At 61.4% G+C, this 56,849-nt stretch carries 52 protein-coding genes, 2 tRNA genes and 2 pseudogenes (2 of these 56 running past the window's edge); 12 read left to right on the top strand and 44 right to left on the bottom strand.

The genetic code is table 11. The features are described 5' to 3' along the window. The 5 genes from recC to BUC40_RS09460 all read right to left on the bottom strand — a co-directional run. Positions 1-1,973 carry the 5' portion of an exodeoxyribonuclease V subunit gamma gene (gene recC, locus BUC40_RS09480; RefSeq protein ID WP_073264970.1) on the bottom strand. It extends 1,477 nt beyond the left edge of the window, so only the first 1,973 of its 3,450 coding nucleotides appear in the window; it begins with the start codon at positions 1,971-1,973; its stop codon lies off the left edge, out of view. Positions 1,974-2,086: 113 nt separating this feature from the next. Continuing rightward, the gene (locus BUC40_RS09475) at positions 2,087-2,863 is read right to left on the bottom strand and encodes a hypothetical protein (RefSeq protein ID WP_073264969.1); all 777 of its coding nucleotides are present in this window, start codon (positions 2,861-2,863) and stop codon (positions 2,087-2,089) included. A gap of 358 nt (positions 2,864-3,221) precedes the next feature. Further along, positions 3,222-3,779 carry an ankyrin repeat domain-containing protein gene (locus tag BUC40_RS09470; RefSeq protein ID WP_208605759.1) on the bottom strand — a complete coding sequence of 186 codons (558 nt, stop codon included), beginning with the start codon at positions 3,777-3,779 and terminating at the stop codon, positions 3,222-3,224. Between the two features lie 81 nt (positions 3,780-3,860). Continuing rightward, positions 3,861-5,360, bottom strand: a complete 1,500-nt coding sequence (locus BUC40_RS09465) for a catalase (RefSeq protein ID WP_425272925.1) — start codon at positions 5,358-5,360, stop codon at positions 3,861-3,863. Positions 5,361-5,588: 228 nt separating this feature from the next. Further along, a complete protein-coding gene (locus BUC40_RS09460) occupies positions 5,589-7,511 on the bottom strand; it encodes a HAMP domain-containing methyl-accepting chemotaxis protein (RefSeq protein WP_073264966.1) in 1,923 nt (640 codons plus the stop codon). A 358-nt stretch (positions 7,512-7,869) separates the two neighbouring features. Here BUC40_RS09460 and BUC40_RS09455 point away from each other — a divergent pair, with 358 nt between their 5' ends. Further along, positions 7,870-8,562 (top strand): YetF domain-containing protein, encoded by a 693-nt coding sequence (locus BUC40_RS09455; protein WP_073264964.1) that lies wholly within the window; start codon positions 7,870-7,872, stop codon positions 8,560-8,562. 592 nt (positions 8,563-9,154) lie between these two features. On the opposite strand, the pseudogene BUC40_RS23300 reads toward BUC40_RS09455, so the two are convergent. The 8 genes and pseudogenes from BUC40_RS23300 to BUC40_RS09415 form a co-directional block, all read right to left on the bottom strand. Continuing rightward, a pseudogene (locus tag BUC40_RS23300) lies at positions 9,155-9,758 on the bottom strand (APC family permease); the annotation flags it as partial. A 196-nt stretch (positions 9,759-9,954) separates the two neighbouring features. Beyond that, on the bottom strand, positions 9,955-10,860 hold the full coding sequence (locus BUC40_RS09445; protein WP_073264962.1) for a LysR family transcriptional regulator: 906 nt from the start codon (positions 10,858-10,860) through the stop codon (positions 9,955-9,957). Positions 10,861-10,947: 87 nt separating this feature from the next. Further along, positions 10,948-11,484 carry a 2,4'-dihydroxyacetophenone dioxygenase family protein gene (locus tag BUC40_RS09440; RefSeq protein WP_073264960.1) on the bottom strand — a complete coding sequence of 179 codons (537 nt, stop codon included), beginning with the start codon at positions 11,482-11,484 and terminating at the stop codon, positions 10,948-10,950. A 254-nt stretch (positions 11,485-11,738) separates the two neighbouring features. Beyond that, positions 11,739-12,701 carry a cyclase family protein gene (locus BUC40_RS09435; protein WP_073264958.1) on the bottom strand — a complete coding sequence of 321 codons (963 nt, stop codon included), beginning with the start codon at positions 12,699-12,701 and terminating at the stop codon, positions 11,739-11,741. A 58-nt stretch (positions 12,702-12,759) separates the two neighbouring features. Beyond that, the gene (locus tag BUC40_RS09430; protein ID WP_073264956.1) at positions 12,760-13,875 is read right to left on the bottom strand and encodes a glycerol dehydrogenase; all 1,116 of its coding nucleotides are present in this window, start codon (positions 13,873-13,875) and stop codon (positions 12,760-12,762) included. Positions 13,876-13,928: 53 nt separating this feature from the next. Beyond that, positions 13,929-14,699, bottom strand: coding sequence for an SDR family oxidoreductase (locus tag BUC40_RS09425; RefSeq protein ID WP_073264954.1), 771 nt, complete (start codon positions 14,697-14,699; stop codon positions 13,929-13,931). Positions 14,700-14,750: 51 nt separating this feature from the next. Next, entirely contained in the window at positions 14,751-15,587 is an 837-nt protein-coding gene (locus BUC40_RS09420) for an alpha/beta fold hydrolase (protein ID WP_073264952.1), read from the bottom strand. Between the two features lie 66 nt (positions 15,588-15,653). Continuing rightward, entirely contained in the window at positions 15,654-16,958 is a 1,305-nt protein-coding gene (locus BUC40_RS09415) for an MFS transporter (RefSeq protein WP_279627130.1), read from the bottom strand. Positions 16,959-17,414: 456 nt separating this feature from the next. Between BUC40_RS09415 and BUC40_RS09410 the strand changes: the two are divergent. After that, a pseudogene (locus BUC40_RS09410) lies at positions 17,415-17,564 on the top strand (tyrosine-type recombinase/integrase); the annotation flags it as partial. 93 nt (positions 17,565-17,657) lie between these two features. On the opposite strand, the gene BUC40_RS09405 reads toward BUC40_RS09410, so the two are convergent. The 13 genes from BUC40_RS09405 to BUC40_RS09345 all read right to left on the bottom strand — a co-directional run bounded on the left by BUC40_RS09405 (position 17,658) and on the right by BUC40_RS09345 (position 28,313). Further along, positions 17,658-17,734, bottom strand: a tRNA-Pro gene (locus tag BUC40_RS09405). A 91-nt stretch (positions 17,735-17,825) separates the two neighbouring features. Then, positions 17,826-18,182 (bottom strand): MerR family transcriptional regulator, encoded by a 357-nt coding sequence (locus BUC40_RS09400; RefSeq protein ID WP_013791840.1) that lies wholly within the window; start codon positions 18,180-18,182, stop codon positions 17,826-17,828. Next, a complete protein-coding gene (gene ihfA / locus BUC40_RS09395) occupies positions 18,163-18,465 on the bottom strand; it encodes an integration host factor subunit alpha (RefSeq protein WP_013791841.1) in 303 nt (100 codons plus the stop codon). Before ihfA ends, BUC40_RS09400 begins: the two co-directional genes overlap by 20 nt. Positions 18,466-18,468: 3 nt before the next feature. Beyond that, positions 18,469-20,844, bottom strand: coding sequence for a phenylalanine--tRNA ligase subunit beta (gene pheT, locus BUC40_RS09390; RefSeq protein WP_073264947.1), 2,376 nt, complete (start codon positions 20,842-20,844; stop codon positions 18,469-18,471). A 45-nt stretch (positions 20,845-20,889) separates the two neighbouring features. Beyond that, a complete protein-coding gene (gene pheS / locus BUC40_RS09385) occupies positions 20,890-21,906 on the bottom strand; it encodes a phenylalanine--tRNA ligase subunit alpha (protein WP_070883499.1) in 1,017 nt (338 codons plus the stop codon). Between the two features lie 95 nt (positions 21,907-22,001). Continuing rightward, on the bottom strand, positions 22,002-22,358 hold the full coding sequence (gene rplT / locus BUC40_RS09380; RefSeq protein WP_003461224.1) for a 50S ribosomal protein L20: 357 nt from the start codon (positions 22,356-22,358) through the stop codon (positions 22,002-22,004). Between the two features lie 25 nt (positions 22,359-22,383). Continuing rightward, positions 22,384-22,578, bottom strand: a complete 195-nt coding sequence (gene rpmI, locus BUC40_RS09375) for a 50S ribosomal protein L35 (protein WP_021701550.1) — start codon at positions 22,576-22,578, stop codon at positions 22,384-22,386. 58 nt (positions 22,579-22,636) lie between these two features. Beyond that, positions 22,637-23,188, bottom strand: coding sequence for a translation initiation factor IF-3 (gene infC / locus BUC40_RS09370; protein WP_177430911.1), 552 nt, complete (start codon positions 23,186-23,188; stop codon positions 22,637-22,639). Beyond that, positions 23,188-25,110 carry a threonine--tRNA ligase gene (gene thrS / locus BUC40_RS09365; protein WP_073264945.1) on the bottom strand — a complete coding sequence of 641 codons (1,923 nt, stop codon included), beginning with the start codon at positions 25,108-25,110 and terminating at the stop codon, positions 23,188-23,190. Before thrS ends, infC begins: the two co-directional genes overlap by 1 nt. A gap of 289 nt (positions 25,111-25,399) precedes the next feature. Further along, a tRNA-Val gene (locus BUC40_RS09360) sits at positions 25,400-25,476 on the bottom strand. A gap of 436 nt (positions 25,477-25,912) precedes the next feature. After that, positions 25,913-26,800 carry a PA2778 family cysteine peptidase gene (locus tag BUC40_RS09355; RefSeq protein WP_073264937.1) on the bottom strand — a complete coding sequence of 296 codons (888 nt, stop codon included), beginning with the start codon at positions 26,798-26,800 and terminating at the stop codon, positions 25,913-25,915. Between the two features lie 56 nt (positions 26,801-26,856). Next, positions 26,857-27,258: a PA2779 family protein gene (locus BUC40_RS09350; protein WP_073264936.1), complete on the bottom strand. Its 402-nt coding sequence runs from the start codon at positions 27,256-27,258 to the stop codon at positions 26,857-26,859. A 161-nt stretch (positions 27,259-27,419) separates the two neighbouring features. After that, positions 27,420-28,313, bottom strand: coding sequence for a LysR substrate-binding domain-containing protein (locus tag BUC40_RS09345; RefSeq protein WP_073264935.1), 894 nt, complete (start codon positions 28,311-28,313; stop codon positions 27,420-27,422). A gap of 153 nt (positions 28,314-28,466) precedes the next feature. On the opposite strand from BUC40_RS09345, the gene dkgB reads away from it, so the two are divergent. Then, a complete protein-coding gene (gene dkgB / locus BUC40_RS09340; RefSeq protein WP_073264934.1) occupies positions 28,467-29,270 on the top strand; it encodes a 2,5-didehydrogluconate reductase DkgB in 804 nt (267 codons plus the stop codon). A gap of 292 nt (positions 29,271-29,562) precedes the next feature. Here the strand turns inward: dkgB and arfB are convergent, their stop codons facing one another. Next, the gene (gene arfB, locus BUC40_RS09335; RefSeq protein ID WP_073264933.1) at positions 29,563-29,976 is read right to left on the bottom strand and encodes an alternative ribosome rescue aminoacyl-tRNA hydrolase ArfB; all 414 of its coding nucleotides are present in this window, start codon (positions 29,974-29,976) and stop codon (positions 29,563-29,565) included. Positions 29,977-30,123: 147 nt separating this feature from the next. On the opposite strand from arfB, the gene BUC40_RS09330 reads away from it, so the two are divergent. Further along, complete coding sequence (locus BUC40_RS09330; RefSeq protein WP_073264932.1) at positions 30,124-31,251, top strand: metal-dependent hydrolase; 1,128 nt, start codon at positions 30,124-30,126, stop codon at positions 31,249-31,251. Between the two features lie 139 nt (positions 31,252-31,390). Here the strand turns inward: BUC40_RS09330 and BUC40_RS09325 are convergent, their stop codons facing one another. The 6 genes from BUC40_RS09325 to hppD form a co-directional block, all read right to left on the bottom strand. Beyond that, entirely contained in the window at positions 31,391-33,346 is a 1,956-nt protein-coding gene (locus BUC40_RS09325) for a methyl-accepting chemotaxis protein (protein ID WP_073264931.1), read from the bottom strand. 267 nt (positions 33,347-33,613) lie between these two features. Next, positions 33,614-35,002 (bottom strand): amino acid permease, encoded by a 1,389-nt coding sequence (locus BUC40_RS09320; RefSeq protein ID WP_073264930.1) that lies wholly within the window; start codon positions 35,000-35,002, stop codon positions 33,614-33,616. 83 nt (positions 35,003-35,085) lie between these two features. Continuing rightward, positions 35,086-35,736: a maleylacetoacetate isomerase gene (gene maiA / locus BUC40_RS09315; RefSeq protein WP_073264929.1), complete on the bottom strand. Its 651-nt coding sequence runs from the start codon at positions 35,734-35,736 to the stop codon at positions 35,086-35,088. Positions 35,737-35,834: 98 nt separating this feature from the next. Then, positions 35,835-36,821 (bottom strand): fumarylacetoacetate hydrolase family protein, encoded by a 987-nt coding sequence (locus BUC40_RS09310; RefSeq protein ID WP_073264928.1) that lies wholly within the window; start codon positions 36,819-36,821, stop codon positions 35,835-35,837. Beyond that, complete coding sequence (locus tag BUC40_RS09305) at positions 36,821-37,960, bottom strand: homogentisate 1,2-dioxygenase (protein ID WP_073264926.1); 1,140 nt, start codon at positions 37,958-37,960, stop codon at positions 36,821-36,823. The genes BUC40_RS09310 and BUC40_RS09305 overlap by 1 nt, the downstream gene beginning before the upstream one ends. Before the next feature lie 4 nt (positions 37,961-37,964). Further along, positions 37,965-39,047: a 4-hydroxyphenylpyruvate dioxygenase gene (gene hppD, locus BUC40_RS09300; RefSeq protein ID WP_073264925.1), complete on the bottom strand. Its 1,083-nt coding sequence runs from the start codon at positions 39,045-39,047 to the stop codon at positions 37,965-37,967. A gap of 297 nt (positions 39,048-39,344) precedes the next feature. Between hppD and BUC40_RS09295 the strand changes: the two genes are divergently transcribed. Beyond that, positions 39,345-39,947 carry a hypothetical protein gene (locus tag BUC40_RS09295; protein WP_073264924.1) on the top strand — a complete coding sequence of 201 codons (603 nt, stop codon included), beginning with the start codon at positions 39,345-39,347 and terminating at the stop codon, positions 39,945-39,947. Between the two features lie 102 nt (positions 39,948-40,049). On the opposite strand, the gene BUC40_RS09290 is transcribed toward BUC40_RS09295, so the two are convergent. Genes BUC40_RS09290 through trhO form a run of 3 tightly spaced genes read right to left on the bottom strand, consistent with a single transcriptional unit; the run spans position 40,050 to position 43,395 of the window. Beyond that, a complete protein-coding gene (locus BUC40_RS09290) occupies positions 40,050-41,828 on the bottom strand; it encodes an ABC transporter ATP-binding protein (protein WP_073264923.1) in 1,779 nt (592 codons plus the stop codon). Then, positions 41,821-42,453, bottom strand: coding sequence for a DsbA family protein (locus tag BUC40_RS09285; RefSeq protein WP_073264922.1), 633 nt, complete (start codon positions 42,451-42,453; stop codon positions 41,821-41,823). Before BUC40_RS09285 ends, BUC40_RS09290 begins: the two co-directional genes overlap by 8 nt. A 3-nt stretch (positions 42,454-42,456) precedes the next feature. Continuing rightward, a complete protein-coding gene (trhO, locus tag BUC40_RS09280; protein ID WP_073265190.1) occupies positions 42,457-43,395 on the bottom strand; it encodes an oxygen-dependent tRNA uridine(34) hydroxylase TrhO in 939 nt (312 codons plus the stop codon). 247 nt (positions 43,396-43,642) lie between these two features. On the opposite strand from trhO, the gene BUC40_RS09275 reads away from it, so the two are divergent. After that, positions 43,643-44,656 carry a zinc-dependent alcohol dehydrogenase family protein gene (locus BUC40_RS09275; RefSeq protein ID WP_073264921.1) on the top strand — a complete coding sequence of 338 codons (1,014 nt, stop codon included), beginning with the start codon at positions 43,643-43,645 and terminating at the stop codon, positions 44,654-44,656. A 205-nt stretch (positions 44,657-44,861) separates the two neighbouring features. On the opposite strand, the gene BUC40_RS09270 is transcribed toward BUC40_RS09275, so the two are convergent. Together BUC40_RS09270 and BUC40_RS09265 are read right to left on the bottom strand one after the other, a co-directional pair. After that, positions 44,862-45,167: a BolA family protein gene (locus tag BUC40_RS09270; RefSeq protein WP_073264920.1), complete on the bottom strand. Its 306-nt coding sequence runs from the start codon at positions 45,165-45,167 to the stop codon at positions 44,862-44,864. A gap of 53 nt (positions 45,168-45,220) precedes the next feature. Further along, complete coding sequence (locus BUC40_RS09265; protein WP_073264912.1) at positions 45,221-45,721, bottom strand: DUF2059 domain-containing protein; 501 nt, start codon at positions 45,719-45,721, stop codon at positions 45,221-45,223. Positions 45,722-45,970: 249 nt separating this feature from the next. On the opposite strand from BUC40_RS09265, the gene BUC40_RS09260 reads away from it, so the two are divergent. From BUC40_RS09260 to BUC40_RS09250, 3 genes are all read left to right on the top strand, one after another. Continuing rightward, positions 45,971-46,981, top strand: coding sequence for a DUF2804 domain-containing protein (locus tag BUC40_RS09260; RefSeq protein ID WP_073264911.1), 1,011 nt, complete (start codon positions 45,971-45,973; stop codon positions 46,979-46,981). A 68-nt stretch (positions 46,982-47,049) separates the two neighbouring features. Next, a complete protein-coding gene (locus BUC40_RS09255; protein WP_073264910.1) occupies positions 47,050-48,444 on the top strand; it encodes a class II fumarate hydratase in 1,395 nt (464 codons plus the stop codon). Then, positions 48,437-49,057: an NAD(P)H-dependent oxidoreductase gene (locus BUC40_RS09250; RefSeq protein WP_073264909.1), complete on the top strand. Its 621-nt coding sequence runs from the start codon at positions 48,437-48,439 to the stop codon at positions 49,055-49,057. The genes BUC40_RS09255 and BUC40_RS09250 overlap by 8 nt, the downstream gene beginning before the upstream one ends. A 198-nt stretch (positions 49,058-49,255) precedes the next feature. Here BUC40_RS09250 and BUC40_RS09245 read toward each other — a convergent pair whose 3' ends face one another. The 5 genes from BUC40_RS09245 to gstA all read right to left on the bottom strand — a co-directional run bounded on the left by BUC40_RS09245 (position 49,256) and on the right by gstA (position 53,582). Next, positions 49,256-50,197 carry an AEC family transporter gene (locus BUC40_RS09245; RefSeq protein ID WP_073264908.1) on the bottom strand — a complete coding sequence of 314 codons (942 nt, stop codon included), beginning with the start codon at positions 50,195-50,197 and terminating at the stop codon, positions 49,256-49,258. Between the two features lie 2 nt (positions 50,198-50,199). Beyond that, positions 50,200-51,330 carry a cell division protein ZapE gene (gene zapE / locus BUC40_RS09240; protein ID WP_208605758.1) on the bottom strand — a complete coding sequence of 377 codons (1,131 nt, stop codon included), beginning with the start codon at positions 51,328-51,330 and terminating at the stop codon, positions 50,200-50,202. Next, the gene (gene pcaG / locus BUC40_RS09235; protein WP_073264907.1) at positions 51,320-51,928 is read right to left on the bottom strand and encodes a protocatechuate 3,4-dioxygenase subunit alpha; all 609 of its coding nucleotides are present in this window, start codon (positions 51,926-51,928) and stop codon (positions 51,320-51,322) included. The genes zapE and pcaG overlap by 11 nt, the downstream gene beginning before the upstream one ends. A gap of 10 nt (positions 51,929-51,938) precedes the next feature. After that, complete coding sequence (pcaH, locus tag BUC40_RS09230; protein WP_073264906.1) at positions 51,939-52,652, bottom strand: protocatechuate 3,4-dioxygenase subunit beta; 714 nt, start codon at positions 52,650-52,652, stop codon at positions 51,939-51,941. 312 nt (positions 52,653-52,964) lie between these two features. Next, complete coding sequence (gene gstA, locus BUC40_RS09225; RefSeq protein ID WP_073264905.1) at positions 52,965-53,582, bottom strand: glutathione transferase GstA; 618 nt, start codon at positions 53,580-53,582, stop codon at positions 52,965-52,967. A 107-nt stretch (positions 53,583-53,689) separates the two neighbouring features. Between gstA and BUC40_RS09220 the strand changes: the two genes are divergently transcribed. Beyond that, positions 53,690-54,061: a winged helix-turn-helix transcriptional regulator gene (locus BUC40_RS09220; protein WP_073264903.1), complete on the top strand. Its 372-nt coding sequence runs from the start codon at positions 53,690-53,692 to the stop codon at positions 54,059-54,061. 45 nt (positions 54,062-54,106) lie between these two features. Further along, the gene (locus BUC40_RS09215) at positions 54,107-55,123 is read left to right on the top strand and encodes a zinc-dependent alcohol dehydrogenase family protein (RefSeq protein ID WP_073264902.1); all 1,017 of its coding nucleotides are present in this window, start codon (positions 54,107-54,109) and stop codon (positions 55,121-55,123) included. Positions 55,124-55,150: 27 nt separating this feature from the next. On the opposite strand, the gene pcaQ is transcribed toward BUC40_RS09215, so the two are convergent. Further along, entirely contained in the window at positions 55,151-56,095 is a 945-nt protein-coding gene (gene pcaQ / locus BUC40_RS09210) for a pca operon transcription factor PcaQ (protein WP_073265186.1), read from the bottom strand. Positions 56,096-56,845: 750 nt separating this feature from the next. On the opposite strand from pcaQ, the gene glgA reads away from it, so the two are divergent. Then, positions 56,846-56,849, top strand: the beginning of a protein-coding gene (glgA, locus tag BUC40_RS09200; protein WP_073264887.1) for a glycogen synthase GlgA. It continues 1,535 nt past the right edge of the window; the window shows 4 of its 1,539 coding nt (coding positions 1-4); it begins with the start codon at positions 56,846-56,848; its stop codon lies beyond the right edge, outside the window.

Raw genomic sequence — 56,849 nt, 5'->3', positions numbered from 1 at the left:
AGCCCGCCGAGCCAGGCCTCGCGCACCACGGCCAGCGGCAAGGCTTCTTCCAAGGTGGCCGCATCACAAAGCTCCAGCCAGCTTTCCAGCGCATCCTGAGCCTGATTGCGTAGCACTTCGTCGCGCTCGTCCTGAGGCAGGAAGAAGTCGTCCAGCAGCGCCCGCAAGCGCTCGCCCCAGGTCACCGGCAGCAGCGCTTCGGCAAGGCTGTCGCAGTGAATATCCAGCATGTCCAGCAAGCGTGTCAGCGGGCCGATCAAAGCGGCATCCAGGCCGCCTATCTCGTCATAGGGCTCGATGCCCGCACGCGCGCCGGCACCGCCAACGGCGTAGCCGAGCAGCATGCGGCGCAGGCCGAAGCGCCAGCTGTTCTGTTCCAACCCGGCGCCTAGGCCAAGGCCTTCACGCTGCTCGGCATCCAGGCCCCAACGCACACCGGCGCCTTCCAGCCAGCGGCGCAGCAGAGGCAACTGGTCTTCGGTAATTGCAAAACGCGCGCGCACAGCAGCCACGTCGAGCAGGTCGAGAATCTCGCTGACGCTGAAGCGGCTGTCCGGCAGGCGCAGCAAGTGCTCCAGAGCGATCACCAGGGGCTCTTTGCCGCGCAGCCCCTGGTCGGCCAGGGTGAAAGGAATGAAGCGCGGATCGTCACTGCCGAACTGGCCAAACACCGCGCGGATATGCGCGGCGTAGGTGTTCACGTCCGGCACCATGACGATGATGTCCCGCGGGCGCAGTGTCGGGTCTGCGCTGAACGCCGCCAGCAGCTGATCGTGCAGCACCTCGACCTCGCGCTGAGCGCTGTGGGCGACGTGAAAACGCAGCGAGTGATCCCTGGCCGGATCGACCGCCGGCCAGTGAGTGCGGCTTTCCTCGACTGGACGCAGGTCGAGGATGTCGTTGTGCAACTGGCCCAGCAATGAGCCCTCGTCCATCGCGCTGAACAGGTCGATACGCTCGAACTGCTCGCGGTAGCGCTGCGGTTCGTCGTACTGATCGAGCAGGTTGATGTAGTCGCGGCCCTGCTTGCCCCAGGAGGCCAGCAGCGGCTGGCCGTGCTGGTGCAGCTCCTCGACGTCGAACAAGCCGAGCTGGCCGACCTGCCCGGCCTGGCCGCCGGCCTTGCGTTTCTGTCGGCGGTACTCGTGGCGCAGCAGGTCCTTGTCTTCGACGATATCGCCCCAGTGGTGCTGCGACGGGTTGTGCACGTAGAGCATCACCTGGGTGAAGCGCGCCATGGCGGCCAGCGCTTCGAGCATTTGTGCCGGCAGCGAGGAAATGCCGAAAACCGTCACCCTGCGTGGCAGGCCGCGCGGCGGCGAGTCCATTTCCGCCAGTTTGGCGACGAAGCGCGGGTGCACGCCGGCGCGGCTTTGCGACAGATGCTCCTCGCCGACATCGGCCAGCAGCGTGCGCCACAACAGCGGCTGCCATAGCGCACTTTCATCGAGCGGCTTCACGCCGCCACGGGCGTTGCGCAATTGATCGTGCCCATCAGCCCAGTCCGCCAGCCAGTCGGCGCGGTACACCTGGTACTGGTCGAACAGATCAGCCAGGCGTTCGGCCAACTGATGACGTTTGCGCAGGTCGGCATCGTCCGCCAGGAACCGCCGCAGCGGCGCGAAACAGGGTTCGTCGAGCAGGCTCGGCAACAGGCGCATCAGCCGCCAGGTCAGCGGCGCCTTGTCCAGCGGCGACTGCTGGGGAATTGCCTCGCTGCCCAGCACCGTCCGGTAGGCCTGCCAGAGAAAGCGCGCCGGCAGGCTCACATCGGTGGCTGCCGCGATGCCGCAGCCCTCCTGCTCGGCCAGCGCCAGCTTGAGCCACTGGGCGATGCCGTTGCTCTGCACCAGCAGCACCTCGTTCTCCAGCGGGCGCAGCGGATACCGACGCATCCACTCCACCGCCAGAGCGCGCAGCTCCTCAAGGCGGTTGCCATGGATGACGATCAGACCGGGGTTAAGCGCCGACATGCAGAGTTCCTGGGTGCAGAATCAGACGGCGAATGATGACAGAGCACGGCGATGAGGTGTGACGCCGTGGTGGATTTTAGCGCGCAGGTAATGTTGATGCGGGCGCCCTGCCCTCAGCCGACATCCTTGCGCGTGGTGCGCTCGTTGCTGACCCGCGCGCGACGGAAATTCCAGCCCAGAAACAGCCGCGAGGCCAGGTTGTCGCGGCTGTGGGGTTCACCGTAGTGCAGCAGCACGGTGGAGCGCAGCGCCTTGGGGTCACAGGGCTCGTTCGCGTGCAGCGAGCGGTAGCCCCAGAAGAAGTAGGCGTTGCCGGGCACGATCTTGATGGTGACCGGCTTCAGCCAGCCGCGCTTGACCGCGAAGGTGACCAGCTTCTGGGTCAGGGTGTTCTGCATCACGGCCTTTTCCAGAATGTTGAAATACAGGTTGGTGCGGATGTTGCGCAGGTTGGGGAAGAAGATGAAGTCGCCGCAGTAGCGCCCCTCGCTCGGCGTGACCAGCGGGATCAGTGCAGTCAGCGCTGCGGCGTCGTAGTGAAAGTAGTAGGACTCGCGCTTGCCGGTCAGCCCCTGCAGGCAACGCAGGGCGGGAAAGATATCCGGCGAGCGCGGTGGCTGGCCGACGCCGCCCTGGTACAGCTGGCGGAACAGATCCTTGACCTGGGGCGAGATGCTCATCTGCTCGAAGATGCTGCCCTTCACCGCAGCCTGCCCCTGTAGCGCGAAATACTCGTGCTCGTGACGTTCCACTTCGTGATTGACGTGGTCACGGGCAGCTTGCAGTTGCTCGTCGGTGAGAAACCCTTCGATAACGGCGTAGCCTTGGCGCTGCATGTCGTCGAGCAGGCGTGGCACCAGCTGGAGGTCGGCTTTGGCAAAGTCGGGCATCGGGCGGCGTCCTTAGAGCCTGTTCAAAGTCTCGCGAGCTAGAGCAATGCAAGGCCTAGGCGGCCCCACGAAAACAGGCTAGGACGCGGAGTTTACGAGCTGTAAATGAGCAGTCCGACTGGGCTGGCAATCCAGCCTGTTTTTAACGCCGCAGTGCCGACGCGCAGCAGACTTTGAACAGGTTCTTAGCTGATGGTGGCAGTCAGGCTACTGGCAGGCTCATGCAGAACCTTTCTTCTCGGAGTTACCTGCAGTTGATGCAGGTTCTCGCTTTGTAGCCTTTTGAATGCTGCACACCCGCTTTGGCACGCGTTTCTGACGAATGGGTACTGGCCAGAAGATGGCCAGGGCACGTCGATCAGGGCTGTTTCGCCGACCACTGGGTGCGGATATCGCCCCGTTCCAGATCACTCGCAGTATTGCCGAAGGCGTCTTCAGCCTTTAGGTCGGCGCCCTTGCCCGCCAGCGCATCGAGCATGTCCTTGCGCTTGAACAACGCCGCGTACATGGCTGCCGTCTGGCCATTGCCGTTGCGCTGGTCCGGGCTGCAATCGGCGTCGAGCAGGCGCCTGGCGATACGCACCTCGCCCTTGAAGATCGCGCCCATCAGCGCGGTGTTGCCGCGCTGATCCTGAGCACAGGCGTCCGCGCCAGCGCTCAGCAGGCGCTCCACTGCGTCGCGATGGCCGTGGTAGGCCGCCAGGATCAACGCGGTGTAGCCCTTCTCGTCTGCGATATTGAGGTCATAGCCGGCGGCAATGAACTCATCGAGCATCGCCACATTACCCTCGCGGGCGGCCTGGAAGTAGTAATCGCGCAACTGCGCCTGGACACGCTCGGCATCCTGCGCAGGCGTGGCGGCCAGCAATGGTGTCGCGGCGCTCAGCGCCAGGACGAAACAGAAAGTACGCAACATGGGGGCCTCCCGAACGGCCTTGCGCCGCGTCTGGTGGTGACGTGCGGCTCGCCCGGAGCCGCACGCCATGCAGAGTCAGGCTCAGTCCTGCAGCTTGGCTGCCAGCGCCTTGACCCGCGCCAGGTCGCCACCGGCCACCTTCGTCAGGCCTTCGCCGTACTGCGCATCGGCCTTGTAGAAGAACGACAGCATGATGTGCTTGCTCTCGTCTTCGGCCTCGGCCAGGGCGCCGCCCAGGCTGGCGATCAGATCGCCCTGCATCTTCTTGTCGTAGGAGCGGTACAGCTCGCCGGCCTGCTTGAAGTTCTGCTCGCGCTGGATCTTCTTCTGCTCGGTGCTGCCGCTCAGCGGCAGGTTGCTGTAGCGCGCATGTTCGCTGGCCGGGCGCGGGTTGATGCGGCTGGGCTCGTAGTTCACCTCGGTGGTGGTATGGCCGATGTTCGCCGCGCCATCCTGGTTGCCGTTGTTGACCGGCACCTTGGCCCTGTTGATCGGCAGGAAGGCGTGGTTGGCGCCCAGGCGATACATCTGCGTGTCGGCGTACGAGAACAGCCGGCCCTGCAGCAGGCGATCCTCGGAGGGCTCGATTCCCGGCACCAGGTTGGACGGCGCCATGGCCACCTGCTCGGTTTCCTGGAACACGTTGTCCGGGTTCTTGTTCAGGACCATCTGGCCGATCTTCTTGTACGGCACGTCCGGCCAGATCTTGGTGGCGTCCAGCGGATCGAAGTCGTACTTGGCCAGGTCAGCCGGGTCGAGCACCTGGATGTACAGATCCCACTTCGGGTAGTCGCCGGCGTTGATCGTGGTGATCAGATCGCGGCTCATGTGGTTGAAGTCCTTGCCCTGGATCTGCTCGGTCTGCTTGGGGTCGTTGTTCTTGATGCCCTGCAGGCTGCGCCACTGGAACTTGACGTAGCGGTACTCGTTCTTGTCGTTGACCAGCTTGTAGGCGTGCACGCTGTTGCCGTTCATCTGCCGGTAATTGGCCGGCGTGCCCTCGTTGGAATACAGCAGGGTCAGGGTGCGGGTGGCTTCCGGTACGTGGCTGAAGAAGTCGAACTGGGTGCGGTTGCTGCCGTAGTTGGTGTTCGGGTCGGGCTTGAAGGCGTGCACCATGTCCGGGAACTTGATGGCATCGCGGATAAAGAAGGTCGGGAAGTTGTTGCCGACCAGGTCCCAGTTGCCTTCGCTGGTGTAGAACTTGGTGGCGAAACCGCGCGGGTCGCGCAGGGTTTCCGGCGAATGGTTGCCATGCACCACACTGGAGAAGCGCACGAACACCGGGGTGGTGGTGCCCTTGGTGAAGACCTTGGCGCGGGTCAGGTCGGAGATGTCCGCCGTGGCGGTGAACTCGCCATGGGCACCGGTGCCACGGGCATGCACCACGCGCTCGGGGATGCGCTCGCGGTCGAAGCGCTGCAGCTTCTGGATCAGTTGCACGTCCTGCAGCAGGGTCGGGCCGGTTTCGCCTGCGGTCTGCGAATTCTGGTTATCGCCCACCGGCGCGCCGTTGTCGCGGGTCAACGGCGCGGCCTGGGCCGACAGACTGAATAGCGAAGCGGACAAGGCCGCAGTCATCAAACCAAGGGCGGGCGCCCATGCGGTCGTGGGTTTCATCGGTGAATCCTCGTCGTTTTTATGAGTACTCGCGCGTCATGCGCTCGCACCAAACTACGAGAGGCCCTACCGCCTGGCTAAATTGGAAAAAGCCAAAGCCTTGATAGACATTGCTTATTACCTCATAGAGCGCGAGCGTGGTAAGCGAAGCGGGGATTGGGTCGCCGCTCGCTAACCTGTCACCAGCGCTCAGACGCGGAAATGGCTGACCATCAGCTGAAGCTGATTGCCCAGCCGCGCCAACTCGACGCTGGAGGCAGCGGTTTCTTCGCTTGCCTCGGCGGTCTGCTCGGAAATATCACGCACGTTGACCACGCTACGGCTGATCTCTTCAGCCACCGCGCCCTGTTGCTCGGCAGCGGCAGCGATCTGCTGGTTCATAGCCTGAATGTTCGACACCTTGCTGCTGATCGCGCCCAGTGCGTCGCCGGCGCGACGGGTCAGCGCCACGCTGCTGTCAGTCAGCTCGCGACTGCCCTGCATGATCGTCGCCACCTGCTGGGTGCCCTGCTGCAGGCCGGCGATCAGCCCTTCGATTTCCTCGGTGGACTTCTGTGTACGCTGGGCCAGGCCGCGCACCTCGTCCGCCACCACGGCGAAACCACGCCCGGCTTCGCCAGCACGCGCCGCCTCGATGGCGGCGTTGAGTGCCAGCAGGTTGGTCTGCTCGGCCACGGCCTTGATCACATCCATCACCCCGCCGATCTTCTTGCTCTCGCTCTGCAGCTCGCCCATGGCCTCGCTGGAGCGGCTCACCTCGGCAGCCAGGCGTTCGATCTGGGCGATGGCCTCGGCGACCACGCGATCACCCTGACCGGCCTCGTGGTCGGCGTCCGATGCGGCTTGCGACGCTTCAGCTGCATTGCGCGCTACTTCCTGCACGGTGGCGGACATTTCCTGCATGGCGGTGGCCACTTGGTCGGTTTCCACCTTCTGACTATGCACCCCGGCGCTGGTCTGTTCGGTGACCGCAGATAACTGCTCGGCAGCGCTGGCGATCTGGGTAACACCGTCACGAATGCCACCAATCAGCTCACGCAGGGTGCTGCCCATACGCTGGATGCCTTGCTGAACCACACCCAGCTCGTCACGGCGGCTGACCTGCAGGGTGTGAGTGAGATCACCACTGGTGATTCGCTCCACCGCTTCGAGAGTTTCCTGTAGCGGCCGGGTAATCTGCCGGGTGATCAGCCAGGCGGCGAGAATGCCCACCAACAAGGCCAACAACGTGGCGCCGAGCATCATCTGGTTGGCAAACTCGGCGTCGCGGTCGCGCAGCGTAACCTGCATCGCCAGCAACGCATCACTGCCCTTGACGATCTCCTGCACCTGAGCGGTCATCGCATCGCGCAGCTGCAAGCGTTCGGCGATCACCGTACGATAAGTATCAAGCAAGTTGCGGTAGGCGGTCACTGTGGCCTCGAGTTGCTGAATCTGCTCGCGATAGTCGCTAGCAAACAGAGTTTTCAGGCCATCGAGCCCCTGATCGACCCGGTCGATCTGCTGGTTCAGCGCCTGTTCGGTGCGCTCATTCGCATCAGCGGTGTAGTTCACCACGCGGTAACGTAGGTTCTGCACATCATCCTTCGTCTGGGCGATGGCCTGATAACGTGCAAAGCCCGCTTCGTCACCAGCGACCGTGCGTGACACTTCGTCTCTAACGCGGTCGATCAACTCGCCGGCCCGATCCGCCAGATCGACCATTTCGGTACGGGTCTTGTTGGCGGTGTCATAAGCACCACGCGTTTTATCGAAGGCTTGCTGGTACTGCCCCATCAACTCCACCTGCTGCTTGATCAGGCGAACGTTCTCCGGATTCTGAAAGTTCGGCAACATTTCCTGCTGCCGCTGAACGAGCGTACGGATACGCTGCTGCACCTTCTCGGCATCAGCGGGAACGCCGTTGCTGAGCAGGTACTGCAGGCGCGCGATACGTAGATCGGTCAGGGTGTGAGCCAGGTCGTTGACATCCGTCATCCGCTCGCTGCGCTGCACCACGCTGCCCAGGCTAGTCCAACCGACGATAGCCAGGGCCATGGTCAACAAAAGCACGAGGCCGAACCCTAAGGCCAGTTTCATGGTGACACTGATGTTGCCAAACCACGTATTCATCGATTGCTCCAACTGCACATTCAAGTATCAAAACTGGGCGCTTTTCTTTTTGGCCAGCCGCACTCCCAGCGCGGTTCGGGACGACCTCCCAGTCGCCATCCTGAAATTTTGCGTGTTCGAGACACTGCGAAACGCGCAGCCCAAAACAGCAATATCAAAGTGATATCGAATTGACGTACGCCGCTTCGCTTGGTTCAGCGTATTTTTTCGAACAAGGTGGTTGGCTGCAGGCGCCAGGGGCGCAACTGGCCGAAGACCCGGCAGGAGCTGGGTGGCCACGAATCGCAGCTGAACGTTTTTCGACCCAATCCCCCACTCGGCGGTCTGAGCCAGAACAGGCCACCGTGTGGAGCGACGGATGAACGCGTTCGATTGGCAGCGCATGCTGCTCGGTGATTTCCCTTTGCTGTTTCTGGGTGAAGTAGCGTTTCGTGCGCTGTTCGCCTTCGTGGTGGTGTTCCTGTTTTTGAAGGTCAGCGGCCGGCGCGGGATTCGCCAGCTGTCGTTGTTCGAGCTGGTGGTGATTCTCACCCTCGGCTCAGCGGCGGGCGACGTGTCGTTCTACGACGACGTGCCGCTACTGCCGGTGGCCATGGTGTTCGTCACCCTGCTGGTGCTGTATCGCGCCACGGTGACGATGATGCGCCGCAGCGAGCGCATTTCCGACTGGATGGAAGGCAAGCCCGTGACCATCATCAAGGACGGGCTCTACGAGCTGAACAGCCTGGATCACCTGAACATCTCGTCGGACGAACTGTTCATGGAGCTGCGCCAGCAAGGCGTCGAGCACCTCGGCCAGGTACGCCTGGGCATTCTGGAAACCGACGGCGACATGAGCCTTTACTTCTTCGCACCAGATGACGTGAAGCCTGGCCTGTCCGTATTACCCGCCGAACATCGTAGCGAGGACCAGCAGGTACCGGCGGATAGTACCTACGCCTGCATCCGTTGCGGCCATACCCAATCGATAGACGCTGGCCGGCAGGCCACTTGTCCGCGCTGCAGCCAGCGCATCTGGTCGCCGGCGCTGAGCCACCAACGGCAGCGCTGATCAAGGCAGCAGCATCTAGGAAAAATCACCTAAACGGATTCGTACCGACGCGCCTCTACCTTTTTATAGCGCCGGGAATGAGGCGCTCCAAGAAGAAAGGCCCGCACCATGACTACATTCCTGATCGGCTCGACTGGGGTACTCCTGACTCTGTTCGTGATTGGCCTGTACTCCGGCGTCACCATCCTGCACGAGTTGGAGTAATACCAACGCTCTGGAGGCAGGCCTGCCTCCAGTTGCCGAAACTGAAAAAGCCCGACCATCCCTGGTCGGGCTTTTTCATGGACGCTCGGGCAAGTACCCCGCGTCTTACTGGCCGAGCGGCGCCTGTACCTTTGCTCAGGCCTGAAGGGCACAGTAAACATCGCACTCAGCTGTCCATCACTTTGTAATCCTCGGCCTTGAGCGGCTGCACTCGACCGGCCCGGGTGATGCCGTACAGCGCCACACCGACGATCAACAGCGCGCCGGCACGCAGCCAGGTTTGCGCGCCCTGCAGGCTCATCAGCAGCAGGCAGGAAGCGATGCCCAGCACCGGCACCCAGGTCGTCACGCGAAAGTGGTCCGCCGCCACCTTGTCCCGGCGCAGCACCAGTACCGCATAGGCCGGATTGACCCCGGCCTTGAACTCCACCACCCGGCTGAAATCCACCTCACCGCCGCGCAGGAACCACGCCGCAGCGACGATTACCAGCAGTAGGCCGGACAGCTCGATGGCCGTCATCACCAGGTTCGCCGACAGCGACTCCTTGATGCCGCGCGCATTGAACAGGCCAATCACCACTAGAAACGCTAGCGCGGCGATATGCGTGGGGATGTCCATGAGCGCCGACAGGTAGCCGCCCGCGAACGCCAGCGACAACCCCGCAGCGCTGGTCACCGCCGCCGCGAGCATGCAAAAACCCACCAGAAACGACACCAGCGGCGACTTATAGGCCCTGGCCGCGAACACCGCCGACTCGCCAGCATGGGGATACTTGGTCACCAGTTCGGCGTACGAGCCCGCGGTTAGCAGCGCAAAACCGAGGGCGACCAGCAGAGCGACCCACACCGCCCCGCCCACCTCACCGGCAATAACGCCGGTCAGCGCGTAAACACCTGCGCCGAGCACGCCGCCCCAGAATGAACAACGTCAACATCAACCCCGTCACGACACGTTTCAATGTCGGGGCCGGCGAGGTATTAGGTGTGGGCATCGTCTACGTCCTGTTGAGTTGCGCAGCTGTGACCAAAACGTCACTGCACGTTTTGCAGGCACATGGATGACAACAACGCAGAGCCACTCGCCTGCCTGCTTCTTTGTGGGAGCGCGCCATGCGCGCGAAAATGGATGATGGTGTGAAAGGTCTTCTTGCCTGGTATCAGGTAATTCGAGTGGCCCGGGCAAAATCTTCAACTCAACTTCCACGGATGCTGCCGCCATTTTTCCTGAAAGAATTCGATAAACACCCGAATCCGTGGGCTCAGGTGTTTGCGGTCTGAATACAGCAGATAGACAGGCTCAACGACCCCGGTAGTGAACGCCTCAAGCAGCGGCGTCAGAGTGCCCGCCTTGATGTCCAGGCCGATATGAAAATCCGCCAGCTTGACGATGCCAGCCCCGGAAAGCGCCATGTCGCGCAGCAAATCACCCTGGGTGAACGACGCCCTGGCAGTGATGGGCACCGAGACCCCCTCGCCGTCCTGCAAGAACGACCACTTGTTCCAGGGGCTTACAAAGCTGAAATTAAAGCAGCGATGCTGCAGCAGGTCCGCCGGTACCGCGGGGGTGCCATGCTCAGCCAGGTACTGTGGCGATGCACAGATCAGCCACTGCGTCTCGCCGATACGCTTGGCGATGCGCGACGAGCTGGGCAACACGCCGCTGTGGATGGCGATGTCGAGCCCTTGTTCGAAGTGATCGACGAATTGCGCGCCCAGTTGTATTTCCACATCTAGCGCCGGATACAGGTCCATAAACTCGGGCAACCAGGGCACGATCTGGTGTTTGGCGAACGAGGTCATGGTGTGCAGCCGCAGCGTGCCGCTGACCCTGGACGGTAACGCCTCGGCCAGCGAGTCGGCCTCGTTCATCGCATCCACCACGGCCTTGGCACTGCGCAGGTAGGCCGCGCCTTCTTCGGTCAGGGTGAGCACCCGGGAGCCGCGCTGGAACAAGCGCACCTGCAGTCGATTTTCCAGCCGGGTAATCAGCTTGCTCACGGCAGATGGCGTCATCTTGTGCACCCGGGCAGCGGCCGAGAAACTGCCACATTCCGTGGACCAGATAAACGCGAGTAATTGTGAGTAATTGTCCATGCATCGTCCTGCGTAATGGTCGCGACGCGGTGCCGAAGTGGGCGCTAAAAAAACGCGCCGGAGCGCGTTCTTTTCAGGCCATCCGGTTTACCGGATGAACTGCTCGATGTAGTCATCCGGCAGGCCCAGGGCCTTGTAGTGGGCACGAGCGGTTTCAAGCTTGGTGAACACGTCCTCATAGCCTACCGCGACACCCTGGGGGTCGACGTAAGTGTAGCCACCTTGCACATGGAACCAGGTGATCATTTCTTCGACGTCTTCGGGCACGAACAGCGTGTGGGTTTCGCCCGGTGGCTCGTAGGCGAACGAGCCCTCTTCTGCGACCCAGTCGTGCTCCAGGTAATACCAGCGGCCTTTGAGCACGATGGCGTGGACACCGCCGGTATGCCGATGACGCGACAGCACACCGGCCTGGCGCACGCGCAGCAGATTGATGTAGTAGCCGCCGGTGGTGCTGAGCAGCAGGGGCTTGAACGACACGGATTTGGTCACCGGCACCCACAGGTTGTCACCTTCCAGCCAGGTGGTCATTACACCGGGGTGAACCATGTCGGGGGTCATGTAAGGGACTTGCGGCAATTGGTAGGGAATCGCCAGTTCATCAGGCTTAACAGGAGTGTTCACGTTGAGTCCTCTTCAGTTGGTTTTCTCGCAATCGCTGCACGGCTTCTGCATGGCGCTTACGGCTGATTCAGAGGTTATGGCAGCGATCTGGCCGTGAAAATAGCGCCAAGGGCACACCACCTATGACGCCAGAGCACAGAAGGAACAATGCACCGACACACACTTCAACTCACAGGATCAGCTAGAACCCAGGAGTGCGTTCTACAGGCGAGCTAAAGCGTTGGGGCTCTACAGAGCCCCAGCTGACAGCCGCGTTACTTGATGACGATAGGATTGACCGGTGCGCCGGTCCCGCCGACCACTTTCAGGGGCGCTGCGGTGTAGAGGAAGGTCCACTGATTATCAGCGGCGCAGTCCTCGGCCAGCGGGTCGAGCAGTGCGATCTCGGTGAGCGTGATGCCCAGGTTGCGCATCAGCGCATTGTGCAGCGGCAAGGCCACGCCCGAGACCGGGTCCACGGTCACTTCGTTGGCGATGGTATCGGTCACGATGTTGGGGATTTCCATCTCCTGGAACCACTGGACCAGTTCAGGGCTGTAGGTCAACCCTGGCTCTATGAAGTCTTTGTAAAACTCCTCGGACTCGCGGTAGTAGAAGGAACCGATCCAGCCGGTGCGGATAATCAGGATATCGCGCTTGTTGATGGTCACGCCCTGGGCTTTGGCGGCGCTCATCAGGTCCAGGTGGTTGAAGGTTTCGCCAGCGTCGAGCACGTCCTTGCCGCGATAACGCGCCATGTCGATAAGAATGCCGCGCCCCACCACGCCGCGCTCGCCAATCGGCGCGACGCTGGCCTTGGCCAGGGAGCCAATGGTGGTGTCGGCGTCATAGCCGTTCCAGATCTGATCGTCATACCAAACGTGGCCCAGGGCGTCGTACTGCGTCGAGCCTTGGAGGTGGAAAAACATCACGTCATCGGCGTATTCATAAGAGCCGGGAAAGTGCGGGCCTTTGCCGCAGTTGTAGTGGCCACGGTCCATGATGTTCATGCGTCGGGCCTGGGAGCGACCCGGCCAGACCGGGTCGCCTTTGGGGTCACCGATACGCACCTGCAGGGTGAAGGTTTTGCCTTGCTTAACCTCGGCAATGCCCTGCAGCACCTCAACACCTGTCAGGTAATTGAGTGCGCCCACCTCATCATCGGGGCCCCATTTGCCCCAGTTCTTCGGCGAGTCTTTGAGTAGGTCGTGGACATGGGGAACGGTTTTCTCGGTCATTTTATTGATCTCACTCTTGTAGTTATTTGCAGCACCCAGGCTGGCGGTTAATGCCGCATCAGACTGCGGCAGGCTTGGTACTCTTGAGCCCGGCACCGAGCTGGTCGGCGGCCGCCAAGCCACGGACCAGACGCTCGTAGGTCAATGCCGGTTGCATGTTCTTGGCATAGGCGGCCGACAAGGTTGCGCCGACCAAGGTGTCGAGTTCGGCGGCGCTCAGCGGCTGGGTCTGGCCCAGCTCGGCGAGGGTGACGGGCAGCTTCACGGCCTGCAGCAGGTGCGCGACCCGTCTGATTTCCGCGAGCGGCCGCTCCTCGACAGCCATTTGCACCAGGGTGCCGAACGCAACCAGCTCGCCATGCAGCATCGCAGCCATGGTCGGGATCGAGGTCAGGCCACGAACCAGCGCGTGGGACAGCGACAGGCCGCCACTTTCAAAGCCCACCCCGCTGATCAGCACCGTGCCTTCCACCACCCGCTCGACATCGTCATTGACCTCGTTACGGCACACCGCCTGGTAGGCGGCAACGCCGTATTGCATCAGGGTCTCGAAGACCATGTCGGTCAGCATCAGCGCGGTATGCAGGGCCGGCGTGCCGAAGGAGTTGTTGCCATCCGCCGCGTGGCACTGGTGGGCCTCGAACTTCTTGCTGATGGCATCGCCAATCCCGGCGGCGAAGAAACGCGCCGGCGCCTGGGCGATCACCTGGGTGTCGACGATGACCGCCGAAGGGTTCATCTTCAGGTACTCCACCCCTACAACCTTGTGGCTCTCGTCATACAGCACAATCAGCCGGCTGGTGGGCGCATCGCTTGAGGCGATGGTGGGGCAGACGATGATCGGCACCCCAAGGCTGACCGACAGGCCCTTGGCGGTATCGATGGTCTTGCCGCCGCCCAGCGCCACGACGGTGTCTGCCGCCAGTGGCTGCGCCTGCTCGGACAACTGCGCAATCGCCGACCGCGTGCATTCACCGGGGAACACAATGGGCGTGGCCTCGACGCCGTGCGCTTGCAGCGCACGGGCGACATCAGGCCACAAATGCTCGGCCACGAACTCATCACACAGCACCACCGGCCGCGACCGGCCCATGTCCGCCAGCACCCTGCCCAACTCTTGCAATGCTCCGGGACCCTGATCGTAGCGGCCCGGAAATCCCATTGTCTTAACCATGACTCACACCCTCTGCAAATTGCCTAACCGGTTCACGGCTACGCCTTGACCACTCAGCGCATTAACCAGCCGCCCGCCACATCGACGACCTGACCGGTAATAAATTCGCTTTCGCTCGACGTCAGAAAGCAGGTCGCACGGGCCACTTCCAGCGGGGTGCCGAGCCGACGCAGTGGCGTGTTATCGACCACCGCCTGATTCGCTTCTGCCGATACCGTCTTGAGCAGCGGCGTCTCGATCCGTCCCGGCGCCAGGGCGTTGGCGGTAATGCCAAACGGCCCCAGCTCGCCGGCCAGGTGGCGGGTAAAGCCGATAATGGCTGCCTTGGTCGCGCTGTAATGGGCCGCCACCAGCGGCAGGAACGCACTGCCGGCCACCGATGACATATTGACGATACGCCCGAAGCGCCGCTCCACCATGGACGGTGTCAGGATGCGCACCAGATTGAACGAACCGTTGAGGTTGATCGCGACAACACGTTGCCACTCGTCCGGCGTCATCTGCCAGATCGGCGCCGGGGCGCCGTTGTGCTTGGGCGAGATGCCGGCGTTATTGATCAGGGTGTCGATAGGCCCCAGCGCCTGGCTCAGCCGCTCGCAGGCCTGGGCACAACCGGCGTAATCGGCTACATCGGCATGCGCCCAGCTCACCTTGAAGCCGGCATCGCGCAACTGCGCGGCCTGCTCCTCGACCTTGGCGGCATCGGCGTCCACCAAAGCCACAGCCGCGCCTTCCCGACAATACTGCTCAGCGATAGCGGCGCCGATACCGCCACCAGCACCGGTGACCAGCACGACACGTCCGGAATGTCTGGAATCTGTCATGTCATAAACTCATCTATTGGTATTTTGTGTAATACGCCGCAGCGACTCGTCTCAGACGCTGGGATTGGTATAGAAGGCGATGATCGCAGGCAGCACCTGTTCTGGCGCCTCCAGGGTCGGGCTGTGCCCTATATTGCTCAGACGCATGAGCTTGGCATTGGGCAGTTCGCGCTTCATCTCATCGGACCAGGCTGGTGGCCGTGGCATGTCTTCCTCGCCGTTGATGATCAGCACTGGAATCCTGATTGACGGCAGCAAGGGCACTGATGTTTCGCGGTGCATCACGCCTTTCATGGCGGGGCGCAAGGTTTTGGGCAGCGCGGCGATACGCTCACGCCAGTAGGCCATCAGCGCCTGTTTATCGGGGTTGTTGCGCGTGGTCTTGCCGAACATCACCTCCATGGTCATGTCGAGAATCTCACCGGTGAATCCCTGTTCGCCGGCATCCACCACCCACTGTGCAAAGCGTGCGCCCTGCTCCGGCGGCTCGCCACAGGCCGACGACCCCGCCACCACCAGCGAGCGAAACAACGCCTGCCGCCGGGCGATCAGCCGGAAGGCCACATCACCGCCCATGGACTGGGCCATAACGTTGATGTCTTTAAGCTGCATGGCTTCGATCAGCGCCAGCATGTCGTCGGCGCAGTCATCCATGGTGATGATGTCGACATCGTGCAGGGCACTTTTGCCCTGGCCCCTGAAATCGGGGCGCACTACCCGAAACTTGCCAGCCGCAGCCTGTACCAGCCCGTCGAACATCGTGCCGTCGAGAAAGCACGAATGCAGACACAGCACCACCGGCAACTCTGCCTCACCGGTGTCCGCAACCCACAATGTAGTGCCGTTAACCTGAATATTCTTACCCTTTGTAGCGGCTAATTGCTGCATGTTGAATCTCCTGATGTTATTGATCCCAGAGGGACTTCTTATAGATTTCAGGTGTTGCCTAAGGCCTTAGTTGTCCATGTTGCAGGACGCTTTGGAGACCAGGGCCCGGTCATGCTTGAGGAACCAGCCGGTGGTTTCCCGCGTGAAGAACGCGGTGATCAACGCGGCTGTCACCATCAGCCCGGAGATGAAATACAGCGCGTAGTTGTAGCCTGCCGCCTGGTCGAAACCGCCACCGGCACCGATAAACAAGCCGATCACCAGCGGGCCGAAGCCACCGGCGTAAATGCCCACGTTGACGATCGAACCGGCGATACCCGAAGAGCCAGGTTTGGCCGAGTCAAAGGCAATCGCATACAGCAGCGTGTAGGGCGCGTTCATGGCAAAGCCGGCGAACAACTGGATGCAGATCAGCCAGGTCAGGCTGACCGAGGAGAACTTGAACAGGTAGATGCCGACGGCCAGCCAGGCGAATACCAGGATCAGGCATAACTTGCGGCCCACCCGGTCCGAGATCCAACCCCAGGCGATTTGGCCAATACCACCGGTAATGGTAAACAGCACCGAATACGCCGCGGCCTCGGCAAAGTTGTAGCGGGCGACAAACGCCAGGTACTGCGGCAACCAGAAGCTGATGCCGAAATAACCGACGATGGCCAGCATCGACACCAGGGCAATGTTGCTGATGTTCGGGTTGCGGATGGCGGAGCGGAACGCGCCCTCGGGGGCCACCACCGTGCCTTGCGCCGCGCTCAGCGCCGGCAGGGTTTCGCCCGTCTCACGCACATGGTTGACGAAGGCGTCATAACGCTTCTTGGTGCAGAACCACCAGTAGATCGAGAAGATGATGATCATCGGCACCGGGAACAGCAGAAACGCCAGGCGCCAGTTCTCCGGGCCGTAAGCGTTAAGCAGCGCACTGATCGCCAGGCCGCCAATCAGCGTGCCCCACGGATACCCGGTGTGGTGCAGGCCCAGGGCAAAACCACGGCGCTCTTTGGACCACCACTCGGACACCGAGGTGACCTCGATGGCCTCCCCGGCACCGCCAAATGCGTGGGAAATAATCTGCAAGGCCACCAGCATGCCCAGCGAAGCGGTGAGGATGTTCAGGCCCGTCAGGAAGGTGAACAGCGTGTAGGCAATAACGATGGGCAGGTGACGATACTTGCGCATCCAGCCCTGCCCGCCCTTGTCCGCCCAGATCATGCACGGCACGGCGATCAGGGACGTGGCGACCGTGATAATGGCGGCTAAAAAACCCGTCAACTCAGGACTGGTCTTGAACTCGCTGGTAATCGAAGGCAACACCATAAAGAACATCTGGCGAGAGTTTGCATCCATTGCATACACCAGCCATAGCAAAATCATCGCCCCCCAGGAGGCAGTACCTGCCCCCTTGGGAACACGTTTTATTGACGCAATGACGCCGGCTTTTTCTTGCGCGAGTCCCATAGGGAAATCTCCGGATAATTTTATTTTTATTGTTCCGCATGATCGTGAGTGGCGAGCATCGGAGTACTGGCGGCAACGGAACAATGGAGAGCGTTCCATACCGATAGGGGGAGACTACGACTGGTAGAGATTCATCCGATATAGCCAGGAAATCACACCAGCTTTGAATTTTCGTCACAGGTCAGTGGCATGGATGGCGGCAGGCCTGCCTCATCAACCAGGCATCAGTTAGCGGTCTTCAAAAGGTTTAAGCCATCACTCCGGCTCGCAGGCACTCGCCGATAATGTGGCTTTAAGTAAGCCGCCCTGGAGATGACTGCAACAGCAGTTGCCAACTACAAGCAGTTAGTAGAAATGGCTTGAACAGGCCGCAGGAAGGCTCTGCTGGGCCACAAGAACGGCAGCATCACCAGTCACTACTCGGCCGCCGAGTTGGGCAAACTGATCGATGAAGCCAACAGGATTTCGGCTACCGACTCGCGCGGGCCGGCCCTGACAATTTTGAGGAGGATGGCTGGATGAAAAAAGTCCCGCAAAAGTCCCTACGCTTCTACGTGTGAAGCGCCCATAAAAAAATCCAGTCACCGCTAAGTGACTGGATTTTCTAGGGTATTTTGGTCGGGACGGAGTGATTCGAACACTCGACCCCTTGCACCCCATGCAAGTGCGCTACCGGGCTGCGCTACGCCCCGACGGGTGTTGCTAGTGCCTTTGACGTTAGCCGAAAGCGGGAGGAACTATAAACTAAGCATCTGAATTACGGAAGGTTTTTTCTTCAGAAAATCATTTGCGCAGGACGTGGAGTACATCCTCCAGCTCGGCGATCATCTGCTTGATGAGTTGCTTGTACTGGGTGGTGTCGTCCTTGGCTTCTTCGCCGGTGAGGCGCAGGCGTGCGCCACCGATGGTGAAGCCCTGGTCGTACAGCAAGGCGCGGATCTGGCGGATCATCAGCACATCCTGGCGCTGGTAATACCGACGGTTGCCGCGACGCTTTACCGGGTTGAGCTGTGGAAACTCCTGCTCCCAGTAACGAAGCACGTGCGGTTTGACCGCACAGAGTTCACTGACCTCGCCGATGGTGAAGTACCGCTTGCCGGGTATGACAGGCAGTTCGTCGTTATGACTTGGTTCCAGCATAAGCTTCAACTCTGGCTTTAAGCTTCTGGCCGGGGCGGAAGGTCACGACACGGCGGGCCGTGATCGGGATTTCCTCCCCTGTTTTTGGATTACGACCGGGGCGCTGACGCTTATCGCGCAGATCGAAGTTACCGAAGCCTGAGAGCTTCACCTGCTCATTGAGTTCCAGTGCCTGGCGGATTTCTTCGAAGAAGAGCTCCACCAGTTCTTTGGCTTCTCGCTTGTTCAGGCCCAGCTCATCGTACAGACGTTCGGCCATCTCAGCTTTCGTCAATGCCCCCATACGCTAGTTCCTTAACGTGGCGTTGAACCTTTGTTCCAGGGAGGTGAGGATGTTTTGCGTGGCTGTACTCACCTCATCGTCATTTAGAGTGCGCGATGGATGCTGCCAGGTCAAGCCGACCGCCAGGCTTTTTCTAAGCGGATCAATGCCTTTACCCTGATAAACGTCAAACAACCTGAGGTCGGTCAGCCACTCACCAGCTTGCTCGCGAATGTCGGCCAAGAGGTTCTGGGCCGGCACGTCACGGTCGACCAGCAATGCCAGGTCACGACGCACTTCCGGGAAGCGCGACAGCTCCTTGAATGCCGGCATGCGGCCCACGGTAATTTCGCTCAGCAGCAGTTCGAACAGGAACAGCGGCTGATCAATACCAAGGGTCTTGGCCAGCTCCGGGTGGATGGCACCCACGTAGCCGGCCAGGCGCCCTTCCCGCTCGATGCGCGCGGTCTGGCCCGGATGCAGAGCGCTGTGCTCGCCCGGTACGAAACTGAAGCTGCCGATATCGCCGGCAGCGGCCAGCAGCGCTTCGACATCCGCTTTGGCATCGAAGAAGTCCACGCCGTCACGGCCATGGGCCCAGCTTTCCGGCAGGCGGCTACCCGTGATTACGCCGGCGAGCATTGGCTCTTGCTTGAGCTCATCCAGTTGACCGACGAAACGCAGGCCGCTTTCGAACAGGCGCACGCGCGGCTGTTGACGGTTGAGGTTGTGCTCTACGGCCTTGACCAGGCCCGGCCACAGCGAGGCGCGCATGGCGGCCATGTCAGCAGAGATCGGGTTAGCCAGGGTCAGCGGCTGCACGCCTGGGCTGAACAGCTCGAACAACTTGGGATCGATGAAGCTGTAGGTGATCGCTTCCTGATAACCGCGGGCCACCAGCAGACGGCGCAGCACCGGCAGGTCGGCCATGGCCTCGGCTTTGGTCTGCGGCGCCAGGCGCGCTTGCGGGTAACGCACGGGCAGGCGGTTGTAGCCGTACAGGCGCGCCAGCTCTTCGATCAGGTCGACTTCCAGAGTGATGTCGAAGCGGTGGCTCGGCACCTTGACCTGCCACTGCCCTGCTCCACCTTCTACGCCCAGGCCCAGGCCGCTCAGCAGTTTGACGATCACCTCATCTTCGAGCTTGAGGCCGAGCATCTGCTCGACGCGCTCTGCACGCAGGCTGATCAGCGCAACGTTCGGCAACTGCGCCTCGTCCACCGCCTCGATGATCGGGCCGGCTTCGCCGCCAACTGTCTCCAGCAGCAGCGCGGTGGCGCGCTCCATGGCTTCTCGGGCCAGCTGCGAGTCAACGCCACGCTCGAAGCGGTGTGAGGAGTCGGTGTGCAGGCCGTAGGAACGGGCCTTGCCAGCCAGGGCGATCGTGTCGAAGAAGGCGCTTTCCAGGAACAGGTCGCGGGTGGTGTCACTGACGCCACTGTGCTCGCCGCCCATCACGCCGGCGATGGCCAGGGCGCGTTGGTGGTCGGCGATCACCAGGGTGTCAGCACGCAGGGTCACTTCCTGGCCGTCGAGCAGCACCAGCTTCTCGCCCTCTTCGGCCATGCGTACACGGATGCCGCCCTGGATCACGTTGAGGTCGAAGGCGTGCATCGGCTGGCCGAGTTCGAGCATCACGTAGTTGGTGATGTCGACGGCGGCATCGATGCTGCGTACGTCGGCGCGGCGCAGGCGCTCGACCATCCAGCGCGGGGTCGGTTTGGACAGGTCGACGTTGCGCACCACGCGGCCCAGATAACGCGGACAGGCTTGCGGGGCCAGCACCTCGACCGGGCGTACTTCGTCGTGAGCCGGCGCGACTGTAGCGACTTGCGGGCGAGTGACCGGCGCGTCGTACAAGGCGCCGACTTCACGGGCCAGACCGGCCAGCGACAGGCAGTCACCGCGGTTGGGCGTTAGGTCGACTTCGATGCTGACGTCGTTGAGTTGAAAGTACTCGCGAATGTCCTGGCCAACCGGCGCATCGGCCGGCAGCTCCAGCAGGCCGTCGTTGTCTTCGCTGATCTGCAGCTCGGAGGCAGAGCAAAGCATGCCGTTGGACTCGACGCCGCGCAGTTTGGCCTTCTTGATCTTGAAGTCGCCGGGCAGTTCGGCGCCGATGGTGGCGAACGGGATCTTCAGGCCGGGGCGCACGTTTGGCGCGCCGCACACTACCTGGAAGGTTTCGCTGCCGTTGCTGACCTGGCACACGCGCAGTTTGTCGGCATCGGGGTGCCGTTCGGCGCTCAGCACCTCACCGACGATCACGCCGCTGAAAGCACCGGCCACCGGGCTGACGCTGTCGACTTCCAGGCCGGCCATGGACAGGCGCGCGACCAGTTCGTCACGGGTCGCCTGAGGGCTTACCCAGCTGCGCAGCCACTGTTCACTGAATTTCATACTGTCTGTTCTCCTGATCGAATTCGATTACAAAACTGCTGGGCGCTAGCGAAATTGCGCCAGAAACCGCAGGTCGTTATCGAAGAACAGTCGTAAATCGTTGACGCCGTAGCGCAGCATGGCCAAGCGCTCGACGCCCATGCCGAAGGCGAAACCGGAGTATTTTTCCGGGTCGATGCCGCTCATGCGCAGCACGTTAGGGTGCACCATGCCGCAACCCATCACTTCCAGCCAGCCGGTCTGCTTGCACACGCGGCAGCCTTTGCCGCTGCACATCACGCATTGCATGTCGACTTCGGCCGACGGCTCGGTGAACGGGAAGAACGAAGGCCGGAAACGCACGCCCAGGGGCTTCTCGAAGAACACCCGGAGGAATTCCTCGATGGTGCCCTTGAGATCGGCGAAGCTCACGCCCTCGTCGACCAGCAGGCCTTCGACCTGGTGGAACATCGGCGAGTGAGTGATATCGGAATCGCAACGGTACACGCGGCCCGGACAGACGATACGAATCGGCGGCTGCTGGGACTCCATGGTGCGAACCTGTACCGGCGAGGTGTGGGTGCGCAGCAGCATGTTGGCGTTGAAATAGAAGGTGTCGTGCATGGCACGCGCCGGGTGGTGGCCCGGAATGTTGAGCGCCTCGAAGTTGTGGTAGTCGTTCTCCACTTCGGGGCCTTCGGCGATGCCGTAACCAATGCGGGTAAAGAACTGCTCTACGCGCTCCAGGGTACGGGTAACCGGGTGCAAACCACCGGATGCCTGGCCACGGCCCGGCAGGGTGACATCGATACGTTCGGCCGCGAGCTTGGCACTCAGCGCAGCCGACTCAAGAATCTCTTTGCGGCTGTTGAGGGCGTCTTGCACGCGCTCTTTGGCCGAGTTGATCAGCGCGCCCGCCTTGGGGCGTTCTTCAGCAGACAGGTTGCCCAGAGTCTTCATGACCTGGGTCAGCTCGCCTTTCTTGCCCAGATAGTGAACCCGCAGTTGCTCGAGGGCATTCACATCGTCGGTGTGGCTAACGGCCTCAAGCGCTTGCGAGACCAGCACATCCAGATTTTCCATTTACAGACTCCAGATACGAAATAGGGGAAGAGCTTGAAGGCTCTTCCCCTATTGGTGACGTTTAGCACCGGGCGAGCCCGGTGATTGTCGGGGACTTAAGCCAGTACGGCTTTCGCTTTCTCGACAATCGCAGCAAACGCCGCTTTTTCGTTCACTGCCAGATCAGCCAGAACCTTGCGGTCGATTTCGATCGACGCTTTTTTCAGGCCAGCGATCAGGCGGCTGTAGGACAGACCGTTGACGCGAGCACCAGCGTTGATACGAGCGATCCACAGAGCGCGGAACTGACGTTTTTTCTGACGACGGTCACGGTAGGCATATTGACCAGCCTTGATGACAGCCTGCTTGGCAACACGGAATACACGCGAACGTGCGCCGTAGTAGCCTTTAGCCAGTTTCAGAATTTTTTTGTGACGAGCACGGGCAATAACGCCACGCTTAACACGAGCCATGAGTAATTTCCTCTATCTTGACCGATTAACGAACGCGCAGCATGCGCTCGACTTTTGCCTTGTCCGACGGATGCATCAATTCGCTACCGCGAAGTTGACGCTTACGCTTGGTAGACATCTTGGTCAGGATGTGGCTTTTGAAAGCGTGCTTGTGCTTGTAGCCCGCAGCTGTTTTGAGAAAGCGCTTGGCAGCGCCGCTCTTGGTCTTCATCTTTGGCATGTTTGAACTCCGCATTCAGTTGATATAGATAACCATAAGGCCTGCCGTGCCCTGGAGGTTATTTCTTGCGCTTGGGAGCGATGACCATCATTAGTTGGCGTCCTTCCATCTTAGGATGCTGTTCGACGGTACCGTGTTCGGCAAGGTCAGCTTCGACCCGCTTCAGCAGTTCCATCCCCAGCTCCTGGTGGGCCATCTCACGACCACGGAATCTCAGAGAGATCTTGGCCTTGTCCCCTTCCATCAGGAAACGTACCAGGTTGCGTAGTTTTACCTGGTAATCCCCATCTTCCGTCCCTGGACGAAACTTGATTTCTTTAATTTGCTGCTGGTGCTGGTTCTTCTTGGCAATGGCAGCTTGCTTCTTCTTCTCGAAGAGGTGCTTGCCGTAGTCCATGATCCTGCACACCGGAGGAAGCGCGTCTGCGGAAATTTCCACCAGATCGAGCTTCGCTTCTTCGGCAATTCTAAGCGCTTCATCAATAGAGACGATGCCAATCTGCTCGCCTTCAGCGCCAATTAACCGAACCTCGCGTGCCGAGATATTCTCGTTGATCGGAGCCTTCGGTGCAGCTCGTTTATCTTGTCTCATTTCACGCTTAATAATGATTACTCCAAATCTTGGCGACCACGCCGGGAAACCGCTTGCGCGAGCAATTCAGTGAATTGAGCGACGGGCATCGAGCCCAGATCGGCACCCTCACGAGTGCGCACAGCGACAGTTCTTGTCTCGACTTCCCGATCACCGATGACCAGCAGATAGGGAACCTTGAGCAAAGTATGCTCACGGATTTTAAAGCCTATCTTCTCGTTCCTCAAGTCGGACTTGGCACGAAACCCGCTCTGACTCAACATTTTTTCAACTTCAAGGGCGAAATCGGCCTGTTTGTCAGTGATATTCATGATCACCGCCTGAGTCGGCGACAGCCAGGCAGGGAACACGCCAGCGTAGTGCTCGATTAACATGCCGATGAAGCGCTCGAACGAACCGAGGATGGCGCGGTGCAGCATGACCGGGCGCACACGGCTGTTATCTTCGGCAATGTAGCTGGCGTCCAGGCGCTCCGGCAGGTTCGGGTCGTACTGCAAGGTGCCACACTGCCAGTTACGGCCGAGGCAATCGCGCAGGGTGAACTCGATCTTCGGACCGTAGAAGGCGCCCTCGCCCGGCTGGTATTCCCACTCCAGGCCCGACTCGTTCAGAGCGTCGGCCAGCGCACTCTCGGCGCGATCCCACAGCTCTTCGGAACCCACACGTTTGGCGGGGCGAGTCGACAGCTTCATGGCGATATCGCTGAAGCCGAAATCCTTGTAGACATCCAGCGTCAGCTTGATGAAGTCAGCCGCTTCTTTCTTGACCTGCTCTTCGGTACAGAAGATATGCGCATCATCCTGCACGAAGCCCCGCACGCGCATGATGCCGTGCAGCGCGCCGGACGGCTCGTTACGGTGGCAGGCACCAAACTCGGCCAGACGCAACGGCAGGTCGCGGTAGGACTTCAGACCCTGGTTGAACACCTGCACGTGGCACGGGCAGTTCATCGGCTTCACCGCGTAGTCACGGCTTTCCGACGAGGTGGTGAACATGTTCTCGGCATAGTTGGACCAGTGGCCGGAACGCTCCCAAAGGATGCGGTCGACGACCTGCGGGGTCTTGATTTCCGAGTAGCCGTGCTCGCGCTGCACCTGACGCATGTACTGTTCGAGCACTTGGTAGACGGTCCAGCCGTTGGCGTGCCAGAACACCATGCCTGGCGCTTCTTCTTGCAGATGGAAGAGGTCAAGCTGCTTGCCAATCTTGCGATGGTCACGCTTTTCGGCTTCTTCGATGCGCTGGATGTAGGCAGCCAACTGCTTCTTGTCCGCCCAGGCAGTGCCGTACACGCGCTGCAGCTGCTCGTTCTTGGCATCGCCACGCCAGTAGGCGCCGGACAGCTTGGTCAGCTTGAAGGCCTTGAGAAAGCGGGTGTTGGGCACGTGCGGGCCGCGGCACATGTCCACGTATTCTTCGTGGTAGTACAGGCCCATGGCCTGCTCGTCCGGCATATCCTCAACGAGGCGCAGCTTGTAGTCTTCGCTGCGCGAGGTGAACACGTCGATGACTTCGGCGCGCGGCGTCACCTTCTTGATGACGTCGTATTCCTTGTCGATCAGCTCCTTCATGCGCGCTTCGATGGCAGTGACGTCATCCGGCGTGAAGGGGCGCTCGTAGGCGATGTCGTAATAGAAGCCATCATCGATGACCGGGCCGATGACCATGCGCGCAGTCGGGTACAGCTGCTTGACCGCATGACCGATCAGGTGGGCGCAGGAGTGGCGGATGATCTCGACACCCTCCTGATCCTTGGGCGTAATGATCTGCAGGGTCGCATCGCTTTCGATCAGGTCGCAGGCATCAACCAGACGGCCGTCGACCTTGCCGGCGACGGTGGCCTTGGCCAGGCCGGCACCAATGGATTGCGCCACCTCAAGTACGGAAACCGGGTGATCGAATGAACGCTGACTGCCATCGGGAAGAGTAATGGTGGGCATGGCGCCTCCTCTCCTAGTGGTGACCTCTACCAAAGGCCACATGGGTTGGGATGAGCCAGTAAGCGATCCGGTGGCGTATCTGCCATACAGAGGCAGGGGCCGTGAGGCCAACCGAGAACGAACCGCAGTCACTGGAGGATGTTAAACGGTGGATACTTTCAGAATCACGCATGCCTGACAAGGCGAGCCGGGTATTTCCAGGGTTTCCTGGAGAAACGAGCCATACCAACGACAGGAATAAAAATCGCGACCAAAAAAAATGGCCGCCGAAGCGACCATTTAAAAAATTTGGTAGGCACAATTGGATTCGAACCAACGACCCCCACCATGTCAAGGTGGTGCTCTAACCAACTGAGCTATGTGCCTGCTGTGGGTGCGCATTCTACGGAGGCACGAAAAAGAGTCAACATCTTTTTTCGCTAACTGACTAAAAAAACTAAGTTTTTTGGGTTGATGGGTGGAGTTGCCTTGCTGCCTCGTGCAGACCGATCTGCGATCCCTGAGTATCGCTTCGCTCAATCCAGGCTAAGAGGATGTGTATTGCGTAGGGAGTGGAATGCGCTGCGGGTCAGCCTGGCATCTCGGCTGCGTTATTGATGGGCTGCGCCCATCCTACGAGCTACCAACTACTTAACTGTGGGAGCGGGCGGGGACGCCTAGTCCATGCCCGCGAAACTCGCAAGGACGGAGCCTGCTCAAGCGTGTAGTGATTTCCAGATCAGTACGGGCTCACGCCCTACTCTCTCGCTACACAAACAAAAACGGCGCTCGATGAGCGCCGCTTCTTTTCCAACATAGATCGCTACTGAACCGGACAGGTAACGGGGGACGCACACTGCTCGGTAGCAGTACCCTGTTTACCAATAACGGTAAAGCGCTTGTCATCCGGCGCGAGACGCTGGGCGCACTGACGGGCGCTGGCGGCTTCGGCCTTGCAGCCGCGCTCGTCGAGCACCTGGGACAGGTTGAACCAGCCCGGCGCAAAATTCCCCTGGCGGCTGACGCTCTCGCGAAACGCTGCTTCGGCGCCGCGCAGATCGCCACCCGCATAACGGCTATTGGCCAGGGCGAACCAACCTACTGCCTGCTCCGGCCAGCGCTTGGTTGCGGTGCGATAAGCGGACTGAGCAACATCCTTGCGACCCACTTCTTCAAGATCGGCCGCAGCTTTCAACCAGACAGTCGGTTCTGCGGTCGCCGGCAGATCTTCCGGATGCATTGTCACGACAGCCCAGCGCTTGCCGCGCGCCCAGGTTTTGTCGAAGGCTGCAAAACTGGTCACCCAACGGCTGGTGGTGCCGGAACGCAGGGTCAACGTCTTCTCGCGCTGGTCATAGCCGACCAGCACTGCGAAGTGCCACTGCGGGTACCAATCGAATGCCAGGTTCTGCAGCACCAATACGGGATTGCCTGCGGCCACTTCGGTCAGCAAGGCATCGAGTTTGGGCTTGAGTGGATAGACGAGCAGATCATGGGCACGCGCTGCGGCGACCATTTCCACCTGCAGGCTGCCTTCGCGGCCTGGAATGTAGACCTGATCCTGCAGGAAGCCTGGTGTCGTCAGCACGCCACGCTGATTGAGCATGGTCGCCAAAGCGGCCGGCCCACACTGATAGGCGGTTTGCGGATAGAAGGGAACGCTGCTGAGTTCGACCCGTTCAGGCAGGCGCTGGGTCTCCGGTGACAACATGGGAGAACCAGCGCATGCGCTGAGCAGAGCGATCAGAAGTGAAACGGAAAGCAGTCTTAACGATTTATGCATTTCACAAAACTGAAGATGTCGGTGGCGCAGAGCATATCGGTGATGATGAAGATCACCAAGAACAACACGATGATGCCAACCACACCGGCACCAGCCGGAGCTTCAGAGAGCTGTGCATTGAATTGCGACAGTTCGGCGCTGGTCAGGTTGTTGATGCGGTTTTCAACCTGGTCACGCTCGACGCCCATGGCGATCAGCTTTTCCTTGACCTGCTGATCGTCGAGCATGGACAGCAACTGCTGACGGTCGACCTGCTGTTGTTGCTCGGTCAGCACTTCACCCGTGCCGATCATTGCGGCATTGGCGAGTGGAACCTGGGCAATCATCAGGACATGGAACACTGCCAGCATGGCAGCCAGACGACGAAAGAACGGGGATTTGGTCATTTTGTATCTCCTTATCAACCATCATCCTAGACCAACGTGGCACACGGCCAGTTCCACCTATATCCGCAAGCTAATCGCCCTACCCTACAGGCCAGTGAATACAAGGCCTGAAGCCACCTGAGAACCCCCAACATTAAGGCCATTTTTCATCGCGCAAAAGCTTAAGCCATGGTGCTCAATTCACTGCTCAGGTAATCGAGAAAACAGGTGATCCGCGAGGTGAGCGCAGTGTTGCGGTAGTACACGGCGTGGATAGGCTGACGCACTTCCAGAGTGTGCTCGGCGAGGATCTCTACCAGGTCGCCACGGCTAAGGTCCAGATGGGTCATGAAGTCCGAGAGGCAGACGATGCCCACGCCCTCCAGCGCCAACTGCCGCAACGTCTCCCCGCTGGAGGCATTGAGGCTCGGCACGATGGTGAAGCTGTCGCCCTGCTCGTGGCGCAGCGGCCACTGGTTGAGACTTTCCGGCTGGGTGAAGCCGAGCAGACTGTGCTGGTGTAACGCCTCAACACTATCCGGCACGCCGTGCGCAGCCAGGTAGGCCGGGCTGGCCAGCACGCGGCGGCGACTGCTGCCCAGTGAGCGCGCGTGCAGGGTCGAGTCACGCAGCGGGCCGATGCGAATGGCGACGTCGGTGCGCTGCTCGATCAGGTCAATGATCTGGTCGCTGCTGTGCAACTCCAGTTCGATGTTCGGGTAACGCTCGCGAAAGCCCTTGATCAACGGCACCACCGCATGTAGCACGAACGGCGCCGCGGCGTTTACGCGCAGTCGCCCCGCCGGGGTTTGCCGGCGCACCCGCATCTGTTCCTCAGCCTCTTCGACGCTGGCGAGAATGCGCCGCGCCTGAGCCAGAAAGGCAGCGCCCTCCTCCGTCAGCTCCAGACGCCGAGTGGTGCGCTGCAACAGCGTGACATCGAGCTTTTCTTCCAGCCGGCTGAGTGCGCGGCTGATGCCCGAGGCAGTCTGCCCGAGTTGCTGAGCAGCCGCGCTAATCGAGCCGCTGGCCACCACGGTACTGAAAGCAAGGAGTTCATCGAGAGTAGTTTTCATGGCGGCCATTCGTGAGTTGAGCGCAAATATGTTCTGCATGAGACGCGGTTTTTCCGCATAAGTCCACGGCACATACTGACTCTCAATCCAGCGCAACAACGCCCGGGCACCGCTGTCAGCTACAGACCGCCAACAATTTCACAGGAGACTCCCATGCCACAGATTCCCACCCTCGGTCTCGGCACCTTTCGCCTCAAGGATCAGCAAGTCATCGACTCGGTACGCAACGGCCTGGAGCTCGGCTATCGGCATATTGATACTGCGCAGATCTATGGCAACGAATCCGAAGTGGGCCGGGCCATCGCCGAAAGTGGCGTGCCGCGCAGTGAGCTGTTCGTGACCACCAAGATCTGGACCGACAACCTGGGCGCCGACAAGCTGATTCCCAGCCTGAAAGAAAGCTTGCACAAGCTGCGTCTCGAACAGGTCGACCTCACCCTGATCCACTGGCCGTCGCCGAAGGATGAAATCCAGGTGGCCGAATACATGGCTGCCGTGCTGGAAGCCAAGGCTGCTGGCCTGACCGCGCAACTGGGCGTGTCGAACTTCACCAACGCGCACTTGCAGCAGGCTATGGAGGTGGTCGGTGCCGAACAGATCGCCACCCATCAGGTGGAAATCCACCCGTTTCTGCAGAATCGCAAAGTGGTCGAATTTGCTCGCGAGCATGGCATTCACCTGACGGCGTATATGCCGCTGGCCTACGGCAAGGTGATGACCGATCCGGTTATTCAGGAAATCGCCACCAAGCATGCTGCCAATCCTGCGCAAGTGGCGCTGGCCTGGGCACTGCAGCAGGGCTTTGCGGTAATCCCCTCGTCGACCAAACGCGCCAATCTGGAGAGCAACCTTGGCGCGCTGAATCTCACTCTGAGCGATCAGGAGATGGCCGCCATCGCCAAACTGGAGCGCGGCGAACGCCTGGCCAATCCGGACTTCGCCCCGCAGTGGGATTGAGCTGCTCGACTCAGAGCCTGTTCACGATCTTTATGCGTCTGAGACAGCAACTCCAAGGCAAAAGCAGACATCCAATTGTAGGGTGGATGACGCTTCAACCATCCACCGCTCTGCAATCGCAATGGTGGACAAAAAGAGCGTTGTCCACCCTACGGGATACGGGAACTGTGGGAGCGGGCCATGCCCGCGAAAAATCACGGGCATGGCCCATTCCCACAAGCGGCGGCCGGCCGCTTTCGCCAATTAGCTGCCAGAATCGGCGAATCTGGGCTTAAAGATTATGAGCAGATTCTTAGAAGTCGACCTTTCGCCTGCCCGCCTTGATCGCCCCGCGCTTGCTCTTGCCTTCCAGCCGACGCTTTTTCGAGCCCAAGGTCGGCTTGGTCGGGCGGCGGGCTTTCTCCGTCTTGCCGGCTGAACGGATGAGCTCGGCCAGACGCTCCAGGGCATCGGCGCGGTTCTGTTCCTGGGTGCGGTATTGCTGGGCCTTGATAATCACCACGCCATCGGCGGTGATGCGGCTATCGCGCATGGCCAGCAGGCGTTCTTTATAGAACGGCGGCAGTGAAGACGTCTGGCTGTCGAAGCGCAGGTGCATCGCGCTCGATACCTTGTTGACGTTCTGCCCGCCCGCGCCCTGGGCACGGATCGCGGTGAGCTCGACCTCATCGTCGGGCAGGTGAATGCTGTTGGAAATTACCAGCATGGGGCGCCTTGTTTCAGGTGGGCGTGCAGGATAGCCCATGGTAGACGCCAGCATGGCTGAAACCTTTGCTTGAAATTTCCCTCTACGCCCTTTGAGGCGCTCAAGTAAGTTAAACGGCTGCACCTCATATGGCCACGAGATAGCCCCATGGATTCGATAACCCAAGCCGTACTCGGCGCCAGCATTCAGGGCGCCCTGCTAGGGCGCTGGCAGGGCCGTAAGGCGCTGTTGTACGGCGCCGTTTTGGGCACGCTGCCGGATCTGGATGTGATTATTGATTACGGCGACTCGGTAGCCGCCATGACCTACCACCGCGGCTTCAGCCATTCGCTGTTCGTGCTCAGCGGCTTCGCGCTACTACTGACTTGGCTGATGCGCCAATGGCGACCCAACCCGGGTTACTCGTCACAGCGCCTGTTTCTGGCGATCTGGCTGGTATTGATCACCCATCCGCTACTCGATGCCTTTACCAGTTACGGCACGCAACTGTTCTGGCCGTTTACGCCGACGCCGGCGGCCTGGTCGAGCATCTTCATCATCGACCCGATCTACAGCCTGCCGCTGCTGGGCGCGGTGATTTATGGGCTGATTGCGGGCCTGAAGGACAAGGCCAACCCGGTGGTCGCCTGGGCGCTGGCGTTTTCCACGCTCTATCTCGCCTCGACGCTGGGCGGCAAGTACATGGCCGAGCATCGGGTGGAGCAGGAGCTGGCACGCCAAGGCATCCAAGCCGAGGCAATCTTCAGTTCACCGACCCCATTCAATACACTGCTATCGCGCGTGGTGGTGATCGAGGGTGAGGACTATCACGAGGCCTTGGTGGGCTGGTTCGACAGCGCACCGCCAGTGCTGGAAAGAATGCCACGCGGTACGGCGCTGGGTGAGGCACTAGAAGGCTCGTCCGCCTATCAGCGGTTGAAGTGGTTCACCAATGACGTGCTGCGTTATGACCGCATTGGCGATCACCTGGTGGTCACCGATATTCGCCTGGGGATGACCGGTTTTCACCCGTTCCGCTTCGACTTCGCGCATTGGCAAAATGGCGCCTGGCAGGTGCAGGCCTACATCGAACGCTGGCCGGCAGAGCGTGGCGACATGACGCGTCTTGCTCTGCTCTGGCAACGTATCTGGCAGCCCGCGACGCCTGTGCCGTTGGCGTTGTGGGCAGGCGAGTTGAGTCGTGATCTGCAAGGTGGTGGGACGTCCGATAGCGACCTGGAACCGGGCCGCAAAGCCGCTAGTTCGGCGAACGACAAGGGCGACCCGGCGCTGTAATGGCGTTCGACCTACCACGGCGGTACACGGGTAATCTCCCCGGGTATCGCAGGCTCAACCCGGGTTACCAATAAACCCAAACCGTAGCCCGGGTTGAGCGAAGCGATACTCGGGAAAGCCTCTCCCAAGTCTCGCTAGCTTAGGTTCTGAACTGCCGCACCAATCCCTGCAACTCGACGCCAAGGCGCGCCAGTTCAGCGCTTGAAGTCGCGGTCTGCTGGCTGGCACTGGCGCTCTGCTCGCCGATATCGCGAACACGGGTGACGCTTTCACTGATGGTTTCCGCCACCGCGCTTTGCTGCTCTGCAGCAGCAGCAATCTGTTGGTTCATCTGTTCGATGGTGCTCACCGCCTGTGTGATACGGCCCAGTGCATCACCAGCCTCGCCAGCCAAACCGACGGTACGCTGGGTCAATGCCCGACTGCCTTCCATCTGCGTTGCGGCGCCATCGGCCAGGCGCTGCAGGTTGGCGATCAGGTTCTCGATTTCCTGGGTCGAATCATGGGTGCGGCGCGCCAAGGCGCGTACTTCGTCGGCGACCACCGCAAAACCACGGCCCTGGTCACCAGCGCGGGCAGCTTCGATAGCGGCGTTGAGTGCCAGCAGGTTGGTCTGTTCGGCCACGGCGCGAATCACTTCCAGCACGCTGCCGATCCGCCCGCTTTCCTGATTCAGCTCTTGCATGGCCTCGGCCGAGTGCTCGACCTCCTGGGCCAGCTTGCCGATCTGACTGATGGCCTGCTGCACCACCTGGTTGCCCTGCTGGGCTTCGCGGTCGGCATCAGCGGCAGCCAGCGAGGCCTGCTCGGCGTTCTGCGCCACTTCCTGCACGGTGGCTGCCATCTGATGCATGGCGGCGGCAGTCTGCTCGGTTTCAACTTTCTGGGTTTGCACGCCCGCGCTGGTCTGGGCGGTGATCGCCGACAATTGCTCGGCAGCCGCGGCGATCTGCCCGACGCCGTTGCCAATCCGCACAACCAGGTCACGCAGGCTGCTGGTCATGCCTTGCATGGCCTCGAGCAGTTGGCCGAGTTCGTCGCGGCGATTCTGCGGCAGATCCTGGCTCAGGTCGCCGCCAGCGATACGCCGGGCGAACTCGACGGTCTGACGTAGCGGCGCAACGATGGAGCGGCTGATGGTGAATGCGGCGAACAGGCCGATCAGCACCGCGGCGATGCCCATGCTGCCAAGCAGCAAGATGGCGTTGCGGCTGCCATCGCTCATGCTTTGCTCTTCGATATTCTTGGCCTGCTCGGCCAGCGCCAATACCTGATCGGCCTGCTTGAGCATGGCAGCATCACTGGCCAGGCTCTGCTCGTGTACCTGCTGAAAGTTGGTGAAGGCTTGCTGGTAGCTGGTGAGCGCTGCCAGCGCCGCTTCGATAGCGCGTTTCTGGTCATCGCTGAGCCAGACCATCAGACCATTGGCTGAGGACTGCAGGTCGTAGCTGACGAAATTCCAGTCTTCCAGCGCAGATGGCGAACCATCGATGATGAACTGGCTTTCGTGGCTGCGCAGTTCGAGCATGCGCTTGCTGAGGTTGGAAGCGGTCTCGGCCAGGGTCAGCGGATCACTGCCGCGCAGTTTATCGCCGGCCAGGCGCAGCTCGCGTACGGCGTCGTACATGCCCAGCTCGATCATCTCGAACTGGCTACGCGCCTCCTGCGCCGCGTCGTCCATCTGCTTGCGCGCCTCGCTGGCGCGGACCTGCTGCTGCACGCTGGCATCGAACTGTTGCAGGTAGTCGGCGGTGGCCGCGTCCATGGCCTGCAGGCGTTCACGCTCGGCAGGCGTAGCGCTGGCGATCTGCTCGGTCAGGCCGGCGCGCACCTTGGCGAGTTGCTCGCGCATACGCTGTGCATCGGCTTCGCTGTGGCTGATCGCATAGTCGCGCTCCATACGCCGGGCGCCCAGTATCTGCGCATCGATGCTCGACAGCGACACGGACTGGGCATGGCCCTGCATCACGGCTTTAACGGCTACAAAACCGGCGGCGGTCACGGCGACGGTCAACAGCAATACCAGGCCAAAACCGACCAGAAGTTTCTTGCCCACGGAAAGGTCGACGAATAGTCGAGTGGCAGAATACGACATCCAAGCGGCTCCATTTATTGTTGTAAAAGTGCAGTACACAGGCGCCTCGTGAGCGCGCCCCTGGCTTCAGGATCCTAATCGGCCGGAAGCGGAAAATCCTGAGAGGAAAAACGGATCACTGGCGCCATCAAGTCGCCACTATACCGACGTAAACTGGCGCACCGTCCGAGCCCGAGACAAACGGTTACATAACTGTCGCGACGGTCAGGAATTTGGCACACAGGCCGCCCGCAGCATTGCACTGCGGGCGAGAGAGAATACTGACCGTTAATTGGCCAGGCGGCGCTGGCGGATCTGGTAACAGCCCCAGATAAACAGCAGCCAGAACGGAATGGCGAATACCGACATACGAATGCCAGGGATGAACAGCATCACGCCGAGGATGAACAGCACGAACGCCAAACACAGGTAGTTGGCGAACGGGAACCAGAAGGCCTTGAATGACGGCTCGACGCCCTTGGCCTGCATGGCCTTGCGGAACTTGATGTGGGCCAGGCTGATCATTGCCCAGTTGATCACCAGCGCGGCGACCACCAGGGACATCAGCAGCTCCAGCGCGCTCTTGGGCACCAGATAGTTGACCACTACGCAGATCAGCGTGAACAGCGCCGAGAAGAAGATCGCCAGCACCGGCACGCCGCGCTTGTCGACCTTGAGCAGCGATTTGGGTGCATTGCCCTGCTCGGCCAGGCCGTAGAGCATGCGGCTGTTGCAGTACACGCCGCTGTTGTACACCGACAGCGCAGCGGTGAGCACCACGAAGTTGAGAATGTGCGCGGCGGTGTCGCTGCCGATCAGCGAGAAGATCTGCACGAAGGGGCTGCTGCCGTAGGAGTCGCCGCCTGCGGTCAGGGTCGCCACCAGATCATCCCAGGGGTGCAGCGACAGCAGCACGGTCAGCGCGCCGATGTAGAAGATCAGGATGCGGTAAACCACCTGATTGATCGCCTTGGGAATCACGGTCTTCGGCTGATCGGCCTCAGCGGCGGTGATGCCCACCAGTTCCAGGCCGCCAAAGGAGAACATGATGATGGCCATCATCATCACCAGCCCGCTCACACCATTGGGGAAGAAGCCACCGTGGCTCCACAGGTTGCTGATCGATGCCTGCTCGCCTCCGGCGCCGCTGAACAGCAGGTAGCAGCCAAGCAGGATCATGCCGACGATGGCTACCACCTTGATGATCGAGAACCAGAACTCAGCCTCGCCAAACACCCGCACGTTGGTCAGGTTGATGGCGTTGATCAGTACGAAGAACGCCGCAGCGGTCGCCCAAGTGGGGATCTCCGGCCACCAATACTGCACGTACTTGCCTACCGCCGTGAGCTCGGCCATACCCACCAGGACGTAGAGCACCCAGTAGTTCCAGCCGGATAGAAAGCCGGCGAACGGCCCCCAGTAACTATGGGCGAAATGGCTGAACGAGCCGGCTACTGGCTCCTCGACGATCATTTCGCCAAGCTGGCGCATGATCAGAAAGGCGATGAAACCGCCGATCGCATAGCCGAGGATCATCGACGGCCCGGCCGAGGCCATTACCCCGGCGGACCCCAGGAAGAGGCCGGTACCGATGGCACCGCCCAGGGCGATCAACTGAATGTGGCGGTTCTTCAGGCCGCGCTTGAGCGGGCCGGTCTGGAGCATTTCGCTTGGCATCTGTCACCTGTGGGTGATCGACCGTGACGGGATCGAACCCGCCTGGCTCGTGGCCTTGCGGAATGGTATGGATTACTGGCGGCCTACTGCGCGTCGGGCTGGGCATCCGGTGCGGCGTGCCGGAATGCATCAAGAGCCTCACAACGTGCGCTCAGCGCGAGGATGCGTGGATACGCATCAAGGTCACAGTCGAAACGGCGCGCATTGTACACCTGTGGAATCAAACAGGCTTCCAGATAGCCAGGGCGTTTACCCAGCGAAAAACCATCTCCATAGGCTGTCAGCCCCTCCTCGACGGCACTCAATCCTTCCGCCACCCAGTGGCGATACCAGTCGCTCTTCGCGGTATCGTCTACACCCAATTCACGGGAGAGGTATTGCAGCACCCGCAGGTTGTTCAGCGGATGCACCTCGCAGGCGATATGCAGCGACAGGGCACGTACCTGAGCGCGCTCGACCGGATCGACCGGCAGGATGGCTAGTACCGGGAAGATTTCCTCCAAGTATTCGATGATCGCCAGCGATTGAGCAATGCGTATACCGCCATTTTCCTCATCCTCCAGCAGCGGCACCAGCCCTTGCGGGTTCAGCGCCTGATAAGCCTCGCTATGCTGCTCGCCGCCATCGCGCACCAGATGCACCGGCACCTGCCGATAGGCCAGGCCTTTCAGATTGAGCGCGATGCGCACCCGGTAGGCGGCGCTGGAGCGCCAGTAACCATAGAGCGTCAGCATTGCGGACTCCTTTTGGAGCAGGCTTTCGTAGGAGCGGCTTCAGCCGCGATCAGTCTTGAAGGCGCCGACAGCATCGCGGCTAAAGCCGCTCCCACGGATCAATGAGCGTCGTAGCTCTCTACTACCTGATCGATGGCGCCGAAGATGCTCGCCCCGGCTGTATCGAACATCTCGATGCGCACCCGATCACCGAACTTGAGAAACGGCGTCTTCGCCTCGCCGTGTTCGATCACTTCGAGCATGCGCTTCTCGGCCAGACAGCTGGAGCCGGCGCTGCGGTCGTAGTTGGACACGGTGCCCGAGCCGATGATGGTACCGCTGCCCAATGGCCGCGTGCGGGCGGCGTGGGCGATCAGGGTCGGGAAGTCGAAGGTCATGTCGGTGCCGGCATCCGGCTGGCCGAACAGCGCGCCGTTGATATGCGACACCAGCGGCCGGTGCACACGCCCGTCGCGCCAGCTGTCGCCCAGTTCGTCAGGGGTGATCGCCACTGGCGAGAAGCTCGACGACGGCTTGCTCTGGTAGAAGCCGAAGCCCTTGCCCAGCTCGCCGGGAATCAGGTTGCGCAGCGACACGTCGTTGACCAGCATCAACAGCTGGATATGCCCGGCGGCCTGGGCCGGCGTGGCGCTCATGGGCACGTCGTCGGTGATCACCGCCAGCTCGGCCTCCAGGTCGATGCCCCAGGCTTCGTCGCCCATGCGGATCGGTGCATGGGGCGCGATGAAGGTGTCCGAGCCGCCCTGGTACATCAGCGGGTCGTGCCAAAAGGACTCAGGCATTTCGGCGCCACGCGCCTTGCGCACCAACTCCACGTGATTGACGTAGGCGCTGCCATCGGCCCAGTGATAGGCACGAGGCAGCGGGCTGTGGCAGGCGCCTTGATCGAAATCGAAGGCTTGCGCCTCCAGCCCATCGTTGAGGCGCTGGTAAACTGCTTCCAGCTGCGGGCGCTTGCTCGCCCAGTCGTCCAGCGCGGCCTGCAGCGTGGGGGCGATCTGCGCCACACGCACGGCGCGGGTCAGGTCGCGGGATACCACCACCAGTGCGCCATCACGGCCCCTGTTCAGCGATGCCAGTTTCATCAGGACTCCTCTCCTGGCGCGCGCCAGGAATTCACGTATTCAGCTACGTCCACGGCGGCGGCCGCTTCGCTGACCTCAAGAGCGCGGCGGGTGTCGATCATCACCGCCACTTCCTCGGCAAAGGTGGCCGGGGCGGTCTGCGCCTTCTTCATTGCTTTGGGATGCGGGCCATGGGGAAACCCGCAGGGGTGCAGGGTGACCATGCCAGCCTCGATGTTGTCACGGCTGAAGAAGTTGCCGCGGTGGTAGAACAGCACTTCGTCGTAGTCATCGTTGTTATGGAAGAACGGTACCTTGAGCGCGCCGGGGTCGGACTCCACCGGCCGCGGCGTGAAGGTGCAGACCACGAAGCCATTCGCCACGAAGGTGGTGTGCACCGAGGGCGGCAGGTGGTAGCGATGGCTCATCAACGGGCGAATGTCACGCCAGTTCAGGCGCACCACGGTGTTGTCGCCGTGCCAGCCCACGGCATCGAGCGGGTTGTAGGGGTAGGTCACAGTGCTGATCTGGTTACGCCGCTTGATACGGATCTGCCAGGTATTTTCGTCCTGCTGGGCCTTGAAGGCGTCATCGATATGAGGGTGATCGAGCACCGCCGGATCGAAGATCGCCTGGCCGCCGAGCAGGCCCTTGTCGGGCAGCTGGTAGGCGCCGTCGGTGTTCTCGACCAGCAGGAAATGGCTGGGCGCGGTCGGTTCGATGCGCCAGGCAGTGCCGCGGGGAATCACCAGATAATCGCCATCCCGGTATTCAAGGTGCCCGAAGTCGCAATAGAAGTGCCCGGCGCCATCGTGGACGAACAGCAGCTCGTCGCCATCGCTGTTGCGCACCAGATGGCCCATGGCGCTGGCGGTCTTCCATACGCGCAGGCGAATGTCGGCGTTGTGCAGGGTCAGCGGCGCCTCGAACGGGCAGTCGTGTTTACTGGGAATATGGTTGAAGTTGAAGGCATGGGGCCGCAGCGGCCCCTGCCAATCGATCCAGCCGGTGGGCGGATGCTTGTGGTGCAGGTGCGTCACCGGGCCGAAGAAGCCCTCGCGACCCATTTCCCGCTCGTAGGTGTCGGCGGGGAAGTCGCAGTGGGCCTGGCGCGAGTGCTCGCCTTCACGCAGGGGAAAGCTGATCCATTTGCGGCTCATGACTTCACTCCTCGCTGATCACACCGCGACGCAGCTGGTCTTCTTCGATGGACTCGAACAGGGCCTTGAAATTGCCTTCGCCAAAGCCCTGGTTGCCCTTGCGCTGGATGATCTCGAAGAAGATCGGACCGATCACCGTGTTGGTGAAAATCTGCAGCAGGATGCCGTCATCGCCCGGCGCGCCATCGATCAGCAGGTTCAGGTCACGCAGCACGTCCAGCGGCTCGCCATGCCCGGCCACACGCTGATCGACCTTCTCGTAATAGGTCGCTGGCGTGCTCATGAAGGCCACGCCATTGGCCTGCAGTTTGCGCACGGTGGCATAGATATCGTCGGTGGACAGAGCGATGTGCTGGATACCCTCGCCGTGGTACTCGCGGATGAATTCCTCGATCTGCGACTTGTCGTCGGCCGACTCGTTGATCGGGATGCGGATCTTGCCACACGGCGCGGTCATCGCCCGCGAGACCAGACCAGTGAGCTTGCCCTCGATATCGAAATAGCGGATTTCGCGGAAACCGGCGATGCGCTCGTAGAAACTGGACCAGACGTCCATCTGCCCGCGTTTCACGTTATGGGTGAGGTGATCGATGCACTGCAAGCCGACTGCATTGTCGTTCGCCGAGCGACCTTCGATGAACTCGAAGTCCACGTCATAGATGCTGTGCTCACCGTAGCGGTCGACCAGATACAGGAGCGAGCCGCCAATGCCTTCGACGCAAGGGATGTTCAGCTCACCGAAGTTGGCGTGGCTGCCCACCAGCGTGGCACCCTGCTCTTTCACGTAGGCGGCAGCCTGGCCGGCATTCTTGACGCGGAACGCCATGGCGCAGGCGCTCGGCCCGTGTTTTTCGGCGAAGGCATGCACGTGCCCGGTCGGGCTGCCGTTGAGCACGAAGTTGACGTCGTGCTGCTGGAACAGCCACACCTGCTTACTGCGGTGCTTGGCGGTTTCGGTAAACCCCATCGCTGTGAACAGTTCACGCAGTTGCTCGATGCCTTCAGGCGTGGGAGCAGTGAATTCGACGAACTCGAAACCGTCGGTGCCGATGGGATTGTGCTGTTCGATTCTGGACACGGCGTTCATGGGGGTTGTCCTCGTTGTCGTTATGGCTTCATGACAATCGAGGCGATGCCGCCAGACAAGGCCGGCCCGCTGCCCTACAGCCCGCATTCGGGCAGGCACTGGCAAGGCTTCGATACGAGATTAGAGAGTTGACCGCCAACTGCCGCATCCACCCTGATTGCCCACGGCAATTCGTAAACCTTTCTTTACAAGGTGGTCGATTAACCTGCCGATTTGCTTACAGCGAAGAGCAGGCAGATCGACGCAAACGCTGCCAGAATGACAGCATCGACGATGAGCTCATAAGAAGAGGCCGCCATGAGCAGTGAAACGCCTTCGCAAGCCGAAGCCCCCGCCGCCTTCGACCTGGCACCGGCCAGCGATGAAGAGCGCCTGGCCAAACTGGAAAAAGCCAACCGCCTCAACCGCATGCTGATCTTCGGCTTGGCCCTGCTGCTGTTCATCATCCTCTCCAGCCTGGCCACCTCGGCGGTGGTGAAGATGCTCGCGGATGAGCCACCGCCCTTCGATCCTGAAGCGTTCGCTGCGCTGCAGCACCACGCCGAGCAGCTAGAAACGCAATTGAACACGCTCAAAGAAGACCAGAAGCGCCAGGACGCGCTGCTGAAACTCGCGGCTACGCCACCGCCACCAGCGCCTGCCGCGGCGGCACCGGCCGCACCGCCCTCCCAGGACATCGCCGCGCTGAAACTGATGGGTCGAACCCTGCTCGGCCAGGAACAGAGTTACCAGCAAAGCTTGCTGGGCCTGAAGAACGGTATGCGCGACCTGGCGGACATGATTCCCGGCTCACGCAGCTGGCTGGACGATTACAACCAGGAAGTCGACAAGGCGGTCAATGCCAGCCAGCAACGCGTCAAGGCGATACAGCAATGGGGCAGCAAGCTTCCGCAGGAATAGCATTTTTGTAGCCCGGCTTGAGCGCAGTGATACCCGGTCACCATCCTGGGTATCGCTGCGCTCAATCGCAGGCTACGCAGAGGTGTGGCTAGCTCACGTGGCCTAGTGCTGCAGATTGCCGTAGAGCTTGGCGTATAGCCCGCCCTCGGCAATCAACTGACGGTGATCACCGTCTTCAGCGACGCTGCCGCCATCGAACACCAGCACCCGATCAGCCTGTTTCACCGCACTCAGGCGGTGAGCGATGATCAGCGTGGTTCGGCCATTGAGAAATTGCGCCAGCGCCTTGTGCAAGGCGTATTCCGTGGCGGCATCCAACGCCGAGGTGGCTTCATCGAGGATCACCACCTTGGGCTCGGCCAGCACCATGCGCGCAATGGCCATGCGCTGCCGTTGGCCGCCAGACAGGCGCACGCCCGACCGCCCGACTACCGTATCCAGCCCTTGCGGCAGTTGCCGAACAGTCTGCGCCAACTGGGCGATGGTCAGCGCTTGCCAGCAGGCTTCGTCGCTGCGTTCACGTCCCATGCACAGGTTGGCGCGCACCGTGTCGTTGAAGAGCGCCGGGTGCTGCAGCACCACCGCCACGTGCTCGCGAATGACTGGCAGGCCGATCTCTTCCTGACTGCTGTCGCCAAAACGGATCACCCCGGCCTGGGGCGTATAAAGGCCCAGCAGCAACTGCACCAGGGTGCTTTTGCCACCTCCGCTGGCGCCGACGATAGCGACCTTCTCGCCCGGCGCGATGGACAGGTTAAGGCCCGTCAGCACCGGCTCCTCGCCGTAGGAAAAGGTCAGGTCGCGAATCTCGATGCCGACCGTTTCACGGCCCTTGAACGGGTCGGCGCCGCCGACGTAGTCCGGCTCGTCACGTCGCGCGAGCAGCTCGTTGATGCGGGTCAGCGCGCCGCCGGCGGCATAGAAGGCGTACTGCAGATTGAGCAACTGCTCGACCGGACCGATCATGAACCACAGGTAGCTGAACACTGCGAGCATCTGACCGATGGACAGGTCGGAGAACAGCACGGTGAGCATGGCTGCGGCACGGAATACATCGATACCGAACTGGAACAGCAGGCCGCTGGCGCGGTTCGAGGCATCGGTTTTCCACTGCGAGGCCACGGCATAGTCGCGAACCTCACGGGCACGCCCGCCGAGGCGGCCGAGAAAGTAGCCCTGGCGATTGCCGGCACGCACTTCCTGGATCGAGTCCAAGGTTTCGGTCAGCGCCTGGGTGAAGCGCGAGGTGCTGTCGTTCTCCAGCTTCTTCAGGTGTTTTACGCGTTTGCCCAGCTGCACCGTGGCGTAGATCACCAGTGGGTTGAACAGCAGGATCAACAGCGCCAGCTTCCAGTGCATCCACAGCAGAATCCCAGAGGTGCCGGCCAGGGTCAGCACGCCAACCAGAAAACGGCTCAGGGTTTCGCCGATGAATTTGTCCAGGGTGTCGAGGTCGGTGACCAGGTGCGTGGTCACCGTGCCACCGCCGAGGCTTTCGTACTCGGCAAGGGAAATGCGCTTGAGGCGCTCGATCAGGCGGATGCGAATGCGGTAGACGATGTCCTTGGAGAGCCGTGCGAATAGCCGCGCCTGCACCACGTTGAAGATCAGCGCACCGCCGCGCAGCAGGAAGGTCAGCGCCAGCATCAGCAGAATATAGCCAACCGCACTTTGCCAGTGTTCAGGCAGGAAGTTGTCCATCACCTTGAGCGCGGAATTGCCGTCGCCCAGCAGCACTTCGTCGACCAGCAACGGCAACAGCAGCGGAATCGGCACGCTGCACAGGGTCGCCAGCACGGCGACCAGGTTGGCAAGGATCAGCGCACGCTTGTGGCGCAGGGCCAGGCGGCGGATTTCCGCCCAGCTCAGGCGATCAACCATCGACGGCATGCTCCAGCCAGCGCGTGAGCAGTGGCGACAAGGCGTCGAGCGGCTGGTAGCCGTTGGTGAGCAGCGCAAGGCGCCCGCTTTTCTCTGCAAGCAGCGTCGGGAAGCCGGCGATGCCGAGGTCCTGCACCCAGGTGAAGTCGGCGGCAGTGGCGCGGTGCGCAGCCTCGCTGTCGAAGGCCTCGGCGAACTCGATCCGCGGAATACCGACCTCCTCCGCCAGTTGCACCAGAGTCGCCGGCAAGGTCACGTCGGCGCCTTGCTGATAGAAGGCCTGCTGGATGCGTCGTGCCATCGGCCAGGCGCTCTGAGAATCGAGGTCGCGCACCGTGACCACCGCCCGGCATGCCGGCTCGGTGTCGTAGCGCATGCCCAGCGGCAATCCTTCATCGAAGTTGAACAGTTGGCCAGTGCCGGCGTTGACCGCTTGCCAATAGCCCAGGTAGCGCACCCGCGAGGCGGCGTCGATGGCCACCTGATCACGGCGCAGACCGCCGAGCACCAGCTGCATCGGCACGCCGCGCTCTTCGGCCTGGGCGGCCAGCGCTTCGACCACCGGCGCGAAGCCCCAGCACCAAGAACACATCGGGTCCATTACGTAGAGCAGGCGCGCATCCATGGCTCAGGCCTCGTTTTTCTGACGGGGATTGTTTCCAAGAGGATGGGGCTGATTGCGCGCTTTCGCCAGTTCGATCTGCCGCTGCCGCTCGCGGGCACCCTCGCGGGTTTTCTCCGGCAGCGAGTCCCAGCAGTGCGGGCAGCTGACGCCGGGGCTGAAGAATTCCGAGGCACGATCCTCGACCGAAATCGGCGTGCGGCAGGCGTGACACTGGTCGTAGTCGCCCTCACTGAGGTCGTGACGTACGGTCACGCGGTTATCGAACACGAAGCAGTCGCCCTGCCACTTGGTTTCTTCCTGTGGCACTTCCTCGAGGTATTTGAGGATGCCGCCCTTGAGGTGATACACCTCCTCGAAACCCTCGCCGAGCATGTAGCTGGAGGCTTTCTCGCAGCGGATGCCGCCGGTGCAGAACATTGCCACCTTCTTGTGCTTGCTGGGGTCGAAATGCTCGCGGATGTAGTCCGGAAACTCGCGGAACGACTTGGTCTTGGGATCGATGGCGCCTTCGAAGGTGCCGATCGACACCTCGTAGTCGTTGCGCGTGTCGATCAGCAGCACTTCCGGGTCGCTGATCAGCGCGTTCCAGTCCTTGGGCTCGACGTAGGTGCCCACCCGCTGGTTCGGATCCACGCCCGGTACACCAAGTGTGACGATCTCTTTCTTGAGCTTGACCTTGGTGCGGTAGAACGGCTGCTCGGCGCAGTACGATTCCTTGTGGTCGACATCGGCTAGGCGCGGGTCGAGCGCGAACCAAGCGAACAGCCCGTCGATGCCTTCACGGCTACCGGAAACCGTGCCGTTGATGCCCTCTTCGGCGAGCAGCAAGGTGCCCTTGATGCCGTGGGCGAGCATGGTGTCGAGCAGGGGTTGGCGCAGCGCTTCGTAGTCCGGCAGGGACACGAACTTGTAGAGCGCCGCGACGACGATGGAGTTGTCGATCATTGCAGATTTCCTTCAGTAGTCGCCCTCGCAAAGGGCGGACCATGGACAAAAACAATACCGCCGCATGCCGCTGGTGATGCCAGAGCAAGGACAGATGAATGCAGGGGCACGCAGTTTACTGGTCTTGGCCGCCAAGGTGTAGTGCGCGCCGCCGGAACGCCCGGAGCTGGACAGGGTCGAGAAAGACTGGCGGCTTGCGTGCCGTCATCGATCAACCCTATCGGCTGCCACAGGAGAAGCTGACATGAAAGCCGTCGTCGTGCGAGCACCCGCAGGCCTGGACAACATCGAAGTGACCGATATCGCCGACCCCGGCCAGCCCGGCCCCGGCGAGATTCGCGTCGCCCTGCACGCCAGCTCGCTGAACTTCCACGACCTGCTGGTGGCCAACGGCAGCATCCCGACGGCCGATGGCCGCGTGCTGATGTCCGACGGGGCCGGCGTGGTCGAGGCGGTCGGCGATGGCGTCAGCGAGTTCAAGGTGGGTGATCACGTGGTATCGGGCTTCTTCCCGCAATGGCCCGACGGTAACGTGGGCGCGCCGGTAAGCAATTTCGCCGGCACGCCGGGCGACGGCATCGACGGTTTCGCCGCCCAGTACGTGGTGCGCGCCGCCAGCGCCTTTACCCATGCACCAAAGGGCTGGAGCCATGCCGAGGCAGCGACCATCACCACCGCGGGGCTGACCGCCTGGCGGGCGCTGGTCGTCGATGGCGGATTGAAGGCCGGTGACAGCGTGCTGGTGCTGGGCAGCGGCGGCGTGTCCATCGCCGCGCTGCAGATCGCCAGGATGATGGGCGCCTCGGTGATCGCCACCTCCTCGTCGGACGAGAAGCTTGAGCGCCTGCGCCAACTGGGTGCCGATCACACCATCAATTACCGACAAACGCCGGACTGGGGCAAGCGCGTGCTGGAGCTGACAGACGGCCGCGGCGTGGATCAGGTGGTCGAAGTCGGCGGCCCAGGCACCCTGGCGCAGTCGATCAGCGCGGTGCGGGTGGGCGGCCATATCGCCCTGATCGGCGTGCTGACCGGGCGCCAGGGCGACGTGCCGACCGCCTTGCTGATGGCCAAGCAGGTACGTTTGCAGGGGCTGATCATCGGCAGCCGTCGCCACCAGCAGGACTACATCCGGGCGCTGGAACGGTCCGGGGTACGTCCGATCATCGACCAGAGCTTCCCACTGGACAAACTGGCAGACGCCTTCCGTGTGCAGGAGAGCGGCAGCCATTTCGGCAAGATCGTGGTCGAGTGGTAAATGGCGCTGCAGCCATCAGGAGTTTGGGAGCGTGCGGGGGAAGCCCAGTCCATGCGCGCGAATCGCGGGAGCGGCCCGCTCCCCACGGCGCTGAAAAGCAGCAACATAGCCTGGGTCAAGCGAAGCGATACCCAGGATTACGCTTGAACTGATGTCGCCAATGGCGATTAAGGCGTGGGCGCCCTATCCCCTAGAATCGTGAGGCTCACTGGTCGTGTTTGCTGCCACCGCGGCAGGTCGGCGAATCCGGCGCTACACCCTGAGCGGCCCATTCCTGCGGCGTGTAAGTATGCAAGGCCAGTGCATGCACCTGACTCATCAGCTCGCCCAATACAGCGTAAACCTTCTGATGACGCTTGACGGCATTGAGGCCGTCGAACTGCGGGCTGACGATCACCGCCTTGTAGTGAGTTTCCAGGCCACGGCTGTGCATGTGGCTTTCATCCAGCACATCGAGGTGTTCGGGCTGCAGAGTGGTGAAGGCGCTACGCAGGTGATCGATCTTGGGCATCGGTGGCTCCAGGGAAGGGACCGTGGCCGGCTAGTTGCCGGCCACGTCGGGTGTCAGGGCTTCTTGGCGCCCAGTTCGCTGCCCATGTCGGTGAGCAGTTTGTTGACCGCAGGTACCGCACTTTCCAGCTTGGCCTGGGTGATCTGCGCGGATTGCGCAGTCAACGCCGGCATTTGCTTGAGCACTTTCTGGCCGAGCGGCGACTGATAGAAAGCGATCAGGTCCTTGAGCTCCTGTTCACTGAAGTTGCTGGTGTAGAGCTTGACCATGTCGGGCTTGAGCTTGTCCCAGCCGACCGCCTTGTCCAGCTCGGCATTGGCTTTGGCCTGGTAGCTTTCCAGCACGGCCTTCTTGTTCTCCGGCGCCTTGGCTTCGGCAAAACGCTGGGCGAACATCTGCTGTACCTGGGCGTAAACCGGCACCGCTAGTTTGTCGGCGTTGGCGAGCTGCAGAAAGCGCTCGGCATCGGCAGCGTGGCTGCGGGCATCGGCCAGCACCTGGGTGCTACCGACGGCCATCAGAGCGGCAATGCAGAGCGCGGGGATACGGGACATCGGGGTACTCCTGAACACAAGGGTGAGGTGCTTTGACCGACAGCCGCGCATTTTGTGCCCGCCGGACTTGGCCCTCAAGCCTTTTCGCATGCCGCAGATGGGTATCTGGCGCACATCGGCAGCGCTCGACTAGCGCTAAATGCCTACTGGCGCACCCTTGCCGCGCGGTTCACACTGCCAGCACTTGCACCGCCGTGCCTGAGACCTGCATGCTCGTCGGCTGATTTCACGCACACATGGACGTGCCCGATGAATAGCCCGCTGATTCCACCACCGGCGATCCCCCTCTGCGATGCAAAGGGCCGGCTCAATCCGCTTGCGGTCGGCTGGTCGTCACGGCCGCGGGTCGACTGCTCCCTGCCGGGCAACCTGGGCCGCCGCAAGCGATGGAACCACTGGAACATCAGCACGCCCGAGTGGACGCTGTCGCTGGTTCAAGCCGACCTTGATTACGTTGGCTATGGCGCCGCCTACTTTCTAGACCTTTGCACTGGCAAGCACGTGACGCTAAACCAGCTGAACCTGCTCGGCCATGGTTGTAGCTTGCCGGACACGCCGCTGGGCAGCCACGCCTTCAAGCACCCTCGCCTGCAACTGCACTTCAACGAGTACACCGGCCGCGTACGGCTGACAGCCACCTCGGCGAATATCGGCGGCCTGCCGATGCACCTGGCGCTGGACATCCAGCGTCAGGTGCATCTGGAGTCGGTGAACCTGGTAGTACCGTTCGCCAACAAGGGCTTTCACGCCACCTGCCGCCAGGTGGGCTTGCCGGTTACCGGCAGCGTGCACCTAGGCGACAAGGAATATGAATGCACAAGCGGCCAGAGCTTTGCCTCGATGGATTTCGGCCGTGGCGTGTGGCCACTCAATAGCCAATGGACGCGTGCGGTATTCGCAGCGCCTGGCGGCATCGGCGGCAATTTCGGTAGCGGCTGGGCAGACAGCAGCGGCCTGAGCGAAAACGCCCTGTGGTTCGGCGGCGCCCTGCTGCACCTCGAGCAGACCGTACAGATCCACCAGACCGGCGCCGAACCGCTGGCGCCCTGGCAGCTGAGCACCGAGGATGGCCAGGTCGACCTGCAGTTCACCCCGCGCCAGGCACACGTTTCCAAACCTCGCCTCGGGTTGGGCCTGCTGTATGCCGACGCCTACGAATGGTTCGGCCAGTACGACGGCCTGCTGCGCAATGCGCTGGGCGAGCGAGTGCCGGTGCGAGCGGCACAGGGCTGGATGGGCAAGACACGAACGCGCTGGTAGCGTTTGATGTGGAACGTGTAGCCGCCCCAGCAGCCTAACGTGCTTGACCAGCTACGGAGAGTCCCGCCATGAGCCGCACCGAAACCGACAGCATCGGCCCCATCGAAGTACCGGAAGATGCCTACTGGGGCGCCCAGACCCAGCGCTCGCGGATCAACTTCGCGATTGGCGAAGAACGCATGCCGCTGCAGGTGGTGCAGTCGCTGGCGCTGATCAAGAAAGCTGCCGCGCGCATCAACGACCGCATCGGCGACCTGCCCCACGACATTGCCCGGTTGATCGAGCAGGCGGCCGATGAGGTAATCGCTGGCCAGCACGATGACCAGTTTCCCCTGGTGGTCTGGCAGACCGGCAGCGGCACGCAGAGCAACATGAACGTCAACGAGGTGATCGCCGGGCGCGCCAATGAACTGGCTGGCAACCCACGCGGCGGCAAGAGCCCGGTGCACCCCAACGATCATGTCAACCGCGCGCAGAGCTCAAACGACTGTTTCCCGACGGCCATGCATATCGCCGCTGCTGGCGCGGTGAAGAACGACCTGCTGCCAGCTATTGGCGAACTTGCCGAAGCGCTGGCCGACCAAGCCGCACGCCACAATCGCCTATTAAAGACCGGTCGCACCCACATGATGGATGCCACGCCGATCACCTTTGGCCAGGAACTCTCCGCATTCGTCGCACAACTGGAGATGGCCCAGCAGGCCATCCGCGCTACGCTGCCAGCTGTCTGCGAACTGGCCCAGGGCGGTACGGCGGTGGGTACGGGCCTGAATTCACCGCCCGGCTTCGGTGAAGCGATCGCCGCAGAGCTGGCAGCCTTGAGTGGCCTGCCGTTGAAAAGTGCACCGAACAAATTCGCCGCCCTCGCCGGCCACGAGCCGCTGACCGCTCTTTCCGGGGCGCTGAAAACCCTCGCTGTCGCGCTGATGAAAATCGCCAACGATCTGCGCTTGCTCGGCTCCGGCCCGCGCGGCGGGCTGGCCGAAGTACGCTTGCCGGCCAACGAGCCGGGCAGCTCGATCATGCCCGGCAAGGTCAACCCGACCCAGTGCGAGGCGCTATCGATGCTCGCCTGCCAGGTGATGGGCAACGACGTGACCATCGGCTTTGCTGCAAGCCAGGGGCACCTGCAGCTGAACGTCTACAAACCGGTGATCATCCATAACGTGCTGCAGTCGATCCGCCTGCTGGCCGACGGCTGCCGTAACTTTCGCGAGCACTGCGTGTTGGGCATGGAGCCCGATGCGCAGCGCATGGCCGAGCACCTGGAGCGCGGTCTGATGCTGGTCACCGCGCTCAATCCGCATATCGGCTACGACAAGGCAGCGGAAATCGCCAAGAAGGCCTACACCGAAGGCACTACCCTGCGCGAAGCAGCGCTGGCGCTCGGCCATCTGAGCGAAGAGCAATTCGACACCTGGGTTCGCCCGGAAACCATGCTGGAGGCTGGGCAACATGACTGAAACCGCCAAGAGCGGCGCCACCCCACTGGAGGGTGATGGCAAGCGTATCCTGATGATCATCGGTACGCCGAAAAGCGACAGTCTCTGCCACTCGCTGGCAGAGGCCTATGCCTTGGGGGCGCGCACTGAGGGGCACGTCGTACGGCAGATACGCCTTGGCGAAATCAGCTTCGACCCGATACTGCACGAGGGCTATAGCCAGAATCAGCCACTGGAAGCGGATCTACTCGAAGCGCAGCGCCAGATCCACTGGGCCCAGCACTTGGTATTCGTCTATCCGGTCTGGTGGGGCGGCTTGCCGGCCCTGCTCAAGGGCTTTCTGGACCGTGTGCTGCTGCCCGGCTTCGCCTTCAAATACCGCAGCAATTCGCAGCTGTGGGACAAACTGCTAAGCAGCCGCACCGCCGACCTGCTGGTCACCCTCGACACCCCCAGCTGGTACTTCCGCTGGGTCTATGGCGCTCCGGCTCATCGGCAGATGAAACGAACCATCCTCGGTTTTTGCGGCATCAAGACGCGCCACCTGGAAGAGTTCACCCCGGTGCGCCCATCGTCGGAGGCGCAGCGGCAGAACTGGATACGGCGTGCTGAACTGCTGGGTAGCCGCGCTTAAGTCCAATGGTTCGGGCCGAGTAAGTGCAATCCATCAACCGACGGCGGATTCACCTCCATTGTGGGAGCGGGCCATGCCCGCGATTTGGCTTACACGGTTGGCTTAGGTTGAGGCTCAAGCCAGCTACTGCGAGAGCGCGCGTGAACACCTAGTCCATTCACTGATTTTCGCGGGCATGGCCCGCTCCCACAAACCCGCTTACGACGCCCCCACCCCAATAAACAGCAGCGCCACGCTGATGGTGACGAACGAAAGCACCGTCGCCACAAGCAGCGTCGCGCTGCAGCGGTCTTCCAGGCCGAAGCGCTGGCCGAGGATCGGGAAGATGCTCATCATCGGCGAGCAGGCGAACAGCACGCCCACCGATTTCATTACCGGGTCGATGCCCGGTACCAGCAGGAACGCGCCAAGTACGGCCAGCGGATGAACGATCAGTTTGCCGCTGGCAATCCATGCGGCATCGACCCACACGCCGCGCGCCTTCATGCCGAACAGGCTGGCACCGATCACGAACAGCGCCAAAGGCGCCGACACCCCGGCGAGCATATCGATGGGTTTGAACAGCAACGGCGGAATCTCGATGCCCAGCAGTGATACACCCAGGCCGACGATGATGCCAATGATCACCGGGTTCTTCAGCAGCCGCCCGAATATCATGCCCAGTACCTTGAGGCCACCGCCGCCCTGCTGCTTGCCCACCTCGGCCAGAACCAGCGCCAGGGGAATCATCAGCAGGTTCTCAACCAGCATGCCCATCGCCATGCCCAGCACCGCTGGCGAGCCGATGGCGGCCGCGACCAGTGGGTAGCCGACGAAACCGCTGTTAGAAACCGACATACCCATGGCGTTGATCGCCGAGCCCGACAGGTTGTCGCCTCGCACCCAGCGCGACACGCCGAAAGCCAGGGTAAAGGCAATCAGGGAGCCGAACGCGTAGGCGAGCAGGTAGCCGGGCACCAGGGTTTGCTGGATCGACGAGGTGCCCAGGGCCTTGATCAGCAGGGCCGGCATGGCGAAGGTGATAACGAAGGCGCCGATGCCGCGCACCTGCTCGCGGTTGAGCAGGCCGCCCATGGCGGCAAGGTAGCCGAGGCCGATCAGCAGGAAGATCGGCGCGGTGATCTGGAAGATTTGCACCACGGTCAGTGTTCCTTGTTACAAGCGGCAGGGGCGTTTTCGCGACGGTCTTCGCGCGGCTCGAGCATACGCATCTGCAATTGACCGAGGCGGCTGCGGGTTCGCACGAAATCCTGATGGGCGGAGCCGCGGCACAGGCGTTCGAGGCTGAATTCGCTGCACAGCAGCAACTCGGCGCCGGCATCGTAGGCGATGTCCACCAGGTTGATAAAGCGCTGGCAGGCATCGGTGGGCTGTGAATCCAGGGGCGGTACGCCGGTCAGCGCCAGGCGCGGATAACGCTGCAGCAGCCAGAGAAAATCTGCTGTGGAATGGGCGTTGCCGCACAGCTCGGCGAACTCCACCCAGGCGCGGCCGGGCACCAGGGCGCGCACCGGCAGCGGATGATGATTGACGGTCAGCACCTGATCACGCTGCGTCTGCGCGTCGAACCCCAGCCAGCCTTGCAGATAATCCAGCCCGCCTGCCGATTGTGGCCACAGGTATTCACCCCAGCGCTGCGCATTGCCGGGCAACTCGCGGTAATCGGTACCCGCATCCAGCGCCAAAACCGTGAAGCGTTTTTCGAGCATCTCGATGGCCGGGGTAAAGCGCTCGCGGTACAGCGGATTGGGACACAACCCGGCAGGGGGATAATTGGAGGTCATCACCAAGCCAACGCCCTCCTCGACCAGCACATCGAGCAGACGCCGCAAGAGCATGGCATCGCCGATGTCATGCACGTGAAATTCATCGAAGCACAGCAGGCGGATATCCTGCGCCAGCGCGCGGATCGCCAACACCAGCGGGTCGGGGTGGCCGGCGAACGGCTGCATGCGCTGCTGCAGCTCCTGCAAGAAGGCATGGAAATGCACGCGGCGCTTAGCGGAGAACGGCGCAGCGGCGAAAAAGGCGTCCATCACAAAGCTCTTGCCGCGCCCTACGCCGCCCCACAGGTAGACGCCGGCCGCCGGCTTGCGCAACCAGCCACGCCGCCCCGTGCACCAGCCTTGCAGCCACTGCCCCAGGGTATCGATTGCTTGCTGTTGCTGACTGTCGGCGTGAAAACCACGGGCCTCCAGCGCTGCGGTGAAACCCTGATGGATGCGCGCGTCGATCTGCTCGACGGGCGCATCCAGGTCGCTGTCAGAAATCAAAAAACACCGTTTCGCCGTCCCCCTGAATGCGGATATCAAATCGGTAGGCCGGCTTGCCGTCAACCTTGCAGCGCTTGGCGATCAGCGTCTCGCGGCGCGACGGCTGCTCGATCAGGTTGAGCACCGGGTCCTTGCCATTGGCCTCGGCTTCGTCCTCGAAGTACAGACGGGTGTGCAGGTGAATATTGATGCCACGGGCGAACAGCGCGACGTTTACGTGCGGCGCCATCGGCACGCCAGCTGCATTGTTGACCACGCCAGGCTTGACGGTGTGTACCGTCCACTCGCTACCAGCGTCGAAAGTGGTGGCGGTACGGCCAAAACCGTTGAAGGGTTTGTCCAGGTCGTACTCGGCGTCGTAACGGCCCTGATGATCGGCCTGCCAGAGTTCCAGGAAGGCATCGCGCACCAAGTGGCCGTTGCCGTCGTAGACGTGGCCGATCAGGATGATGTGCTCGCCCGGCGCACCGGGTTTGGCCATCTGGTTCCAGATTTCCTGGTCGCGGGTCGGGTTGCCGGCAGCGGCCAGCGCCAGACCGATGTGTACGTAAGGGCCGGCGGTTTGCGAAGCGGTTTCGGGCAAGAGTTCGACAGGCATGGCGGGCTCCTCAGCAATTCTCGAAGTGGGTCTTGCGCTGGCCGCGCAGCACGATGTCGAAGCGGTAGGCCAGGCAGTCCATGGGGTTGGCCATGCTCATGTCGAGCTTGGCGATCAGCGTCTGTACCGCGTCCGGGTTGGCGATGGACTTGACGATCGGGCACAGCGGGATCAACGGGTCCCCTTCGAAATACAGCTGGGTGATCAGTTTGGTGGAGATCGACGGGCCACTGATGGAGAAGTGGATGTGCGCCGGACGCCAGTCATTCGGGCCATTGCGCCACGGGTACGGGCCGGGCTTTACGGTGCGGAAGCTGTAATGGCCTTCGCTGTCGGTCAGGGCACGGCCCACGCCGCCGAAGTTCGGATCCAGCGGCGCCAGGTAGCGGTCGTTCTTGTGGCGGTAGCGGCCGCCGGCGTTGGCTTGCCACATTTCCACGAAGGTATGCGGGATTGGCTTGCCGTACTGATCCATCACCCGACCGCACACCAGAATGCGCTCACCAATGGGTAGGCCGCCGTTATTGAAATTGAGCAGCAGATCGTTGTCGTGCTTGCCCATTTTCAGGTGGCTGAACTCCGGGCCGGTGGTTTCCGAAACCGATTGCGGGATGCTCACCAGCGCCTGGCGCGGCGAACGGGCGATAGACGTCTTGTAATCGGGGGTGAAGGCTTTGGGGTGCCAGTTGCGGTCGCGGATGATGAAACGGCTGTCCTCGGACATGGGACGCTCCTGTTTATTGAAATTGTGGAGTCGCCGGTCATACGGTCGCCGAGGCGCCGATGCAGGCTCTACTGGCCATGATCGACCAGCAACAGAGAGCCGCCTAATGAAAAAAAACGGCCCATTCATAACTAATAGGTTATGAGTAGGACGCTAGATCAAGATTAGAAAGCGCTTCGTGAGCGGCGCACATAGACTTCAGCTTGGCGTGCACCTCGATTGACGGATGCCGAAATAACGGCCCATACCGGATTACTTGACGATGTATAGAGCGAGTTCGAACTGATTACGAACTACATGACCCCTCTAACTTCAGATGACCTCGGTAGACTCGGCTTCCGCGCGCAGTGCATCGATGACACTGGACCTCTGCGCAATGCGTTGACGAAAGCGACCAATGGCCGGGAAAGGCTCCAGGTCGACGTGCAGCCGCTCGGTCCAGCCCAGCACCGTGAACAGATAAGCGTCGGCAACCGTGAAACGATCACCACATGCATGGCCGGTGTCCGCCAGTATCTGCTCCATATATTCCATACGATGAGCCAGGCGCTGGCGCAACAGCACTTTAGTGTCTTCGGCGATAGCCTCGTTGAACAGTGGGCTCATCCCTGCATGCAGTTCGCTGCCGATAAAACTCAGCTGAGCCTGCAAGTGGGTGCGTTGCAGCGTGCCATTGGCGGGAGCCAGCCCGGCCTCGGGGCGAAGGTCGGCGAGGTACTGTAGAATCGCCGCGCCCTCGGTCACTACCGTACCGTCAGCCAGCTCCAGTGCGGCGACATAACCTTTCGGGTTGATCTCATAGAAGTCGCGACCATCGGCCGTGCGCTTGGTCTGGTTATTCACCCTGACCAGCGAGAACGGTTGCGCCAGCTCACGCAGAACGATGTGTGGCGCCAGGGAGCAGGCGTTGGGGGCGAAGTAAAGTTTCATCAGGGCATCCTAGTCTAGAAGGATGGCCAGTATTCTCCAGTTCGGCCCGGCGCATAAGAGCGCACTTTTTAGTGGCTAGGGCACAAATTGGTTACCTGGGAAAAGCCGTGAAAAAGAACGTTTCAGGCTGTTCGATAGAAGAAGCCATGCGGCTGATCGGCGGCCGCTGGCGCTTGTTGCTGGTGTCGTACCTGCTCGATGGCAGCAAACGCTTCAACGCGCTGCGCCGCGACCTACCGCAGATCTCGCAACGCGTACTGACTCTGGAACTACGCGCACTGGAACAGGCCGGCCTGATCGAACGTACCGTCTACCCCGAGGTTCCGCCGCGCGTTGAGTACTGCCTCAGCGCTGAGGGCGAGCGACTTCGGCCGGTGGTCGAAGTGGTGAAGGCATTTGGCTTGTGGCTGAAAGCCAGACCAATGCATGAAGCCTCGATTTCTGAATATCTCGACATTGATGACACAACAGAGACGTGACCATCGAAGTCCCCTACTCATTTTGCAGCTACGAGGATCACCTGCATGAAAGCCTTTCAAATTGGTAATCAACAAGGCCTAGACAGCCTGACTGCCATCACTTGCCCTGACCCCGTCGCCGGCCCTGGCGAAGTACTGGTCGCGCCCCGCCTGGTCGGCCTGATCAGCCGTGATGTGCAACTGCTGCGCGGCGTTTACGGTGCCCGCCAAGCGCCAGAGCGGATACCGGTATCCGAAGGTGTGGGTGAGGTTATCGCCATAGGTGCAGGTGTCGATAACGTCAAACCTGGTGATCGCGTGGTCTGCGGGCATTTCCCGAGCTGGCTGGACGGTGACTTCCGCCCCGACGTATTCGCCCATGACATCGGCATCTCCCACAACGGCTGGCTGGCCGAGCGAGTGGTACTGCCTGCCGCAGCCGTCATTCAGGTGCCGGCTTCGCTCGCTGACCGGGACGTTGCTGCCCTGGCTTCGGCCGGCCTAACTGCCTGGAGTGCGCTGGTAGAAGTGTGCAAGGTCAAGCCGGGCGAGCTGGTGCTCTGCCTGGGTACCGGCGGTGTGTCGCTGGCCGCACTGAAACTCGCCAAACTGCGCGGCGCGCGCGTCGCCATCACCTCGTCCAGCGACGAGAAACTGCAGATCGTCCGCGAGCTGGGCGCCGATATAACCATCAACTACCGCAAGCATGCGGACTGGGCCGCCCAACTCATGGCCCTCACCGATAATGTCGGCGCCGACGTGATCATCGAAACCGGCGGCCAGGACACCCTCGGCCAGTCCATCGCCGCCGCCGCAGCCAACGCACGCATCGCCGTGATTGGTGTAACGCCTGGGCAGCAATCGCCGATTCCGAACTACCTCTCGCTGATCCTCAAGAACGTGACCATCCGCGGTATCGCCAACGGCAGCCGCAAGATGTTCATCGAGCTGCTGCGCGCCACCGAAGCCAACCGCATCGAAACGGTGATAAGCAAAACCTTCAAATTCGCAGACGCGCCGGCTGCCTATGCCTACTTCGCGGCGCAGCAGCAGGTGGGTAAGGTGTTGATCGAGTTCAACTGATCAGGGTGGGCTGATGGGCGAAATAGGCTAAGCCAGCGTGCCCAGCAGAGGACGCTCCCGGTACTCGCCCGCCAATTCGCGCAACGTCTCGCAGCACCACTGCGCCGCCAGTGACAACGGCAGCGTGGCGTTGCTGCAGATGCCAACCGAGCCGCCAGGCTCGCGAATGCCTAGGGCCAACTCGGCTAAATCGCCGCTTTGCAGATCAAGACGTACTGCATCCAGCGGCGCGACCCACACGGCATCGCTCTGCTGCACGTAACGGCGGCTGAGCGCTGGTGACAGGGTTTCCAGGCGCTGGCGCGGCTGGGGCACGCCGCATTGCACAAACATGCTATCGGCGTAGCGGCGAATGGTGGTACCCGCCAGCGGCACCACCACAGGGTAATCACCCAGCTGCGCCAGGCCGGCATCGCCCAGGGCGAGCAGCGGATGATCGGGGCGCACCACCAGGCTCATCGACTCGCTATATAGATGTTCGAAGGTCAGGCCCTGGATCTCCGGGCTGTCGGTCATGCGACCAACCACTAAGTCGAGTTCGCCAACGCGTAGTTGCGCCAGCAGATAGGCACTCGGGCCGGTGGCGACACTGACCACCAACGCCGCATGGCGCTCGTGCAGGCGCCGCACCACCTCCGGAATCAGGAGGCTCTCCACGGTCGACAGTACGCCTACGCGCACCTGCCCGGCATCGTGTTCGCCGCTGCGTAGGCTATCCACGCCGTCGCGTAGTGCCTGCACGCAGGGGCCGGCGTAACGCATGAAGGCCAGCCCCGCCGAGGTCAGGCTGACACCCGCCTTGCCGCGCTCGAACAACGACGCGGCCAGAATCTCCTCAAGCTCCTTGAGCGTCTTGGAAATCGCCGGCTGGCTGACAGCCAGGGCATCGGCGGCCTTGGCGAAACTACGTTGCCGGGCAATTTCCAGAAAGCAGGTCAGGTGACGAAATTTGATGCGGGTGTCGAGGTTCATGGCTGGAACGCGTTGGTGGAGGCCCGGCAACAGTATCAGATGCCAACCCGGCACGCGGCCCTGCAAGAGAGCGTTCGCGATCTGCAACACACATCACGCCCGCGAGTGCGATTGGGCAGCGCTCACTTAGGGCGGCTACATCCTCAAAAATCAGCATTTTAAGGGGCTGCGCCATTGCCGATTGATGCTTACCTAAATACCTAATGAGTAGTGGCACTTTTATTTTCGCCATGAAATATCGAACAGTATTTATTACAGCCAACTAACACACTTAGATAATTGTTCGAACGTTCAAAATAACTGCAACTTTCTCCCCGCTTACTTGCGCCAGTTAATTATCCAAGAGTTGTCCAGCCTTTGTACAAGGCGGCTAACTCGTCAGAACATGACCGCCTGTCGCCCCGTTTCGATAGAAAAGCTGAAAAGCCCCTCGTAGAGCCCCCTCAAGGTAGCCAAAAGCTCCAGAACTGCCCGCCTAAAGCAGGCGAAAACCCGCAATTCACCGGCTAATAGCAGCGAAAAACCACTGTCACCCAATAGTTCCCCGGCAACCCGGCAGACTCCCGAAAATAGTCGAAACTTCTTATTCGCGGGTTGGGTCATCAACTACGTGGGAATTAATCACCAGCAAGCAGCTTTTCCTCCTGCCCCGACACGGCAATCAACTGGAAAGACAGGCGGCATATTCCCGTCGGCGTGCAAGCGAACGAAACATTTACGGGTCAAGGATAGAATCGAGCGGAGGATGGTATGG

The sequence above is a fragment of the Phytopseudomonas punonensis genome (assembly GCF_900142655.1).
GTDB lineage: Bacteria > Pseudomonadota > Gammaproteobacteria > Pseudomonadales > Pseudomonadaceae > Aquipseudomonas > Aquipseudomonas punonensis.
The sequence above is the reverse complement of the archived record's forward strand: the minus strand, read 5'-3'. Positions and strand labels throughout refer to the sequence as shown.

Coding starts and splice junctions, on each gene's coding strand:
- BUC40_RS09435 (WP_073264958.1), bottom strand. CDS start 12,701: ATGACCGAGAAAACCGTTCCCCATGTCCACGACCTACTCAAAGACTCG.
- BUC40_RS09425 (WP_073264954.1), bottom strand. CDS start 14,699: ATGACAGATTCCAGACATTCCGGACGTGTCGTGCTGGTCACCGGTGCT.
- BUC40_RS09345 (WP_073264935.1), bottom strand. CDS start 28,313: ATGAAAACTACTCTCGATGAACTCCTTGCTTTCAGTACCGTGGTGGCC.
- BUC40_RS09355 (WP_073264937.1), bottom strand. CDS start 26,800: ATGTTGTCACCGGAGACCCAGCGCCTGCCTGAACGGGTCGAACTCAGC.
- BUC40_RS09275 (WP_073264921.1), top strand. CDS start 43,643: ATGAAAGCCGTCGTCGTGCGAGCACCCGCAGGCCTGGACAACATCGAA.
- BUC40_RS09310 (WP_073264928.1), bottom strand. CDS start 36,821: ATGAAACTGGCATCGCTGAACAGGGGCCGTGATGGCGCACTGGTGGTG.
- arfB (WP_073264933.1), bottom strand. CDS start 29,976: ATGCTGGTAATTTCCAACAGCATTCACCTGCCCGACGATGAGGTCGAG.
- rpmI (WP_021701550.1), bottom strand. CDS start 22,578: ATGCCAAAGATGAAGACCAAGAGCGGCGCTGCCAAGCGCTTTCTCAAA.
- dkgB (WP_073264934.1), top strand. CDS start 28,467: ATGCCACAGATTCCCACCCTCGGTCTCGGCACCTTTCGCCTCAAGGAT.
- BUC40_RS09470 (WP_208605759.1), bottom strand. CDS start 3,779: ATGTTGCGTACTTTCTGTTTCGTCCTGGCGCTGAGCGCCGCGACACCA.
- BUC40_RS09330 (WP_073264932.1), top strand. CDS start 30,124: ATGGATTCGATAACCCAAGCCGTACTCGGCGCCAGCATTCAGGGCGCC.
- BUC40_RS09255 (WP_073264910.1), top strand. CDS start 47,050: ATGAGCCGCACCGAAACCGACAGCATCGGCCCCATCGAAGTACCGGAA.
- rplT (WP_003461224.1), bottom strand. CDS start 22,358: ATGGCTCGTGTTAAGCGTGGCGTTATTGCCCGTGCTCGTCACAAAAAA.
- BUC40_RS09270 (WP_073264920.1), bottom strand. CDS start 45,167: ATGCCCAAGATCGATCACCTGCGTAGCGCCTTCACCACTCTGCAGCCC.
- BUC40_RS09325 (WP_073264931.1), bottom strand. CDS start 33,346: ATGTCGTATTCTGCCACTCGACTATTCGTCGACCTTTCCGTGGGCAAG.
- BUC40_RS09290 (WP_073264923.1), bottom strand. CDS start 41,828: ATGGTTGATCGCCTGAGCTGGGCGGAAATCCGCCGCCTGGCCCTGCGC.
- ihfA (WP_013791841.1), bottom strand. CDS start 18,465: ATGGGGGCATTGACGAAAGCTGAGATGGCCGAACGTCTGTACGATGAG.
- pcaH (WP_073264906.1), bottom strand. CDS start 52,652: ATGTCCGAGGACAGCCGTTTCATCATCCGCGACCGCAACTGGCACCCC.
- BUC40_RS09475 (WP_073264969.1), bottom strand. CDS start 2,863: ATGCCCGACTTTGCCAAAGCCGACCTCCAGCTGGTGCCACGCCTGCTC.
- BUC40_RS09350 (WP_073264936.1), bottom strand. CDS start 27,258: ATGACCAAATCCCCGTTCTTTCGTCGTCTGGCTGCCATGCTGGCAGTG.
- thrS (WP_073264945.1), bottom strand. CDS start 25,110: ATGCCCACCATTACTCTTCCCGATGGCAGTCAGCGTTCATTCGATCAC.
- maiA (WP_073264929.1), bottom strand. CDS start 35,736: ATGCTGACGCTCTATGGTTACTGGCGCTCCAGCGCCGCCTACCGGGTG.
- BUC40_RS09465 (WP_425272925.1), bottom strand. CDS start 5,360: ATGACTGCGGCCTTGTCCGCTTCGCTATTCAGTCTGTCGGCCCAGGCC.
- BUC40_RS09215 (WP_073264902.1), top strand. CDS start 54,107: ATGAAAGCCTTTCAAATTGGTAATCAACAAGGCCTAGACAGCCTGACT.
- BUC40_RS09285 (WP_073264922.1), bottom strand. CDS start 42,453: ATGGATGCGCGCCTGCTCTACGTAATGGACCCGATGTGTTCTTGGTGC.
- BUC40_RS09400 (WP_013791840.1), bottom strand. CDS start 18,182: ATGCTGGAACCAAGTCATAACGACGAACTGCCTGTCATACCCGGCAAG.
- BUC40_RS09445 (WP_073264962.1), bottom strand. CDS start 10,860: ATGGACAATTACTCACAATTACTCGCGTTTATCTGGTCCACGGAATGT.
- BUC40_RS09305 (WP_073264926.1), bottom strand. CDS start 37,960: ATGAGCCGCAAATGGATCAGCTTTCCCCTGCGTGAAGGCGAGCACTCG.
- BUC40_RS09455 (WP_073264964.1), top strand. CDS start 7,870: ATGAACGCGTTCGATTGGCAGCGCATGCTGCTCGGTGATTTCCCTTTG.
- BUC40_RS09260 (WP_073264911.1), top strand. CDS start 45,971: ATGAATAGCCCGCTGATTCCACCACCGGCGATCCCCCTCTGCGATGCA.
- hppD (WP_073264925.1), bottom strand. CDS start 39,047: ATGAACGCCGTGTCCAGAATCGAACAGCACAATCCCATCGGCACCGAC.
- BUC40_RS09250 (WP_073264909.1), top strand. CDS start 48,437: ATGACTGAAACCGCCAAGAGCGGCGCCACCCCACTGGAGGGTGATGGC.
- gstA (WP_073264905.1), bottom strand. CDS start 53,582: ATGAAACTTTACTTCGCCCCCAACGCCTGCTCCCTGGCGCCACACATC.
- BUC40_RS09430 (WP_073264956.1), bottom strand. CDS start 13,875: ATGGTTAAGACAATGGGATTTCCGGGCCGCTACGATCAGGGTCCCGGA.
- BUC40_RS09320 (WP_073264930.1), bottom strand. CDS start 35,002: ATGCCAAGCGAAATGCTCCAGACCGGCCCGCTCAAGCGCGGCCTGAAG.
- pcaQ (WP_073265186.1), bottom strand. CDS start 56,095: ATGAACCTCGACACCCGCATCAAATTTCGTCACCTGACCTGCTTTCTG.
- BUC40_RS09460 (WP_073264966.1), bottom strand. CDS start 7,511: ATGAATACGTGGTTTGGCAACATCAGTGTCACCATGAAACTGGCCTTA.
- BUC40_RS09420 (WP_073264952.1), bottom strand. CDS start 15,587: ATGCAGCAATTAGCCGCTACAAAGGGTAAGAATATTCAGGTTAACGGC.
- pheT (WP_073264947.1), bottom strand. CDS start 20,844: ATGAAATTCAGTGAACAGTGGCTGCGCAGCTGGGTAAGCCCTCAGGCG.
- BUC40_RS09415 (WP_279627130.1), bottom strand. CDS start 16,958: ATGATTTTGCTATGGCTGGTGTATGCAATGGATGCAAACTCTCGCCAG.
- BUC40_RS09265 (WP_073264912.1), bottom strand. CDS start 45,721: ATGTCCCGTATCCCCGCGCTCTGCATTGCCGCTCTGATGGCCGTCGGT.
- BUC40_RS09295 (WP_073264924.1), top strand. CDS start 39,345: ATGAGCAGTGAAACGCCTTCGCAAGCCGAAGCCCCCGCCGCCTTCGAC.
- pcaG (WP_073264907.1), bottom strand. CDS start 51,928: ATGCCTGTCGAACTCTTGCCCGAAACCGCTTCGCAAACCGCCGGCCCT.
- pheS (WP_070883499.1), bottom strand. CDS start 21,906: ATGGAAAATCTGGATGTGCTGGTCTCGCAAGCGCTTGAGGCCGTTAGC.